This window comes from Olleya aquimaris (assembly GCF_003259525.1).
Lineage (GTDB): Bacteria > Bacteroidota > Bacteroidia > Flavobacteriales > Flavobacteriaceae > Olleya > Olleya aquimaris.
The window spans coordinates 1-57671 of sequence record NZ_QLLO01000007.1; the positions used below are offsets into that span (position 1 = coordinate 1).

The 57671-nt window shown below is 32.0% G+C and carries 54 protein-coding genes (1 of these 54 running past the window's edge); 35 read left to right on the plus strand and 19 right to left on the minus strand.

Annotation, left to right across the window (positions count from 1 at the left end; translation table 11 throughout):
- Positions 1-20 precede the first annotated feature (20 nt).
- The 3 genes from LY08_RS10135 to LY08_RS10145 all read left to right on the plus strand — a co-directional run bounded on the left by LY08_RS10135 (position 21) and on the right by LY08_RS10145 (position 2004).
- Complete coding sequence (locus LY08_RS10135) at positions 21-698, plus strand: hypothetical protein (RefSeq protein WP_111660335.1); 678 nt, start codon at positions 21-23, stop codon at positions 696-698.
- A gap of 394 nt (positions 699-1092) precedes the next feature.
- Positions 1093-1617, plus strand: coding sequence for a DUF421 domain-containing protein (locus tag LY08_RS10140; protein WP_111660336.1), 525 nt, complete (start codon positions 1093-1095; stop codon positions 1615-1617).
- A gap of 18 nt (positions 1618-1635) precedes the next feature.
- Positions 1636-2004 carry a DUF2200 domain-containing protein gene (locus tag LY08_RS10145; RefSeq protein WP_111660337.1) on the plus strand — a complete coding sequence of 123 codons (369 nt, stop codon included), beginning with the start codon at positions 1636-1638 and terminating at the stop codon, positions 2002-2004.
- Between the two features lie 656 nt (positions 2005-2660).
- Here the strand turns inward: LY08_RS10145 and mazG are convergent.
- From mazG to ruvX, 4 genes are all read right to left on the minus strand, one after another.
- Positions 2661-3434 carry a nucleoside triphosphate pyrophosphohydrolase gene (gene mazG, locus LY08_RS10150; protein ID WP_111660338.1) on the minus strand — a complete coding sequence of 258 codons (774 nt, stop codon included), beginning with the start codon at positions 3432-3434 and terminating at the stop codon, positions 2661-2663.
- A gap of 112 nt (positions 3435-3546) precedes the next feature.
- Positions 3547-3972, minus strand: a complete 426-nt coding sequence (locus LY08_RS10155) for a DUF5606 family protein (protein ID WP_111660339.1) — start codon at positions 3970-3972, stop codon at positions 3547-3549.
- A gap of 144 nt (positions 3973-4116) precedes the next feature.
- Positions 4117-4710, minus strand: coding sequence for a peptide deformylase (gene def / locus LY08_RS10160; protein ID WP_111660340.1), 594 nt, complete (start codon positions 4708-4710; stop codon positions 4117-4119).
- An 8-nt stretch (positions 4711-4718) separates the two neighbouring features.
- A complete protein-coding gene (gene ruvX, locus LY08_RS10165; RefSeq protein ID WP_111660341.1) occupies positions 4719-5129 on the minus strand; it encodes a Holliday junction resolvase RuvX in 411 nt (136 codons plus the stop codon).
- Between the two features lie 191 nt (positions 5130-5320).
- Here ruvX and LY08_RS10170 point away from each other — a divergent pair, with 191 nt between their 5' ends.
- The gene (locus tag LY08_RS10170; protein WP_111660342.1) at positions 5321-6136 is read left to right on the plus strand and encodes a 2,3,4,5-tetrahydropyridine-2,6-dicarboxylate N-succinyltransferase; all 816 of its coding nucleotides are present in this window, start codon (positions 5321-5323) and stop codon (positions 6134-6136) included.
- A gap of 108 nt (positions 6137-6244) precedes the next feature.
- On the opposite strand, the gene LY08_RS10175 is transcribed toward LY08_RS10170, so the two are convergent.
- Positions 6245-6898, minus strand: a complete 654-nt coding sequence (locus tag LY08_RS10175) for a lipopolysaccharide kinase InaA family protein (protein ID WP_245907578.1) — start codon at positions 6896-6898, stop codon at positions 6245-6247.
- Positions 6899-7138: 240 nt separating this feature from the next.
- Between LY08_RS10175 and LY08_RS10180 the strand changes: the two genes are divergently transcribed.
- Both LY08_RS10180 and LY08_RS10185 read left to right on the plus strand, forming a co-directional pair.
- Entirely contained in the window at positions 7139-8200 is a 1062-nt protein-coding gene (locus LY08_RS10180) for a glycosyltransferase family 9 protein (RefSeq protein ID WP_111660344.1), read from the plus strand.
- Entirely contained in the window at positions 8200-8772 is a 573-nt protein-coding gene (locus tag LY08_RS10185; RefSeq protein ID WP_111660345.1) for a class I SAM-dependent methyltransferase, read from the plus strand. The genes LY08_RS10180 and LY08_RS10185 overlap by 1 nt, the downstream gene beginning before the upstream one ends.
- Here LY08_RS10185 and LY08_RS10190 read toward each other — a convergent pair.
- Positions 8769-9596: a glycosyltransferase family 2 protein gene (locus LY08_RS10190; protein WP_111660346.1), complete on the minus strand. Its 828-nt coding sequence runs from the start codon at positions 9594-9596 to the stop codon at positions 8769-8771. The two genes, LY08_RS10185 and LY08_RS10190, sit on opposite strands and share 4 nt — an antisense overlap.
- A 107-nt stretch (positions 9597-9703) precedes the next feature.
- On the opposite strand from LY08_RS10190, the gene LY08_RS10195 reads away from it, so the two are divergent.
- On the plus strand, positions 9704-10441 hold the full coding sequence (locus LY08_RS10195; protein ID WP_111660347.1) for a glycosyltransferase family 2 protein: 738 nt from the start codon (positions 9704-9706) through the stop codon (positions 10439-10441).
- A 121-nt stretch (positions 10442-10562) separates the two neighbouring features.
- Here the strand turns inward: LY08_RS10195 and LY08_RS10200 are convergent, their stop codons facing one another.
- Positions 10563-11282 (minus strand): polysaccharide deacetylase family protein, encoded by a 720-nt coding sequence (locus LY08_RS10200; protein ID WP_111660348.1) that lies wholly within the window; start codon positions 11280-11282, stop codon positions 10563-10565.
- 80 nt (positions 11283-11362) lie between these two features.
- On the opposite strand from LY08_RS10200, the gene LY08_RS10205 reads away from it, so the two are divergent.
- Both LY08_RS10205 and LY08_RS10210 read left to right on the plus strand, forming a co-directional pair.
- The gene (locus LY08_RS10205; protein ID WP_111660349.1) at positions 11363-12109 is read left to right on the plus strand and encodes a glycosyltransferase family 2 protein; all 747 of its coding nucleotides are present in this window, start codon (positions 11363-11365) and stop codon (positions 12107-12109) included.
- Complete coding sequence (locus LY08_RS10210; protein ID WP_111660350.1) at positions 12110-13177, plus strand: glycosyltransferase family 4 protein; 1068 nt, start codon at positions 12110-12112, stop codon at positions 13175-13177.
- Here LY08_RS10210 and LY08_RS10215 read toward each other — a convergent pair.
- Positions 13169-14113 (minus strand): hypothetical protein, encoded by a 945-nt coding sequence (locus LY08_RS10215; RefSeq protein WP_111660351.1) that lies wholly within the window; start codon positions 14111-14113, stop codon positions 13169-13171. The genes LY08_RS10210 and LY08_RS10215 overlap by 9 nt on opposite strands.
- A gap of 3 nt (positions 14114-14116) precedes the next feature.
- Entirely contained in the window at positions 14117-15070 is a 954-nt protein-coding gene (locus tag LY08_RS10220) for a hypothetical protein (protein WP_111660352.1), read from the minus strand.
- Between the two features lie 95 nt (positions 15071-15165).
- Between LY08_RS10220 and LY08_RS10225 the strand changes: the two genes are divergently transcribed.
- From LY08_RS10225 to LY08_RS10255, 7 genes are read left to right on the plus strand one after another with little or no spacing between them, the layout of a single operon-like run.
- Complete coding sequence (locus LY08_RS10225) at positions 15166-16074, plus strand: glycosyltransferase family 2 protein (RefSeq protein WP_111660353.1); 909 nt, start codon at positions 15166-15168, stop codon at positions 16072-16074.
- A 3-nt stretch (positions 16075-16077) separates the two neighbouring features.
- Positions 16078-16839 carry an FkbM family methyltransferase gene (locus LY08_RS10230; RefSeq protein WP_111660354.1) on the plus strand — a complete coding sequence of 254 codons (762 nt, stop codon included), beginning with the start codon at positions 16078-16080 and terminating at the stop codon, positions 16837-16839.
- 3 nt (positions 16840-16842) lie between these two features.
- The gene (locus LY08_RS10235) at positions 16843-17403 is read left to right on the plus strand and encodes an L-threonylcarbamoyladenylate synthase (protein ID WP_111660355.1); all 561 of its coding nucleotides are present in this window, start codon (positions 16843-16845) and stop codon (positions 17401-17403) included.
- Positions 17404-17411: 8 nt separating this feature from the next.
- A complete protein-coding gene (locus LY08_RS10240; protein WP_111660356.1) occupies positions 17412-18827 on the plus strand; it encodes a CCA tRNA nucleotidyltransferase in 1416 nt (471 codons plus the stop codon).
- Between the two features lie 5 nt (positions 18828-18832).
- Entirely contained in the window at positions 18833-19282 is a 450-nt protein-coding gene (locus tag LY08_RS10245; protein ID WP_211305930.1) for a GNAT family N-acetyltransferase, read from the plus strand.
- Positions 19283-19295: 13 nt separating this feature from the next.
- On the plus strand, positions 19296-20312 hold the full coding sequence (locus LY08_RS10250; RefSeq protein ID WP_111660358.1) for a COX15/CtaA family protein: 1017 nt from the start codon (positions 19296-19298) through the stop codon (positions 20310-20312).
- A 39-nt stretch (positions 20313-20351) separates the two neighbouring features.
- Positions 20352-20867 carry an IS1096 element passenger TnpR family protein gene (locus LY08_RS10255; protein WP_111660359.1) on the plus strand — a complete coding sequence of 172 codons (516 nt, stop codon included), beginning with the start codon at positions 20352-20354 and terminating at the stop codon, positions 20865-20867.
- Here LY08_RS10255 and LY08_RS10260 read toward each other — a convergent pair.
- The gene (locus tag LY08_RS10260; RefSeq protein WP_111660360.1) at positions 20864-21922 is read right to left on the minus strand and encodes a hypothetical protein; all 1059 of its coding nucleotides are present in this window, start codon (positions 21920-21922) and stop codon (positions 20864-20866) included. The genes LY08_RS10255 and LY08_RS10260 overlap by 4 nt on opposite strands.
- A 98-nt stretch (positions 21923-22020) precedes the next feature.
- On the opposite strand from LY08_RS10260, the gene LY08_RS10265 reads away from it, so the two are divergent.
- The 14 genes from LY08_RS10265 to uvrB all read left to right on the plus strand — a co-directional run bounded on the left by LY08_RS10265 (position 22021) and on the right by uvrB (position 44219).
- Entirely contained in the window at positions 22021-22929 is a 909-nt protein-coding gene (locus LY08_RS10265) for an ABC transporter ATP-binding protein (protein ID WP_111660361.1), read from the plus strand.
- 22 nt (positions 22930-22951) lie between these two features.
- Entirely contained in the window at positions 22952-23788 is an 837-nt protein-coding gene (locus tag LY08_RS10270) for an ABC transporter permease (RefSeq protein WP_111660362.1), read from the plus strand.
- 79 nt (positions 23789-23867) lie between these two features.
- Positions 23868-27203: a T9SS type B sorting domain-containing protein gene (locus LY08_RS10275; RefSeq protein WP_111660363.1), complete on the plus strand. Its 3336-nt coding sequence runs from the start codon at positions 23868-23870 to the stop codon at positions 27201-27203.
- Between the two features lie 32 nt (positions 27204-27235).
- Positions 27236-29074: a gliding motility-associated C-terminal domain-containing protein gene (locus tag LY08_RS10280; protein WP_111660364.1), complete on the plus strand. Its 1839-nt coding sequence runs from the start codon at positions 27236-27238 to the stop codon at positions 29072-29074.
- A gap of 123 nt (positions 29075-29197) precedes the next feature.
- Positions 29198-34015 carry a T9SS type B sorting domain-containing protein gene (locus LY08_RS10285; protein WP_111660365.1) on the plus strand — a complete coding sequence of 1606 codons (4818 nt, stop codon included), beginning with the start codon at positions 29198-29200 and terminating at the stop codon, positions 34013-34015.
- A 60-nt stretch (positions 34016-34075) separates the two neighbouring features.
- Positions 34076-36412 carry a T9SS type B sorting domain-containing protein gene (locus LY08_RS10290; RefSeq protein WP_111660366.1) on the plus strand — a complete coding sequence of 779 codons (2337 nt, stop codon included), beginning with the start codon at positions 34076-34078 and terminating at the stop codon, positions 36410-36412.
- 108 nt (positions 36413-36520) lie between these two features.
- The gene (locus LY08_RS10295; protein WP_146603215.1) at positions 36521-37360 is read left to right on the plus strand and encodes a hypothetical protein; all 840 of its coding nucleotides are present in this window, start codon (positions 36521-36523) and stop codon (positions 37358-37360) included.
- Positions 37361-37571: 211 nt separating this feature from the next.
- Positions 37572-37910, plus strand: coding sequence for a hypothetical protein (locus tag LY08_RS10300; RefSeq protein WP_245907579.1), 339 nt, complete (start codon positions 37572-37574; stop codon positions 37908-37910).
- Between the two features lie 152 nt (positions 37911-38062).
- Positions 38063-38587: a WG repeat-containing protein gene (locus LY08_RS10310; RefSeq protein ID WP_111660370.1), complete on the plus strand. Its 525-nt coding sequence runs from the start codon at positions 38063-38065 to the stop codon at positions 38585-38587.
- A gap of 144 nt (positions 38588-38731) precedes the next feature.
- Positions 38732-39223, plus strand: a complete 492-nt coding sequence (locus LY08_RS10315; protein ID WP_146603217.1) for a hypothetical protein — start codon at positions 38732-38734, stop codon at positions 39221-39223.
- Positions 39224-39390: 167 nt separating this feature from the next.
- Positions 39391-40107, plus strand: coding sequence for a DUF6090 family protein (locus LY08_RS10320; RefSeq protein WP_111660372.1), 717 nt, complete (start codon positions 39391-39393; stop codon positions 40105-40107).
- Positions 40108-40220: 113 nt separating this feature from the next.
- Complete coding sequence (locus tag LY08_RS10325) at positions 40221-41093, plus strand: cyanophycinase (RefSeq protein ID WP_111660373.1); 873 nt, start codon at positions 40221-40223, stop codon at positions 41091-41093.
- Between the two features lie 176 nt (positions 41094-41269).
- The gene (locus LY08_RS10330; protein ID WP_245907580.1) at positions 41270-41791 is read left to right on the plus strand and encodes a hypothetical protein; all 522 of its coding nucleotides are present in this window, start codon (positions 41270-41272) and stop codon (positions 41789-41791) included.
- A gap of 424 nt (positions 41792-42215) precedes the next feature.
- Positions 42216-44219: an excinuclease ABC subunit UvrB gene (gene uvrB, locus LY08_RS10335; protein ID WP_111660374.1), complete on the plus strand. Its 2004-nt coding sequence runs from the start codon at positions 42216-42218 to the stop codon at positions 44217-44219.
- 147 nt (positions 44220-44366) lie between these two features.
- Here uvrB and LY08_RS10340 read toward each other — a convergent pair whose 3' ends face one another.
- Complete coding sequence (locus LY08_RS10340) at positions 44367-44768, minus strand: TerB family tellurite resistance protein (RefSeq protein WP_111660375.1); 402 nt, start codon at positions 44766-44768, stop codon at positions 44367-44369.
- 181 nt (positions 44769-44949) lie between these two features.
- Between LY08_RS10340 and LY08_RS10345 the strand changes: the two genes are divergently transcribed.
- Positions 44950-45270: a DUF1456 family protein gene (locus LY08_RS10345; RefSeq protein WP_111660376.1), complete on the plus strand. Its 321-nt coding sequence runs from the start codon at positions 44950-44952 to the stop codon at positions 45268-45270.
- A 61-nt stretch (positions 45271-45331) separates the two neighbouring features.
- On the opposite strand, the gene sucC is transcribed toward LY08_RS10345, so the two are convergent.
- Positions 45332-46525 (minus strand): ADP-forming succinate--CoA ligase subunit beta, encoded by a 1194-nt coding sequence (gene sucC, locus LY08_RS10350; protein ID WP_111660377.1) that lies wholly within the window; start codon positions 46523-46525, stop codon positions 45332-45334.
- A 234-nt stretch (positions 46526-46759) separates the two neighbouring features.
- On the opposite strand from sucC, the gene lysA reads away from it, so the two are divergent.
- From lysA to LY08_RS10365, 3 genes are all read left to right on the plus strand, one after another.
- The gene (gene lysA / locus LY08_RS10355) at positions 46760-48010 is read left to right on the plus strand and encodes a diaminopimelate decarboxylase (RefSeq protein WP_111660378.1); all 1251 of its coding nucleotides are present in this window, start codon (positions 46760-46762) and stop codon (positions 48008-48010) included.
- Between the two features lie 203 nt (positions 48011-48213).
- Positions 48214-49686 carry a PAS domain-containing sensor histidine kinase gene (locus tag LY08_RS10360; protein WP_111660379.1) on the plus strand — a complete coding sequence of 491 codons (1473 nt, stop codon included), beginning with the start codon at positions 48214-48216 and terminating at the stop codon, positions 49684-49686.
- Complete coding sequence (locus tag LY08_RS10365) at positions 49679-50089, plus strand: response regulator (protein ID WP_111660380.1); 411 nt, start codon at positions 49679-49681, stop codon at positions 50087-50089. Before LY08_RS10360 ends, LY08_RS10365 begins: the two co-directional genes overlap by 8 nt.
- Before the next feature lie 7 nt (positions 50090-50096).
- Here LY08_RS10365 and LY08_RS10370 read toward each other — a convergent pair whose 3' ends face one another.
- The 4 genes from LY08_RS10370 to LY08_RS10385 form a co-directional block, all read right to left on the minus strand.
- Positions 50097-50474, minus strand: coding sequence for a VOC family protein (locus tag LY08_RS10370; RefSeq protein ID WP_111660381.1), 378 nt, complete (start codon positions 50472-50474; stop codon positions 50097-50099).
- Between the two features lie 147 nt (positions 50475-50621).
- Positions 50622-51188 (minus strand): hypothetical protein, encoded by a 567-nt coding sequence (locus LY08_RS10375; RefSeq protein ID WP_245907581.1) that lies wholly within the window; start codon positions 51186-51188, stop codon positions 50622-50624.
- 7 nt (positions 51189-51195) lie between these two features.
- Positions 51196-52593, minus strand: coding sequence for a M20/M25/M40 family metallo-hydrolase (locus tag LY08_RS10380; protein ID WP_111660382.1), 1398 nt, complete (start codon positions 52591-52593; stop codon positions 51196-51198).
- Between the two features lie 332 nt (positions 52594-52925).
- Positions 52926-53804, minus strand: coding sequence for a PPK2 family polyphosphate kinase (locus tag LY08_RS10385; protein ID WP_111660383.1), 879 nt, complete (start codon positions 53802-53804; stop codon positions 52926-52928).
- Positions 53805-53872: 68 nt separating this feature from the next.
- Between LY08_RS10385 and LY08_RS10390 the strand changes: the two genes are divergently transcribed.
- On the plus strand, positions 53873-55081 hold the full coding sequence (locus LY08_RS10390) for a hypothetical protein (RefSeq protein WP_111660384.1): 1209 nt from the start codon (positions 53873-53875) through the stop codon (positions 55079-55081).
- A gap of 32 nt (positions 55082-55113) precedes the next feature.
- On the opposite strand, the gene LY08_RS10395 is transcribed toward LY08_RS10390, so the two are convergent.
- The 3 genes in view from LY08_RS10395 to LY08_RS10405 are tightly spaced (at most 6 nt apart) and all read right to left on the minus strand, a layout consistent with a single transcriptional unit that may run on beyond the window.
- Positions 55114-56277: a sigma-54-dependent transcriptional regulator gene (locus tag LY08_RS10395; protein WP_111660385.1), complete on the minus strand. Its 1164-nt coding sequence runs from the start codon at positions 56275-56277 to the stop codon at positions 55114-55116.
- Positions 56277-57167 carry a DUF6268 family outer membrane beta-barrel protein gene (locus LY08_RS10400; RefSeq protein WP_245907582.1) on the minus strand — a complete coding sequence of 297 codons (891 nt, stop codon included), beginning with the start codon at positions 57165-57167 and terminating at the stop codon, positions 56277-56279. Before LY08_RS10400 ends, LY08_RS10395 begins: the two co-directional genes overlap by 1 nt.
- A gap of 6 nt (positions 57168-57173) precedes the next feature.
- Positions 57174-57671, minus strand: partial view of a mechanosensitive ion channel family protein gene (locus tag LY08_RS10405; RefSeq protein WP_211305931.1) — the 3' portion only. Its footprint extends 459 nt past the window's final position; 498 of the gene's 957 nt are visible here — the last part of the coding sequence; the start codon falls outside the window, past its right edge; its stop codon occupies positions 57174-57176.

Genomic DNA, 57671 nt, shown 5'->3' on the forward strand with positions numbered 1-57671 from the left:
ACCGTTAGCCATAATTAAGAATGACCAGAACTTACATCATATTTTTACTTCTATTAATCGGATGTAAATCTGAAAAAAAAGAAGACTACTATTCTGAAGAAAAAAATGAAATTGAACATATCGATTTTAATCTTCCGACTTTTGGAAAATGGACGGAATGTTACGCAGATAAATCAGTAAAATTATACTTTGACGAATTATCAATTTCTGATAAGTTTAAAACTCTAGGAGTTTATTTAAACAATTATACATTTTCAAAAAAAGACAGTCTAGATGTTCTCGATTTTGAAGATTATGCTGTTTTTATGATTAACAAAAATGAGCAAAAATGGAAATTGACTGGGAACGATTTAGAAAGAATATTTCGAGTTCAAAAAAAGAAAACTGGAACTATTAATGTTGACAGATTGGAAGCTTTAAAAAAAGTGTATTCTGACACAACTTTTTTACATTCCGAAAAGCCAATTGTTATTGAAGAATATAAACCGAATGAAAACATATTATCTGCTTTAAAATTAATAAAGCCTTATTATGACGACCACGATATCATAGTGGTTTATGTATACAATTTGATTCTTATAAATAATCATCTTGTTTATGGTGGATATTATTTAGACCTAAACGGAATTGAATCTCTTGAAAAGGCAAAAGAAATGAATGACATAATAATGACTAAATTTCTTGAATCGAATAAATAACTATGGCTAACAACGTATATAAAAAATTGCTATTTTAGGCTAAATTTAAAGGTCGTTGCACGTTTGCTACGTCTGAATTTCCTTCGGAAATTCCTCGCACGCAAACCCGCAACTTTCCATATACAATCACGTTGTGCAACATATAAACCAACCTAATCTTTATAAAAAACAATATATCGAATAAAATAATATTTAATATTTACTCGATGATTTTCAGTATTTAAAATAGTTACAACTCACCTCTTTTTACAACTTACTTCTTAAATAGATACAATTAATATCTGTTTTTTAATTATTAAATCTTTTCTTTTTCACCTAACGAGTTATAAACTTTAAGACTTTAATAAAATTTACTAACTTTAAGATTAAATTAAATTAATTAAAAAACTAATTTATGGAGTGGATTTATGATTTTAAAGACCCAATTTGGGAAACAATTGTTGGAAGTTTTTTAATTTTTATTATTGTAATTGTTTTAACAAGAATGATAGGTCTAAGGTCATTTGCTAAATTTACAGCTTATGATTTTGCTTTTACTGTAGCTATTGGTAGTATAATTTCTTCAACATTAACTTCCAGCACTTCTATTGCACATGGTTCTGTCGCAATTGCAAGTCTTTTAGTACTAACGTTTACATTTTCTTATCTACAAAGATTATTTCCTACACTTAAGTCGGTTATATCTAATAAACCATTGTTATTAATGGATGGTAACTCTATTTTAGATGACAACCTAAAATATGCCAGAATTGAAAAAACACAATTGATTGCTAAACTACGTGAAGCTAACGTATTGGATTTTTCACAGGTGGAAGCTGTTGTTTTAGAATCTACTGGTGACATATCTGTATTACACAAATCAGATTCAGAAATACAATTAAATAAAGATTTACTAGAAGGTGTTAGACAAACGCCTTAAAAAATAATATAAAACACCATGAAAGATACCAGCCATCATGACGAGCGTATTGCAAAAATGAGCTTTGCTTCTGTCTATCCACATTATGTATCTAGGCTTGAGCGCAATGGAAGAACTGTTGAAGAATTACACCAAGTTATAGAATGGTTAACTGGTTATACTACCAAGCAACTACAAGAGATTATTGACAATAAGGTTAATTTTGAAACCTTTTTTAAAAACGCTACACTTAACCCAAATGCCAACTTAATAAAAGGTGTTATTTGTGGATATCGCATAGAAGACATCACCAATAAAACAACACGAGAGTGCAGATATCTTGATAAATTGGTTGATGAGTTGGCTAAAGGACGTAAAATGGATAAAATACTACGTCAGCCTAAATAGTTTTAAAAACCAAGACCATATAAAAAACCAAATCCTACTTCTTGAAGGAAGTAGGATTGTGGCTCCTAACTAAACTAACCAATTATTTCTCTTCGCTTACAAGAAATAATTATTTTTAATGACATCCGGATTGATGTTTTTGCTATTAATCAATTTATATCTAAGAAAAGATTATGTCATTTGTAGTATATACGACACAATTAAACTTTTGGATGTCGTGGATTGAAAAAAAGTTTGTTTTTTTTTAATTAAAGTGACTATTATTCAAAATTAACACTCTTTCTGAAAAGGAAATTTCACTTTGTTTCTATTCATTAATTACAATTTAAACTTTTTGTAAACTTATTGAATCTATGAAATCACTTGATGAGATTCCTCCTCGTTCCTCGTTCGGAATGACAACTACTAAAGTATAATCAATTCAAGTGTTTTGCAAAGCATGAGGTAAATGTATCGAGAGGCTTATTGAATGATTATTGAATCTATGCTGCTACTTGATGAGATTCCTCCTCGTTCCTCGTTCGGAATGACAACTACTATAGTTTTTTAGCTTCCTCCCAAAAAACTTGAGTAATTGAAAATCACAGATTTTCCAATTACTGTTTTTTAGCTTCCTCCCAAAAAACTTGAGTAATTGAAAATCACAGATTTTCCAATTACTGTTTTTTAGCTTCCTCCCAAAAAACATCCATTTCAGATAAAGTCATGTCCTTTAGGCTTTTATTCAGGCTTTTTGCTTTTTCTTCTAAGTACTTAAAGCGTTTCGAGAATTTTTTATTGGTACGTTCTAGTGCATTTTCTGGGTTTATATTTAAAAATCGTGCGTAATTAACCATAGAGAACAGCACGTCGCCAAACTCGTTTTCCATTGCGTTTTTATCGCCTTTTTGGACTTCTACTTTAAACTCGTTAAGCTCCTCCTCTACTTTTTCCCAAACTTGCTCTGGTTGTTCCCAATCAAATCCTACTCCTGCTACTTTATCTTGTATACGGTTAGCTTTTACTAATGCTGGTAAACTTTTTGGCACACCTTGTAGTACACTAGTTTTACCTTCTTTTAATTTTAAGTTTTCCCAGTTACGTTTAACATCGTCTTCATTTTGTACAGTCACATCTCCATAAATATGTGGATGTCTGTGGATAAGCTTATCGCAAATTTCGTTACAAACATCTGCAATATCAAAATGATTAGTTTCGCTACCTATTTTGGCATAAAACACTAAGTGTAGCATAAGGTCTCCGATTTCTTTTTTAACTTCTTCTAAATCGTTATCCAAAATAGCATCACCCAACTCGTAGGTTTCTTCAATGGTTAAATGACGTAAGGTTTCCATGGTTTGCTTTTTATCCCAAGGACACTGCTCGCGCAACTCATCCATTATAGTTAATAAACGGTCAAATGCTTTTAGTTGATCTGCTCTAGAATTCATATTTAAAAAAAGATTTTTGTAAAAGTACGCTGATTTGTTTCATCTTAAAAAACGAAAACAAAAAAATCCAGCAATTGCTGGATTTTTAAATATCTATTATCTGTTGTATTGTTTATTCTTCTTCGTTAGAGGCCTCTTCTTTAGCATCGTCTTCAAATTGTAACATGTTATTTTTTTGAAGCATGTTGTACCATTGTACTACTTTTTTAATATCGCTTGCGTATACACGATCTTCATCATAATCTGGTAACACATCAAAAAAGTATTCTTCTAATTTGTCTTTAGAATCTTTATGGCTAATGCTAGTTGGTGCACCATTTTCTTTGGTTTTAATTTTATTAAACACCTCTTTTAATGGTACTTCTTCGGTAAGAGTATAAATAGCAATCTCACTTAAAATACTCACGTTTTGTTGGATTCCAACAGCTATACGACGATTATCTATTAAAGATTCGGCTATAAAACCACCTCTAGTTTGCGTTACTAATTTATATAATCCTGGTTTTCCAGCAATTGCTAATACTTTATCTAAAGCCATAATTTAATTTTAGTTCAATTTCACTTCGACTGCGCTCCGTGTGACATGTTATTAAAATAGAGTTAATAAACTATTTTAATGTGATACAACTGTATCAAAATTTAGTGGGCAAATATCTTATGTTAGTTTGGGTTTTCCAAACCTTTAACGTTTCTTTTTCATTAACGGAAATTTCATACGGTAATCCACATGTATTTTTCCTTTAGAGATATTGGTTAGTTTTCCTTTTATCAAACGCTTTTTTAAAGCTGATAAATGGTCTGTAAACAGGATGCCTTCAATATGGTCATACTCGTGTTGAAACACTCTAGCTGCCAATCCGTCCAATTCCAAAGTCTGCTTTTTAAAGTCTTCATCTAAATATTCAACCTTAATATTAGGTTGTCTAAACACATCTTCTCTAACATCTGGAATACTTAAACAACCTTCGTTAAAAGCCCACTCGTCACCAGATTCTTCAATAATTACTGGATTGATAAACGTATGCTTGAAGGATTTTAAAAAATTGGCTTCTTCTTTACCTAAAACTTCTTCGTCTTCTGCAAAAGGTGATGCATCTACAATAAACAAGCGTATTGGCAAACCTATTTGAGGTGCAGCTAAACCCACACCAGACGCTGCATACATGGTCTCGTACATGTTAGCAATTAACTCTTTTAAGTTTGGGTAATCTTTGGTAATTTCTTTCCCTTTTTTCTTTAACACGGGATCGCCATAAGCGACAACTGGTAATATCATACTATTTACTATTGATTGTAAAGGTAACTTTGTAAAATGATGGTTGCACTAACCTCATCTAAAAGTGCTTTATTTTGTCTTTGTTTTTTCTTTAATCCACTATCTATTAAAGTTCTTACTGCCATTTTTGAAGTAAAACGTTCGTCTACACGCTTTATTGGAATATTAGGAAATGCTTTTTCTAATGTAACCAAAAACGGGATAATTAATGCTTCGCTTTCGCTTGGCGTATTATCCATTTGTTTAGGCTCTCCTACTAAAAACAACTCGACATCTTCTTTGCTTAGATAGTCTTTTAAAAAAGTAATTAGCTCTTTGGTTTTAACTGTGGTTAAGCCAGAAGCAATAATTTGCAGCTCGTCTGTTACTGCTAATCCTGTTCTAACTTTTCCGTAATCTATTGCTAAAATGCGAGCCATATTAATTTTTCTGCAAATTTATGGTTTTATGAGCTTAACACCTTAAATATTGTGCCATATTTTAATTTTTACGAATTATATTTGCGGAAGACAATTGATATTTGTTTGATTTTTTTTAACATATCAATAAACTATTAAGTGAAAATTAATAAAATTCCCACTTTTGTGGGAATAAAAAAAATATTTTTTTGATGACAGAATTACAACAAACCATAGAAAACGCTTGGGATAACCGAGAGTTACTAACCGAAACAAAAACTATTGAAGCCATTAGAGAAGTGGTTAACCTTTTAGACCTAGGACAATTACGTGTTGCAGAACCTACAACTTCAGGTTGGCAGGTTAACGAATGGGTTAAAAAAGCGGTGGTGTTGTACTTCCCTATCCAGAAAATGGAAACTTTAGAAGCTGGTATTTTTGAATATCATGATAAAATTCCTTTAAAAAGAGGCTATGAGGCTAAAGGAATTAGAGTGGTACCCAATGCTGTTGCACGTCATGGTGCTTACATTTCTGCTGGAACCATTTTAATGCCTAGCTATGTTAATATTGGTGCTTATGTAGATGAAGGAACCATGGTAGATACTTGGGCAACCGTTGGTAGTTGCGCACAAATTGGTAAAAATGTTCACTTATCTGGTGGTGTTGGTATTGGTGGTGTTTTAGAACCATTACAAGCCTCTCCAGTAATTATTGAAGATGGTGCTTTTATAGGCTCACGTTGTATAGTGGTTGAAGGTGTACACGTAGAAAAAGAAGCGGTTTTAGGTGCTAATGTGGTGTTAACAATGAGTACTAAAATTATAGATGTAACTGGTCCAGAACCTATAGAAATGAAAGGTCGTGTACCTGCAAGATCTGTAGTTATACCTGGAAGTTATACTAAACAATTTGCTGCAGGAGAATACCAAGTCCCTTGTGCTTTAATTATTGGAAAACGTAAAGAAAGTACTAATAAGAAGACGTCTTTAAATGATGCGCTTCGTGAATATGATGTGGCAGTATAAATAAGTTGGTAGTAATCAGTCTTCAGTTAGCTGTAATTAATCTGACTGAAGACTGCATACTTTATACTAATTACTTTTTACTTTAAACTTTTTGCTACTTACTACTTACTACTTACTAAATCGCATCTTTCGTCCGCTACGTCTTAACTTTTTGCTGTTAATTTTTAGTTGAAAGGCTCTGCTGTGCTTCAACATTAAGTCATGGGTTTCTTGATAAGACTTGTTATACAGTTTTGCGTAAGCTTCAGCAATCACTTTAACCATCGTTTTAGATAACCATAAGCGTCTAAAATTGTGCATGCGTTTATTAAAAGTCATCGTTTCAAAACGCATACGGTTTAAATCAATTAAATAAAAATTGTATTCCGTTTTGTCCTTAGTAATTAATGTATTTCCTGGAGAATGGTCTAAAAAGTTAATATTATTTTCATGCAATTTAAACGTAAACGCAGCAAACTGTTGTAATATCTTGTCACGTTCTGGAAATTGTGGTTTGTGAATTAACTCTCTAAACTCAAAATCATAATCGATATGCTGACTAATATAATAGCTGTTTTTTAATCCAAAAGCAGAAGTATTTTCTATGTAAGCAATAGGAAAAGGCGTTGAAATCCCACAATCTATCAACCTACTAGCATACAGAAAAGAGCGTTTGGATTTGCTTGGTCGTATGTATTTATAAACCAAACTATTAAAAGCGTTAGGGACTTTAAACGATTTTACATTAAGTTTTAAACCGTCAATCTCAAAAGATTTAATCACGTTACGTTGTCCAACAGTTACTGCCTCTCCAGAGGTTTCAAACCCTGAGATTATTGTTAGAAGTTGCTCTTTTAAATGCTTATATTTTGGATGGCAGTGTATAATAATTTTAATTTTAGTGATTGTTCAAAGATATATTAAACTAAATTTTAATAAAAGCCGATAAAATTATATTTTGCGGTATAGTCCTTAAAAGCAATAAAATATTTTAATAAACTTCCTGTCATTGCAGGAATTACGATGAAAAAAATTCTTGTTATACAAAATAAACGAATTGGAGATGTGCTTATCGCTTCTGTAATAGCACAAAACATGAAAACCGTTTATCCTGACAGTCAAATAGATTTTTTAGTCTATGATTACACCGTGGGTGTTATAGAAAACAACCCAAGTATTGACAATATTATTGCTATTAACGAGAAAGAATTAAAACAAATCTTAAATTTAAAACAGTTAATTAGTCGTGTAAAAAAGACAAAATACGATATTATTTTTGATCCGTATTCCAAGCTTCAAAGTCGTATTATTTGTTATTTTTCTGGTGCAGACATGCGTATTGGGTTTCAAAAACGTGGAAAAAATCCTTGGTTTAAATTTTACACACATACAGTTCCGTTTTTAGAAGAAAAAACACATCCTTGTGGAAAAGCAATCGAGGACAGAGTCCATATGTTTAACTCCTTTTTTCCGTTACCACAAGACCAAATAGATTACCATCCACATATTGTTTTAACCGAAAAAGAACAACAATACAATAAGCTGGATAAGTACAATAAACCTGCAATTATGCTAGGTATATTAGGTAGTACTCCACAAAAATCAATGCCATACGACTATATAGTGAAGCTAATAGACCACATTACCTCAGCATTTGATGTTAATGTGTTATTTAATTATGCACCACATCAAAAGGAAGACGCGTTGGGTATTTATAAGCAGTGTCAAAACAAAGAAAATATTATTATCGATATCTATGAAGATAGTATTAGAGGGTTTATCACGTTAATGAATAAGTGCAAATTACTTGTGGGTAATGAAGGTGGTATTGTACATATTGCTAAAGCATTAGACAAACCAACTTTTACCATTTTTTCGCCTTATGTTTTAAAAGAACATTGGGCAAGTTTTGAAGATGGGAAGCAACACACCTCTATTCATTTACTTGAAGAAAAACCAGATTTATTTTCGACAGATAGAGAAGAGCGTCGTAAAATTGAAGAAGACCCAAGCTATATGTATAAGCAACTGACACCAGAGATGATTATCCCAAAATTAGATGCTTTTTTAAACTCCCATTTATAGTGAATATTATAAATAGATTTCATAATTGGCGTAGAAAACAACGTTGGAACAAGCAATACAAAAACGGACGATGGGAGAATTTAAAAAAACCTATTGAAGCCGAAAGATATCGCACTATTATCAAGTTTATTAAAGCTTTTGGAACAAAAACACCTACAATACTTGATTTGGGTTGTGGAGAAGGTGTTTTAAACAACTATTTAGAAAGCCAGCTTTTTAAATCTTTTTTAGGTGTCGATTTTTCTAAAGTATCTATTGACAAAGCACAATCAAAACATTACCCTAAAACCAACTTTATAGTTGCAGACCTTCATACATTTATACCACCAAACAAAGTTGATGTTATTATCTTAAACGAAGCATTTTATTATGTTCAAGAATCTGAGAAAAGAAAGGTTTTAGATAGAATATTAGCAAAACTTAACAATAATGGAATACTAATAGTATCCATTTTTAGAGAAGGTCATGGTTGTTGGGAATATTTTGAAAACCTTGAAAAGATTGACTTTACAATAGTTAAAACCGATGAAGAAATGAGGTATTGGAAAATTGGTGTTTTTAAAAAACCTTAATCATTTAACTTTTCTATACCATAAGGCGTTTTAATTACCTTATTATCTTTTACATTTTTTCTAATGGCTAAGTTACGATCTAAAGACTCTTTAGTTTTATAACCTCTTGGATGGTCTAGGTGCAAACAAATAGCTTTATGTCTAATTTGTTTAGACTTTATTCCGTAATTAAATAAACGCTCACCCAACTCACGATCTGGCCCACCATATTGCATACGCTCGTCATAACCATTTATAGCAATTAAATCGTCTTTCCACGCACTAGAGTTGCAGTTGTTAAATGTTGCTCCTGTTGGTGTTACAGTATCTAAAACATCTGCTAAAATTCCGCTTACATTTATTTTTAAAGCATTTTTAAAACTAACACTTCCGTTTTTTTTAAGCCAATCGGTATCAAAACAATTTTCGTTTTCGATATCTTTTAAGGTAATAACCTCGCTGGTTGGCATATCTAATTTTAAATACCCACCAGATAAAAAGTAACCTTTTTCTGCATATTTAGCATGTGTAGACACAAAATCTTTTCGTGCTATACAATCTCCATCTGTCATTAAAATATAGTCGTATTCTGTTTGTACAATACACTTATTTAATAACTCTTGACGTCTGTACCCTTTATCTTCATGCCAAATATGACGTAAGTTTACAGGATAATCTTCACGAAAACTATCAATTAAGTCCTTGGTTGTTTCACGCGACCCATCATCTGCAACAATCACTTCAAAATTTTCATAATCTTGATGCCTGTAGCTTTCTAAAACTTTGGCAAGCCAAGCTTCAGAATTGTATGTACTAATGATAACAGTAATAGGTAAACCACTCATTTAATTGATATTTTATTGGCTACAAAGATAAGACTATTTAAAATATTGATAAACTTAGATTTGTTTAAGGTTAAATTATTAATGTAAATTTGCGTTTTACCTTTTAAATGAAAACACTAACTGTTATTATTCCTACTTATAACGAGGAAAACTACCTTGAAAATGCGCTACGTTCAGTACGTTTTGCAGATCAAATTATTGTGGTGGACTCTATGAGTACTGATAAAACAGTTGAGATTGCAGAACGTTATAACTGTAAAGTGTTATCCCGTAAATTTGATAATTTTTCGAATCAGAAAAATCATGCGTTACAATATGCAACAGGCGAATGGATTTTGTTTATTGATGCTGACGAGCGTGTTCCAAATGCCTTAAAGCAAGAAATTATAGCAGCAATGAACAGCAACAAACATGCTGGTTACAAGCTTAATTTTCCGCATTTTTATATGAATCGGTTTTTGTATAACCATAGTGACAACGTTACTAGATTAGTGAAACGTGACAACTGTAAATTTGAAGGATTAGTTCACGAAAAATTAATTGTTGAAGGTACCATAGGGCAACTTAAAAACCCAGTACTGCACTTTACCTACAAAGGATTACTACATTATATAAGTAAAAAGGATAGCTACGCTTGGTTTCAGGCAGAGCAACTACTTAAAAAAGGAAAAAAAGCCACGTATTTTCATTTAGCTTTTAAACCCTTTTATCGCTTTTTTAGTAGCTATATTTTACGTCGTGGGTTTATGGATGGTATTCCTGGATTAGCAGTAGCTAGTATTAATGCGTATGGTGTGTTTTCTAGATATGTGAAGTTGATGTTGTTGCAGAGAGGGATTAGGTAGTAGTTAGGGATTAGAGAAAAGAGAAAAGAGAAAAGGGAAAAGAGAAAAGGGAAAAGAGAAAAGGGAAAAGGGAAAAGGGAAAAGGGAAAAGTAATCAAAACTCCTACTTTTAAACTTTTAACTAAAACCAACTCTTTCCTTTCTTTAATTTCTTCTTAAAAACTTTCAAACTATCCTCTCCTTTAATATCTAAGCGTTGTATTTCGTAATGATTTTTAAACGGAAAAGAATTCACTCTATTTCCAATACGTAAACCATAAGCAATATTATTTTCTTTTAAACACTTAAAAAAAGCATGTTGCTCCTCTCCTGCTTTTGGGTATTTTCCATAAGGATACGCTAATGTATTATTGATATCTAGCTTATTTTCGACTATAAAATCTTTACATAAATCAAAGTCTTTTTGGATGGCTTCAAGAGATAGTTGGTCATAACGTTGATGCGCAAAACTGTGTAAACCAAGTTCGATTACTTCACTGTCTAAAGACTGTAATTGTGCAACAGACATAATAGGTTCTGCGCCTTCATCCCAAGTATTTACACCTCCAACAAATTTAAAAGGTATGTAAAAACAAGCTTTTAAATGGTGCTTTACAAACAATGGATAAGCCAATTCTAATTGATTAACATACACATCATCAAACGTTATAATCACCGCTTTTTCTGGAAAGTCTTTTGCAGAACTAAACCGCTGCAAATCTTTAAAATGAAGTGAGGTATAGCCTTCAGATTTTAAATACAACAGTTGCTCTTCTAACTTTTGGACATCAATAGTTAACCCACTACTCTTACTAGATTGAGTGGTCACACTATGATACATTAAAATAGGCAGTTTTGGCATGTTGTTTTAAATTGAATCCTCTGCACACAAATATATAAAGCCTAATGGTTATATTTGCCAAAAATCTGACTTTCTATAGCATGATAAGCGCTTTAGCCATTACATACAACGAAGAAGATAATATAGAACGCTATATTAAAAGCTTGTCTTTTGCAGATGAAATTATTATTGTAGACTCCTACAGTACAGATAATACGGAAGCACTTGCTAAACAACACAATGTAACTTTTGTTAAACGAAAATTTGATAATTTTTCTTCTCAAAAAAACTACGCAATAAGTTTAGCAAAACATGATTGGGTCACCTTTTTTGATCTAGATGAAATGATTCCTGAAGCATTAGCTGAAGAGATTATCACCACTGTACAATCCAACTCTAAAGAAAAAGCTTTTAGAGTAAAGCGCGATTTTCATTTTATGGGAAAGCGTATAAAATATAGTGGTTTTCAAACAGATATTGCAGTACGATTATTTGACAAAAACTATTGTAAATACAATGGAAAACTAGTCCATGAAGCTATAGAAACCTCTGCTAAAATTGGACTTTTAAAACAACACGTTAACCATCAAACCTACAAGGATTTTGATAGTTATAACCAGAAACTAAGTTTATACAGTAAATTACAAGCCGAAGCGTTATACAAAAAAAATGTACGTCCAAATGTGTATCATTTTTTGTTTAGACCTTGGTACCGCTTTATGCATCAGTATTTTTTACGCTTAGGTTTTTTAGATGGTAAAGAGGGTTTTATAATTAGTTACGTCCATGCGTTTTCGGTATTTAAACGTTATATTCAGCTTTGGACTTTGTACAGAAATATAGATTAAATGCAACAGGTTTTTTTAGAGTCTCATAATATTAAAAACCAATTTAATGGTTTTGGCCAATTTAATTATCACTTAATTAAAGGGTTGCATCATGCCAATATTACAGATTTTAAAATGACTTTACACGCTAAAGACACCTCTGCATTACAGACAGAATTTGGCAATTATTTTAATTATAAAACATACAGGTCCTTATCTAGACACCCTTTGTTTAGGATAAGAAAAAAATACGATGTTTGGCATAGTTTAAACCAAAATATAAAGATTGAACCTTACCATAAAATTCCATATGTTTTAACTGTACATGATGTTAATTTTATAAGTGAAGTCTCAAGTGATTTAAAACATAAAACCAATAAGCGTTTTATAGATAAGCTTAACAGAAGTAGCGTAATAACGTACATTTCTGAATTTGCTAAAGCATCTACACATCAATATTTTGATGTCCCAAAGGTTCCAGAATATGTCATCCATAATGGTAATCCAATAACAGACATTTTAGATACAAGCCAAACAGAAATTAAATTGGTCACTAAAAGACCCTATTTATTTTTTATAGGAGGATTAACCAAACGTAAAAACGTACACACATTAGTACAGATGCTAGAGCACTTACCTGATTTTGATTTGGTTTTAGCTGGAGATAGTTCTGATGAATATGCAAAAACAACGTTGGCAAATGCCATAACAAAAACTAACACCAAACATCGTGTACATGTGTTAGGAAAACTTAATCCGTTAGAAAAACAACTGTATTTTCAACATTGTACTGCGTTTGTATTTCCGTCTTTGCTCGAAGGTTTTGGGATACCTCCAATTGAGGCGATGCGATTTGGAAAACCTGTGTTTTTATCAAACTTAACCTCTTTACCAGAAATTGGTGGAGACAAAGCGTTTTATTGGGACAATTTTGATGCTAAAGATATGGCTACTGTTTTTGAAAAAGGCATGCACCAATTTGAAACTAACAAACCAGAATACACTGAAGCTTATATTAAACGTGCTTCAAGCTTTAATTGGGATACAGCAGCACAGCAGTATGCTGATGTGTATAGAAGTTTATTGTAAATCAAACACCTTATTAATCCAGTAATTTAAACGGTATTGGTTTAAAATATCATCCTTTACAGGAATGTATGGTGAAGTAACAAAATCTTCAGGTATGTTGATATTATCTTCGTCTATGACTAGTATATTTTGTGGGTGATAAAAATCGTAGTTAACGACATCTGCATTTGTGGTAATAAGCTTTTTACGATGTCCTAATGCTTCAAAAATTCTAAAGGATAAACCGACTTGTTCCTTACGTTGAATTTCGATTATAATTTTTGATTTATTAATTTTTTTAGCCACTTCATCTACTGGGATTTGTTGATGAATAATGGTGAGATATTCTGAGGTTAAATCGTCTGGTCCTAACACCAATATTTCTTTACTCCATTGTTTTTCATGAATGTATTTTGCTAAACGCTCCATAGCTTCATAACGATAATCATGAGTAGAAATATTAAAAAACAGTTGCTCATGAGTGGTGTTTTCGCTTTCGTCAAAAATATAATTAGTTAAAAACTCTAGGTTATACTTTTCTACATCTAACCTATCGTAGCTATACACTTTATCAAATAACGGAATGATGTCCACTTTTTCAGGAAAACGTCTGGTGCTATCGTAATAAAACGCTTGTAAAGACTTGGTTTGGGTTTTTAGATACTTTAAGGTTTTAGGCTTTAATAAATCTGGTCTGATTATAAAAATTAAGTCTTGAGGACCTAGTTGATTTATCTTGTTTATTATAACAGTGTTTACGTGTTCTTTTTTAAGATTTTTTCCTAAAAAAGCTTTGGACAAAAAGTTTATTATTTTGTGTCTAAAGTTTCTGTATTTAAAAGTAAATTTATCTATTAATACAATATGAGATTGCACACCTTCACGTTGGTTTAACTGCTGATCTATTTTTGTTAAATAACCAAGACTTGGTGGACCTACAATAAGTATTTTTTTCATTTATTAGTTTAAATTAAAGACACGCTTCACCCAATGTTCAATGGTATATTTCTCTAAGATATCTTCTGGAACTTCAACATAAGGCGTGGTTACAAATTCGTCTGGAATAACAACATTGTCTGGATCTACAACCAGTATGTTTTGTGGATTATAAAAATCGTAATTAACAACATCTGTGTTAGAGGTTATCAGTTTCTTTTTTAGTCCTAAGGATTCAAAAATCCTAAATGACAACCCTATTTGATTGTTACGCTGCAGCTCGACTAAAATTTTAGATTTTTTTATTAAATCTATAGCTTCATCTACATAAATTATCTCGTCAATAACGTCAATAATTCCTCTACCTGCTTTTTCTTTTTTAGGATGAAAAGATAAAAATTTAAGCGACCAGCCTTTACTTTTTATATACTTCCCTAAGTTTTCTAATTGTGTAAACCTGTAATCATCATCATTACCAGAAATATTAAAAAATAAATACTCTGGATTTTGATTAACTTCTGACCTTGCAAAAATGTAATTTGTAATAAATTTAAAATTATATTTAGCTACATCTATTTTATCAAAACTATAAACTGTATCGAAATAGTGAATAATATCCTGTTTTCTAGAAACACGTTGCGCACTATCAAAATAAAAAGCATTAAATACCTTTGTATTTTTTTTAATAAGTTTTAAAAAATTATCAGATAAAAAATCAGGTCTAATAATTAAAACTTCGTCTTGTTTTCCTATTTTTTTGATATCAGACTTTAAAAAATAATAGGTCTTTTTTAAATTAACACCAGTAAAGGTTTTTGATAAAAAATTAACTACTTTTTCCTTTTTATTTCTGTAACCAGCATATTCTAAAAACAACACACTAACCTCAACTTCGTCATATTGTTTTAAAGCATTAACCATATAGTCTATATATCCAAACGCTCTTGGACTAACAATTAAAATCTTTCTTTCACCCATTTTTATTGATATAAACTAACTTTTTAAGTGTCACAAAAATAGAATATTTATTTAGTTTGATTTAAAATATACTAGCTTTCTTTACATTTGTGCATATGAAGGACGTCTCTATTATAATAATAAACTATAACACTTCAACATACACGTTAAAATGTATAGCTTCTGTATTTAAACATACCAATGCATCCTTGTCTTTTGAAGTGATTGTTGTTGATAACAATTCTAATATTGAAGACTATAATTTCTTAAAAGAAAACATTCCAAACAAACCTAATATATTATTAACTAGAAGCATCATAAACACTGGATTTGGAGGTGGAAACATGCATGGTGCACAGTTTGCAAATGGTAAGTATCTATTATTTTTAAATAACGATGCTTTTTTAAAAAATGACTGCTTATCCATTTTACTAAATTTTATGAATGCTCATCCAGAAGCAGGTGTAGCTACTGCACAAAATTATGATGGTGACGGAAACCATGTTGTGTCTTTTGACCATAATAAAGGCATCAGAAAATTAATTTTAGGACGTAGTTTTCTAGAAAAAAATTACCCTAAACAATATCCAAAACGCAAAAAAGAATACACTAAACCTATTAGTGTCAACTTTGTCAATGGTGCATTTATGTTTTTTAACACAGACGCTTTTTCAAAAGTTGGTGGTTTTGACACAAACATCTTTTTATATTTTGAAGAAATGGATATCTGTTACAGGCTAAAAAAACTAGGTTATTCTAGTTATTTAGTACCTGAAGCAAAAATAACTCATCACCAAGGTGCAAGTACAGGTACATCTAAAGTTATAAGTAAGGAAGGGTTAATTTCTCACTTATATGTTTTGAAAAAAAATTACTCGTTTTTAAAATATCTTTTTATAAAATATTATTTCTGTATTACTTTTTTATTCAAACCAAAAAAATGGTTTATGCTAAAAACTATATGTAAAGGCGCACCTTTAAGCGACTCTTTAAAACAAGCTCAAACAATCACTTTCAATAATTAAAATATGTTATCACAATTAAAATTAATTAAAACCCTAAAAGGTAACTTTTCATTTTTGGAAGCGGTTAAATTATTTAAAACCTTAAAAAACGAAAAAGAAGAGGTCTATTTACCCAAAAAAAAACGGACTCTTTATTTTAGAAAAGACACTAAAGATTTTGAAACGTTTGAAGAAGTATTTGTGTCAAAAATTTATGATGTTTTTTTAACCTTTGAGCCTAAAACTATTATTGATGCAGGTGCTAACACTGGTTTTGCTTCACTTTTTTTTAAGATTAAATATCCAAATGCCAATATAGTTGCATTAGAGATAAATAAAGATAATGCAACTATGATTGCTAAAAACCTTAAAGGTTTTGATAATGTAGATATTTTAGAAAGAGGTCTTTTTAGTGAGTATGCCTATTTTAAAGTAGAAAATCCATACAATGCAACTAATAGTTTCGTTATTAAAAAGGTGGATAAAAACGATGATTTTGATATAGAGTCCATCACCATAGACCAAATTTTAGAACTAAAACAATGGGATACTATTGATATTTTAAAAATAGATATTGAAGGTTCTGAAAAAGAATTATTTGAAACCAACTACCAGTCTTGGCTTCCTAAAGTAAAAGTTATTTACATAGAAACACATGACAGGATGATTCCTAAATGTGCTTTTACTGTTATTAATACCATCAATAAGTTTGATGATTTTATTTTATACACTACAACTGATGGAACACTCATTTTTTTCAATAAAGCACTAATAAGCCTCCCATAAACTATGCAATCTCAATTAGAAAAAGCTATAGAAACTTTAAAGCAAGGTGGACTTATTTTATATCCAACAGATACTGTTTGGGGAATTGGCTGCGATGCTACAAATGCTAATGCGGTTAGAAAAGTCTATCAACTTAAACAACGTGACGATTCTAAAGCACTAATTTGTTTAGTTAACAATTACAGTATGTTAGAGCGTTATGTGGATAACGTCCCAAAAATAGCTTACACCATTTTAGATATTGCTGATCAACCTACAACAGTAATATATGATGCTCCTGCAGGAATTGCAGAAAACTTAGTAGCGGAAGATAACACTTTAGCCATCCGCATTCCAGATCATGAATTTTGTCAAAAATTAATTAAATATTTTGGTAAACCTATTGTTTCTACTTCAGCTAATATTGCTGGTCAACCAACACCAAAATCCTTTAAAGAAATAGGCGATGCTATTTTAAAAGGTGTGGATTATGTCGTAAATTTGCAAAGCGAAAATAAAAATGCAAAACCATCAACTATTATTAAATTATCTAATAGTGGTGAGGTCAAAATTATTCGTGAGTAAATTTAAAAATGAATTATAAGCAAGCCTTACAACATCCAATATTTAAAATCATTTCTCAAGCGTCTAAAAACTTAAATTTAGACAGCTATGTTATTGGTGGTTTTGTACGTGATTTTATTTTAAACCGAGGTGACGCTAAAGACATTGATGTTGTTGCAATAGGAAGCGGTATAGCTCTAGCCAAAGAAGTTGCAAAACTTTTACCCAACCAACCTAAAGTACAGGTTTTTAAAACGTATGGTACTGCAATGTTGCGTTACAATGACATTGAAGTTGAATTTGTAGGAGCACGAAAAGAATCTTATAATGAAAATAGCAGAAACCCAATAGTAGAAAACGGAACCTTAGAAGATGATCAAAATCGTCGTGACTTTACCATAAACGCATTGGCTTTAAGTTTATCCGAAACTAATTTTGGTGACTTATTAGACCCTTTTAATGGTATCCAGGATTTAGACAATAAGATCATTAGAACTCCTTTAAATCCAGATATCACCTATAGTGACGACCCATTACGCATGATGCGTGCCATAAGATTTGCAACACAATTAGATTTTAAAATTGAAGACAAATCCTTAAACGCTATTACCAAAAACAACAAACGCATAAACATTATTACCAAAGAGCGAATTGTTGTCGAGCTAAACAAAATATTAGAGAGTCAAACTCCTTCTAAAGGGTTTTTATTACTGGAAAAAACAGGGTTATTACAACATTTTTTACCAGAATTAACCAATCTAAAAGGGATTGATGAAGTCGAGGGTCAAACACATAAAGATAATTTTTACCACACCTTAGAAGTAGTTGATAATATTGCTAAAAACACAGACAATCTTTGGCTACGTTGGGCAGCCTTATTACATGATATTGGCAAAGCACCAACCAAACGATTTAGCAAAAATGTAGGTTGGACGTTTCATGGTCATGAATTTGAAGGCTCTAAAATGGTGTATCATTTATTTAAGCGTTTAAAGATGCCTTTAAATGATAAAATGAAATTTGTCCAAAAACTAGTGTTTATGAGCTCAAGACCTATCGTTTTAGCACAAGACATAGTTACAGACTCTGCTGTGCGTAGATTGGTTTTTGATGCAGGAGATTACGTAGATGATTTAATGACACTTTGTGAAGCAGATATCACCACCAAAAACCCAAAACGTTTCGAAAAATATCATAACAATTTTAAAATTGTTAGAGATAAAATAATTGAAGTTGAAGAAAAAGATCATGTACGTAATTTTCAACCACCAGTTTCTGGAGAAGAAATTATGAAAACCTTTAATCTTAAACCTTCAAAAGAAATTGGAATTATAAAAGAAGCTATTAAAGAAGCCATTTTAGACGGTGTCATCCCAAACGAGCATGAAGCTGCTTATAATTTAATGCTAAAAAAAGGAGAAGCTTTAGGTTTAACTAAAAGTTAAAAATAATGTTAGAGCTAGTTAAAACAGATTCTAATAATCCAGACTTTATTAATCTGGTCAAGCAATTGGATAGTTATTTAAAGGTAACTGATGGTGACGAGCATGATTTTTATAACCAATTTAATAGCATAGACAATTTAAAACATACTGTTGTTGCCTATTTAGATACTACTCCTGTGGGTTGTGGTGCTTTTAAACCATTTGGAGAGGATACTATAGAAATCAAACGTATGTTTACCACAGAAGCTACTAGAGGTCAAGGCATTGCTTCTGCTATATTAAAAACATTGGAAGATTGGGCTAAAACTTTAAACTACAAGTATTGTGTTTTAGAAACAGGAATAAGACAAATTGAAGCTGTCCAGTTTTATAAGAAAAGTAATTATCAAATCATTGACAATTACGGACAATATAAAGGTGTAGAGAATAGTCTTTGTTTTAAAAAAGAATTGTAAAAGAAAAAAGAAAATGAAAAAGGATAACAAAAAAGTCATTTATTGGCTATTAACGGGTTGCGTACTAATTTTTATTATGGTTATTGTTGGCGGAATTACAAGATTAACCCATTCTGGTTTATCAATATCCAATTACAAACTCATTTCTGGTACCATTCCTCCTATGAATGAGGTTGAATGGCAAGAGGCTTTTGATTTGTATAAACAGTATCCAGAATATCAAAAATTAAACTCTCATTTTACTCTAGAAGAGTTTAAAGATATTTATTTCTGGGAGTGGATCCATCGTGTGATTGGTCGTGTAATTGGGTTGGTATTTTTTATTCCTTTTTTATACTTTTTATTCACTAAACAGCTCACTAAACCCACTATTAAAAAATCTATTGTACTGATGTGTTTAGGCGCCTTTCAAGGGTTTTTAGGTTGGTATATGGTTAAAAGCGGATTGGTAGACAGACCAGATGTTAGTCACTACAGACTAGCCATGCACTTAACAACTGCATTTATCACCTTTGCTGCAACATTTTGGGTGGCTTTAGATTTGATGTTTCCGTTTAATAAAATTGTAAACACAGGATTTAAGCGCCTAGTAAGGTTGGGCATGTTAGTCTTACTTATTCAGATTATATATGGTGCTTTTGTTGCAGGATTAGATGCTGGTTGGGTGCATAACCATTGGCCAATGATGAGTGAAGGCAAATTTATTCACGAAAGTGTGTATTTAGAAAGAGAAACACTTTTTGCCAACTTAACAGAAGGTAAAAGTGGTGTCCAATTTGTACACAGAATATTAGCATATGTTGTGGTTGCTTTTATCCTTTTAATTTATTTTAAAGGCAAAAAATATATCGAAACCAATTATCAAAGAACAGCCTTAAACCTAATGTTAGGTCTGGTGTTTTTACAATTTATATTAGGTGTTTTTACTTTATTATTACAAGTCCCAGTTTGGCTTGGTGTTGTCCACCAGGTTGGTGCCTTTTTATTACTAAGTGCCATGACATTTACCTTGCATCGATTTAGTAAATAACACTTAAAAAATGTATCTTTACACCCTTATTTTTAAGTTATGATATACAGATTCAGAGTTATTTTAGACAACGATACCGACGAAGATATTTTCAGAGATTTTGAAATTCGCGAAAGCGATACCATGGAAGATTTACACAACGTTATTACACAATGTTTTGGGTTTGATGGTACAGAAATGGCTTCGTTTTACTTAAGTGATGACGAATGGAATCAAGGCGAAGAGATTAGTTTGTTTGATATGAGTGATGGTTCCAATCAAGTAAAATTAATGAATGAAACTATTATCTCTGACACAGTTCATGAAGCGCAAACTAAACTAATTTACGTGTATGACTTTATGAGTATGTGGACCTTTTTTGTAGAGCTTGCAGAAATTGTTGAAACCGCAGAAGGTGTAGATTATCCTAACCTAATGTATGTGCAAGGTCAAGTCCCGACAGAAGCACCAGATAAAATTTTTGAAGCAGAAAGTGACGACGATTTTAATGAGTTTGATGACGATTTTGATGTAGACGATTACGATAATCTGGACTTTGAAGAAAACTGGAATTAAAAGCCTTTAGTATTGACATCCTCATAATTACGCTTCACAAATTCTAAAGCGTTTTTTAAAATCTGACCCATATTTTTACTTCTCTTAAATTCTAAATCTAAGGTATACTCGTAGATTTTGGATTTTAACTGTTTGATGTGTTCGGTATTTGATATGTTATCATTAACCATACAATGTAACAACTCTGTAATCCGATCGTGATAACTAATCATTCGTTTTGCAACTATAGAGCGTTCTTCAATTTTATATTGGTCAATAGATTCTTTTTTAAATTTTTTAGATACCAATTCTACTAGCTTCAAATTCTCTTTAAAAAACTGTGGTCTGTAGACGTTAAATTTGCCTTCATAACATTGCTGGTCAAAATCTATAGCTCTAATTTTAAAAACTACATGGTCAAAATCGTGGGTTGGAACAATCACATAATTGTAAGATCGCATATCACCCAGTAATCTAATCATACAACGCTCGTTAAACTTTACAAACTCTTTAGCGATTTGAGATTTTTCAGACTCTGTACAATCGTTAAGCATGTCTTCAATAAATACATCACCAGGTATTCCTGCAATATGTTCTTCTATTAGCGTATTACCATGCACCATAAAATTAAGGTTATATGGAGATAGCATGTGCTCTAATTCTAAACCATAAACACGTGAAGCGTCTGCTTTTTTTACGTAGAAATACGTGTAATTATCATTTAAAATATTTCTAACTTTTATCCTAAATGGTTTAGAGTTGCCAAAGGTGCAATAATCAATTGCATCAATATTTAAAAAAGGTATGGAGGTTTCGTTACCGTCAGAATGTAATTGAGTGTATACTTTTTTAAGACTTAAATCTATTTCTTTTCTATCAAATTCACTAAAATACACACGTATCCACAAAGTGTCTTTATCGTGTTTATCGTAAACCGTAACAGATCCTTGAAAACGCAATAAGTCGTCATATAAAATAGAAATTTTAGAGTTTCTATTATACTCAGATAAATACGCATGTAATTTATCGTTAATAGGATACGATGGTTTTTTTTTAGAAATCTTTAAATCTTCCATACAATTCAAACTTAACCAAATGTAAAACTAATTTTTAAATTGTAACATTTTTGGCATTGTATCGTCTTACTTTTAAACCAATCAAAAAACCAATCATCTTGGAAACTATTCTTAGCATTAGTAATCTTACTAAAAAATATGGCAGCTTGACTGCTGTTAACAATTTATCTTTCACCATTCAAAAAGGCAATGTTTATGGTATTTTAGGACCAAACGGAAGTGGTAAATCTACTACTTTAGGTATTACACTTAATGTGGTTAATGAAACTAGCGGAAGTTTTAACTGGTTTAATGGACAAACATCTACGCACCTTGCGTTAAAAAAAGTAGGTGCTATTATAGAGCGTCCAAACTTTTACCCTTACATGTCTGCTTACAAAAACTTAAAACTGGTTTGTAAAATTAAAGATATAAGCGAAGATAAAATTGATGAAAAACTAGAATTAGTTGGACTTTTAGATAGAAAAAATAGCAAGTTTAAAACCTTTTCTTTGGGTATGAAACAACGCTTAGCAATAGCATCTGCATTGTTAAACGATCCAGAAATTTTAATTCTAGACGAACCCACTAATGGTTTAGACCCTCAAGGGATACATCAAATTAGAGCATTAATTAAAGATATTGCTAGTCAAGGCACTACTATTTTATTAGCCTCGCATTTACTGGATGAAGTAGAAAAAGTATGTTCTCATGTGGTGGTTTTAAGAAAAGGGCATAAATTATATGAGGGTCCAGTAGACCAAATGATTTCTAGTAATGGTTTTTTTGAATTAAAAAGTGACGACAATCAAGCACTTTTAAATTACTTAGCATCACATCCAAACATTAAAGATACCAAAGTTTTAGACGGATTGGTCACTGCTTTTTTAGAAGCACCAATGTCTGCATCAGCATTTAATAAAGAGCTGATACATAACGGAATAGTATTATCCCATTTAGTACTAAGAAAAGAAAGTTTAGAAGAACAATTTCTTCAACTTACAGACAACCTAAACGACGCTAACTAATCCATCAAAAAAACCAACAATCATGTTACGACTTTTAAATATAGAATTTATAAAACTTTGGAATAACAGATCTAGCAAAGTATTAATACTTGCTTATTTTATTTTACTAACCTCAATTGCACTAATTGCTGCTATTAAATTTGATATTGGTCCTATTCAATTTCATTTAGCAGAACAGGGTATTTTTGATTTTCCATACATCTGGCATTTTAACACCTATGTAGCAGGAACTTTAAAATTTTTCTTAGCCATAGTTATTGTATCCATGATGGCTAACGAGTATAGCAATAAAACTATCAAACAAAATTTAATAGATGGATTAAGTAAAAAAGAGTTTATTGCTTCAAAATTTATAACAGTTTCAGCATTTGCTTTAATATCTACCCTATTTGTATTTATTATTACCTTGATATTAGGATTATCTTTTTCTGATAATACTGAAGCTTACCATGTGTTTTCGGACACCGAATATCTATTAGCCTTTTTCGTTAAATTAGTCGGCTTTTTCTCTATCTGTTTGTTCTTAGGAATATTAGTTAAACGATCTGCTTTTGCATTAGGATTTCTATTTGTGTGGTATGTTATTGAAAAAATTGCCTATGGATTAATTCGTTGGGAAATATCAGCAACTCAAGATAATTGGGAAAATATTACACGTTTTTTTCCATTAGAATCCATGTCTAATTTAATTAAAGAACCAGCAACTAGACTAGGTGCTGCTAAAGAATTAGCAAAACAAGTTGGTGAAGAATTTAACTTTGATTATGCTGTACATTGGTATGAAATAGTTATAGTATTAGCTTGGACTTCATTATTTATTTATTGGTCTTATAAATTATTGAAAAAAAGAGATTTATAACTCCCAATTACTTTTTAACATGCTGCATTAAAATTTAAGTTATTTTTATAATATCTTTACTTGCTATTGCTAGATTAACATGAAAAAGATATTACTAATTTTAACTCTACTTTGTAGTTACACCATTATTGCTCAAAACCAAGCTGCTAACTGGTATTTTGGGAACAATGCAGGAATAAATTTTGATACTAACACCAATGCAGTAACAGCTGTTTTAGATGGGCAATTAGCTACAGACGAAGGTTGTACAAGCATCTCTGATGGCAATGGGAATTTACTATTTTATACAGATGGTATAACGGTTTACAATCAAAATCATGTTATTATGCCAAATGGTAATGGTTTAAAAGGTAATCCATCCAGTACGCAATCTGCTATTATTATACCTAAACCAGCAGATCCAGATATTTATTACATTTTTACGGTAGATACCGAGTTTCAAAATACTCCAGATGAAGGGTTTCATTTTTCTGAAGTAGACATGACATTAGATGGTGGTTTGGGAGATGTCACTTCCAACAAAAACATTAACTTATTACCCAATACATCAGAAAAACTTAGTGCAGTATTAAAAGACTGTCAGTCTGAAAATATTTGGGTTATTACATTAGCAGACCAATCTGGTGGAGAAAATAATAATACTTTTTATGCTTATGAAGTCACTGCTACAGGTGTAAACACCACACCAGTAGTTTCTACATTTTCTAACTTATTTATCACAGAGCGAAGAGGTTATTTAAAATTATCACCAGACGGAACAAAAATTGCTAGCGCAAATATAGGAGAAGGATTATATCTATTTGATTTTGACACTGCAACTGGTATGGCTTCTAATCCTGAGCAATTAAATATTAATTTTTCGCCTCAAGGAAAACCACAATCGTCTTATGGTATAGAGTTTTCACCAAATAACAACTTGTTATATGTAACCACCTATTACCAAACACCTCAAAACGAATTTAACGATGCAAGCGCACAATATGGAGCATTATTACAATACGATTTAACTGCAGGAGATATTAATGCTATTAGTGCTTCAGAACAAGTTTTGGACGAGCGTGTTATGTACAGAAGTGCTTTACAATTGGGTCCTGACGGTAAAATTTACAGAACGCTAAGTGCAACCTATACACAAGGAACACCTTTTTTAAGTGTCATAAATAACCCAAATAATATTGGTCAAGCTGCTGGTTACCAACATGCAGTTATTGATTTATTAAACAGAAATGCAAGACAAGGCTTACCTCCTTTTATAGCTTCTTTTTTCTCAGAAAAAATAGATATCATACCAACAGATACAACAAATACGGTAAATTTACCATTGTGTATCGGAGATAATTATACCTTAATTGCAGAAGATATTCCTGGCGCAACATATACTTGGACACAAGACGACATGCCTATTCCAACACCTGTCATACCAAATGAGTTAACGATTAACTCAGAAGGTAATTACGAGGTTTTAATAGATCTTAATAATGGTGATTGTGACACCAAAGAAGGACAAGCAATTGTCACTTATTACGAAGTTCCTGTAGCTACACAACCTAACGACATTATTGTTTGCGATGATGATAATGATGCTATTTCAACTTTCGATTTTACAACTCTTGATGCAACAATACTAGATGGTCAAGATCCTACTGTATTTAGTGTACAATATTATAGTTCTCAAACAGATGCAGACGTAGATCAAAACCAATTACCAAATCCATATACTAACACCAACCCTCAAGAACCTATTTTTGCTAGAATATTTAATAGTCAAAACCCAAATTGTTATGACACAACTAGTTTTAATATAGAAGTCTATAACACACCAACCATAGGACCGTTAACAGATTTTGTAGCTTGTGATGACACATCAGATGGAGATGACACTAACGGACAAACGACTATTGACTTATCAAGTTATGATTCAGAAGTGTACAATGGTCAAAGCACTATGGAGTATGATATTTCTTATCATAATTCGCAAAATGATGCAAATACTGGAAATAACCCTTTACCAAATAACTACTACAACACAACTCCTTTTAACGAAACTATTTTTGTACGATTAGAAAACATAAATAGTACAACTTGTTTTGATACAGGCAGTTTTAATATCACAATCAATCCAGTTCCGGAAGCATTTGATGCGCTATTATTTCAATGTGATGAAGATGGAGTTTCTGATGGTTATACCACCTTCAATTTAACTGAAGCGATTCCTGATTTAACCAATAATGCACCTGACAGAACAGTAGCGTTTTATGATACTTTGGCTGAAGCGCAAACTGAAACTAATCCTGTTAATGGAGATCAATACAACAATGCTAGTAATCCGCAAGTATTGTATGCAGTTGTAACTAATTCTAATACTGGATGTTCGTCTATTTCAGAATTAACTTTAGAAGTTAGTGCCACACAAACCAACGATTATATTGCTCCTCCTGTTTGTGATGAATTAGGGTCTGAAGATGGAATTAACACTTTTAATCTTAACGATTTTACTACAGATATGCTAGTTGGTTTACCTGCAGACATCACCATTAGTTACTATGAAACGTATAATGATGCCCTACTTGAAACTAATGCATTACCAACTATATATGATAACACAACACCTTACAGCCAAGTTATTTATGCAAGAGCAGAAAATGATAATGCGTGTTACGGAATTAATGAAGTGTTATTAACCATTAACCCATTACCAGATTTATCTAATGATGAAACACTAATTTATTGTTTAAATGAGTTTCCTACAACTATAGAATTAACTGCATCTAACCCAATAAACAACAACTATTATTACAGTTGGTCTACTGGTGAAACTACTGCAACCATTGAAGTGAATTCTATAGGAACTTATACTGTTACAGCAACCACAGTAGAAGGCTGCTCTAAAACTAAAACGATAGTTGTAGAACCTTCAAATATTGCGACTATTGAAGATATTCAAGTGATAGATGGAAGTTTAACCAACAATCTGGTTACAGTAATTGTTTCTGGTGAAGGTGAATATCAATTTGAACTCATTGATGCAGAAGGTATAACTACAGGATTTCAAACTAGCAATATATTTACATTTGTTAAACCTGGTATTTACTCGGTAAACGTTAGAGACATAAAAAATAATTGTGGTGCTGTAGATCAATTATTTTCAGTTATCGGTTTTCCGCTATATTTTACTCCAAACAACGATGGTCAAAACGATTATTGGCAAGTGTATGGAGTGTCAACCCAATTTCAACCAAATTCCGTCATCCAAATATTTGACAGATATGGTAAATTATTAAAAGAATTTACGCCTTCAAGTCCTGGATGGGATGGTACGTTTAACGGATTGCCAATGCCAACCAATGATTACTGGTTTTCTGTAAAACTACAAGATGGTAGGATTTACAAAAGTCATTTCACCTTAAAACGATAGTAATTTGTATTTTTAAGCAAAACCTAGTCTAAATGAAACGTCAATGTTTTGCTTTATTAATTGTAATATTCTGCTTTTTTAAAGTCAATGCACAAGACATTACACTGTTTCAACAATTTAATGGTCGCTATGACTATTTAGCAATTGGTAATACGCTAAATCAAGCAGAGAACAATTTGTCGCAATCCTTTTGTGAAACATTACCATCGTCTCAAGCAACATTAACCTTACCAACTAACGCTACAGTGGTATCTGCTTATTTGTTCTGGTCAGGCTCTGGACCAGGAGATACAGAAGTAACTTTTAACGCTACTCCTATTACAGCAGAAGATACGTTTACAGTAGAATATAATGCTGGTTTTAATGGGCAACTTACATATTTTGCTAGCTATGCAGAAGTCACCAATCAAATTATTACAGAAGGTGATGGTGTGTATATTTTTGAAGATTTAGACATCTCAGATGTATTGGCTAATACACCTGGATATTGCAATAACAGAACCAATTATGCTGGTTGGAGTTTATATGTTATATATCAAGACGATACGTTACCTTTAAATCAAGTTAACTTATTTTTAGGCTTAGAAATCATAAATTCTGCTGTTCAAAATAAAACCATTATACTTGAAAACGTTAACGTTTTAGACAATGATAATGCTAAAATCGGATTCCTAGCTTGGGAAGGTGATAACGCTTTAAACTTCGGAGAATCTTTATCTATTAACGGAAATATCTTATCCAATCCACCTTTAAATTTACCAGATAATGCCTTTAATGGCACCAATAGTTTTACTAATGCAACCAATTTTTATAATGCCGATTTAGATGTCTATAATATTGAAAATAATATTCAAATTGGCGATACTCAGGTGACCATAAACTTAACAACAGGAGCTTTAGATAGTAACGGTGTATTTAGAGCAGATTTAATTATTATTAATAACATTATAACCGTTTTAAATAGTCAATTACCAGATGCCACTATTGTTTTAAACAATTACAATGTAGTATGTACAAACAGAGAAGTAGAGCTAGATTACACTGTTTTTAACAACAATAGCACAGCTACTTTACCAGCTAATACACCAATTGCTTTTTTTATAGATGATGTGCTAATCGCGCAAAGTGTTACTAATAGCGATATACCAATTGGTGGCTCAGAAAATAATCAGATTAGTATTACCATTCCAAGCTCAATTCCTGATAGTTTTATTATTGAAATTGAAGTCGATAATGATGGATCAAACACTGGAATTATAACAGAAACCAACGAGGTAAATAATGAAACGTTTGAGTTGATAGAACTCATTCCACTTCCAGAAACCATACAATTACAGCCTATTACAGCATGTGATGAAGGATTTAATAAAGCGACTTTTGACCTATCCAAAGTGTTAAACCAAATCGATCAAAATGAGTATCTAAGCTTCACTTTTTTTGAATCTTTAGATGCTATTGTAACTGATAATAGCATCCCTAATCCTACGGATTATTTTTCAAACGAAACACCTCAAACCCTTTATATAACTGCAGAAACTGATATTTGCTTTGATATTTTTGTGTTTGGCTTACTTACCGAAAACTGTCCTCCTATTATTCCAGAAGGTTTTTCTCCAAATGAAGATAGCATTAATGATTTTTTCAATATTCAAGGTTTATATTCTGTTTTTGAAAATCATGAATTACTAATTTATAACCGTTATGGCACTTTAATCTTTAAAGGTGACGATAACAACAAATGGTATGGTCAAATAAATCAAGGACTGACAAACCAAGGAAAGATAGTTCCTGTAGGTACATACTATTATCTTCTTAATTTAAAAGATCCCAATTTTAAAATCCAAACGGGTTGGATTTACGTAAACTATTAAAAGACAATATCTTAATTAAACATTTTATCGATTATTTTTGCATTTAATCGATATATTGCGTAATATTGTCCTTTCAACGATAATATATGTTTTTTATCGTGATTTTTAAAGTTAAATAACCTAATGAGAATTAACCTCAACCCCTCAATTTATATAGTATTTATACTACTATCTACAATAAGTTACGCACAACAAATCACTGTAAACGATTCATTTACGGCTCAAGAACTTGTCGAGAATAATTTAGTACAAGGTTGTGTTGAAGTTACTAATATTAACTCTGCTATAAACGGAACCGTTGATGGGTTTTCTAGTTTTGGTTATTTTGAAAGAGCTGGCTCTAATTTTCCGTTTGAAAATGGTATCATGTTATCAACTGGTAGTGCTAATTCTGCTGGAAACGTACAAAATACTAATCCTTTAAATGAAGGAACTCCTAATTGGACAACAGATCCAGATTTAGAAGCTGCTTTAGGGATAACAAATACACTAAATGCTACTTCAATAGAGTTTGATTTTATATCTACATCAAGTACAGTACAATTTAACTACATCTTAGCATCTGAAGAATACTTTGCAGAATACCCATGTTTATATTCAGATGGTTTTGCATTTTTAATTCGTGAAGCTGGTAGTGGTAATCCATATCAAAATATTGCTATGGTACCTGGTACTAACACACCAGTAAACACCAATACCATCCATGATGAAATTGTGGGTTTCTGTCCAGCAGAAAACAACCAATACTTTGAAGGATACAACCTTGGAGATACCAATTTTAATGGACGTACAACAGTATTATCTGCATCTGCTAACATTACTCCTAACGTACAATACAATATTAAATTAATTGTTGCAGACCAAACTGACAGAAATTTTGATACTGCTGTTTTTATAGAAGGAAACAGTTTCACTGATAGTGTCGATTTAGGAGAAGATATAACTACGTGTGATAATTCTGTAACATTAAATGCTAATACTTATAACCCACAAGCTACATATGCTTGGTTTCTAAATAATTCTCCTATCAATGGTGAAACTAGTAGCTCTTTATTGGTTAATTCTGACGGAACTTATACGGTTCAAGTTACTGTACCTTTAAATAATGACACTTGTACTTTTGAAGATTCTGTTAATGTAACATTAAACACCATACAAACTGGTCCAACCATTTCAGATATCGAAGTTTGTGATGACTCGTCAAACGATGGTCAAGAAACCTTTGATTTAAGTACAAAATCTAATGAAATTGTAGCAGCTTTGCCTCCTGCAACTTACTCTATTACTTATCATGGCTCTCAATCTGCTGCAGAAAATGATCAAAATTCTTTTGTCACTATAACCAGTAATTCACCTGTACAACCAATATATTATAATGCTCAAGACACAGCTTCAGGTTGTATCTATATCGGAACTTTCAACTTAATAATAAACCCGTTTCCAACAATTACAAATCCTACACCTCTTATAGTATGTTCTGATGGTGGCACAACGGTTAACCTTACAGATAAGGATGAAGAAATTTCTAATAGCAATCCAAATTACAATATAAACTACCACTACAATCAGACAGATGCAGAAGCTGGTGCAAACCCTATTGATTCGCCATATTCTCCAGCAAGTAATAATGAAACGCTATATGTTAGTGTAGTAGATATAACCTCAGGTTGTAGCACAACTACTACTTTAGATATTGAAGTAAATGATAATCCTCCAATAAATCCTGAATCGCAACAGTTAGATGCCTGCGATCAAGATGGTGATGGTTTTGACACTTTTGATTTAACCGAAAATAATGATGATGTCCTACAAGGACTGACCAATGTAACTGTTACTTATCATGAAACTCAAGAGGACGCAAACAATGGTTTAAATGCTATTGCTAATCCAACAAATTTTCCTAATACAGACGACTTTGTCCAAATAGTATTTATTAGAGTTGAAGATAATTCTACAGGATGTGCATCTATAGTTCCGTTAGAGCTACATACTATGTTACTAGAATCTGCAACAGAAATAACAGATTATTATCAGTGTGATGATGCTTCTAATGACGGTATTGTTGATTTTGACTTGTTACAAGTTGCCATAATGATTATCAATGATTTAGAAGATGTTACTGTAGACTTTTACGAGACTGAAACAGATCAATTGGCCAATATTAATCCAATAGATCAAAATGTGCCTTATACAGTTAATAATGCACCAAAAACCTTATTTATAACGTTAAATAGTCCTTCTTGTTCTTACAACTCCTCAATACAATTAATTATAAATGATGGTTTTGAAATTCAAACTCTAACCACTCAAAATTATTGCGATATAGATAATGATGGATTTACAAGTATCGATTTGTCATCGTTTGACGATTATGTTTCAACAGGAATTGCAAATGCGACTGTAACTTATTTTGAAACACAAACAGATGCAGATAACAACACAAACGCTCTGCCTCCTTTTTATGACAATACCAATAATCCATTGACGGTTTATGTACGAGTACAAAATAATAATGGATGTAGCGCTACATCAGCATTAACTATCGAGGTTTTACCTGCTCCAGAAACAACAACTCCTAATGACATTGTAATTTGTGACGATGACCAAGATGGATTTTCTATAATAGATTTAACTGCTGCTATTTCAGAGATGGTAACAGACACCACCAACAGAACATTTACATTTCACACCTCACAGGTAGATGCAGAAACTAGTACTAATCCTATAGCTAACGAAGCAAACTACAATGCAAATACACAGATGGTATTTTGCAGAATTGAAAATACCACCACTGGTTGTTTTTCAATAGAACCCATAACCATTTACGTAAATACATTGCCTGTTTTTGATACCATAAGCACACTAATAAGTTGTGAAACAGATGGAAACCAAGTTGGAGAATTTATTTTTTCTGAAAAAGATGACGAAATATTAAATGGTCAAACAGGTAAAGAAGTATTGTATTTTACGTCTCAAATAGATGCAGATTCAGGGAATAACCCAATAGATAAAAATGCTGTTTTTGAAAACACCAGCCACCCACAAACTATCTATGTTCGTGTACAAAACTTTACAGACGCAAATTGTTTTGGCACATCTTCTTTTCAAATAGAAGTTGGTTCTAACCCCATTTACAACGCACCAACAGATGTTTTTGTGTGTGACGATGTTAGTAATGATGGATTTGACACCTTCGATTTAACTCAGATTTCTGCTGAAATCAGTCAAGGATCACCAGACACATTAAGTATTACTTACCATTTAACTGTAGAAGATGCAGAAGCACAAACCAATGCATTACCAGATAGTTTTACCAATACGGTTAATCCACAACAAGTCTTTGTAACTATTGACAACGGAACCTTTTGTAAATCTATAGCTACTTTTGAATTTAATATTATTGCTGTTCCAGAAACCAATGCTGCAAGTGCATTACAAGCTTGTGATGACAATACAGATGGTTTTACAACTTTTGATTTAACGGTTTCAGAATTTGAAGTCTTATCTGTAAGACAAGACAATACAGAAGTGCAATATTATACCTCATCTTCAGATTTGGAGCAAGGTATAAACCAAATTTCAGATCCTTATAATTTTACAAATACGTCTAATCCACAGACTGTTTTTATTAAAGTTTTAAATACAGTGTCTAATTGTTATGCTGAAATTCCTTTAGAATTAATCGTAGAAGTCCCACCAATTATCAATGAGAATGTAACCATTAACATTTGTGAAGACCCAAGTTTTACATACAATTTAAACGATGCATTAATAGACTTAATAGATACCACTCAATCTATTGAAACGACTTTTTACGCTTCACAAGCAGATGCAGATGCACAACAAAATCCGTTAGATACTAATTATAATTATACTATAGGTAATCATACCATTTTTCTAAGAGCCAATTATACTGGTAGTGCTTGTTTTAATATCGAGTCTTTTGTTTTAGCTGCTCATCCTACTCCAACTATTGAAACTACCCAAGACTTACAAGCTTGTGATGACGATTTTGATGGTATTACAAGTTTTAATTTAGCGCAACAAACTGCTACAATTTTAAATGGTCAAAGCGGATCAAATTATACAGTAACGTATTTCACCTCACAAAATGATGCTGATAATAACACCAATGTATTAACTAATTTAAGTGTCAATTCTGAGGATAACACAACTTACTATGCTAGATTAGAAAACAATACTACAGGCTGTTATAACACAACTAGCTTTGCAACTATTGTAAACAGAAAACCAGAATTAGACATTCCTAATCAAGTGTTATGTTTAGATAATTTACCATTATTAGTCTCTGCAGAAACAAACGTACCAACAGATAGCTATTCATGGTCAACAAATAGTACTAATAGTTATATAGAAATTACAGAAGTAGGTACCTACTCTGTAACTGTTACAACACAATTTGGTTGTACAAACTCTACGACGTTTACGGTTTCAGAATCTGAAGCTGCAACTATTGAATTTACTGAAACAGTAGATTTTTCAGACCCTAATAATATCACTGTTGAAATCTCTGGAATTGGCGATTACTTGTATCAGTTTGATGATGAAGAACCACAAGAATCTAACGTTTTTTATAATGTACCTATTGGTCCACACATCATTACGGTTATAGATTTAAACGGTTGTAATTCTACGTCTAAAGAAGTGGTTATTATTGATGTTCCAAAGTTTGTAACACCAAATGGAGATGGTTATTTTGATACATGGCATATTACAGGTGTTAACCAATTAACAGGTACTATTGTAAACATCTATGATCGTTATGGTAAATTGCTAAAAACATTAACGCACACCTCTCAAGGATGGGATGGAAGATACAATGGTAACCTTATGCCAGCAAACGATTATTGGTATGTTGCAGATGTAAAAAAAGGGACTGTAGAATTCCAGATTAAAGGGCATTTTACACTTAAGCTTTAACACTAATTTATTGAATTAAAATAGATTTGTTCTTTACCTTTGCAACCCATAAAAATTGGTATGCATAAAGTATTTATTATTTTTCTTTTTCTTTTTCTTTATTCTGCTGTAGTTTCTGCACAAAATGTTGTTACCGACTCACAGACCTACACACCACAACAACTTATAGAAGATATTTTAATTGACAGTAACTGTATAACCAATGTACAAGTTACTAATGTTGTTGGTGGAAATTTTGGTGGTGCAGACCAAAGTTATGGCTATTTTGATGCATCAGGAACCACGTTTCCGTTTCAAAGTGGTGTGGTTTTAAGTACAGGAAGATTGACTAATGTCAATGGTCCCAACTCGTCTTTAAGTGACGACGATGCACCAAATTGGGATGGAGACCAAGATTTAGAATCTATTTTAAACGAAAGTAATACGCTTAATGCCACTATAATCGAGTTTCAGTTTACTTCTACTGCTACACAAATTAGTTTCAATTATATTTTTGCTTCAGAAGAATACCAAGAAGGTAATCCAAATACCTGTCAATATTCAGATTTATTCGGTTTTTTAATTCGCGAAAGCGGGCAACAACAATATGAAAATATTGCACTAGTACCCAACACACAAACTCCTGTAAAAGTCACCACTGTTCACCCAGAAATACCAGGAGGTTGTCAAGAAGAAAACGAGTTTTATTTTGAAAGTTGGAATGACAATACAGCTCCAATTAACTTTAACGGACAAACAAAAGTTTTGTCTGCTGTAGCAAACACTACACCTAACGCAACATACGAGGTAAAACTTGTTATTGCAGACGAGTTTAATTACCGTTACGATTCTGCAGTATTTTTAGAAGCAGGAAGTTTTAAGTTTACTACAGATTTAGGACCAAATTTATTAGAAAGCACTAATAACGCATTGTGTCCAAACGACACAATTCAACTAGATGCCACACAGGCAGGAAACAATAGCTATGCATGGTTTGAAAACGGAGTGTTATTACCTACAGAAATCAATCCAATTTTAGAGGTGGATTCTCCAGGAACCTATAATGTAGAAGTTACTTTAGCAGACGGTTGCATTAGTTATGGCGACATTATTATAGAAGAATTCACAGCTTTTACAACACCAAATACCACGTTAATAGCTTGCGATATAGACCAAGATGGGTTTACCCAATTTAATCTTTTTAATGCTGATTTAGACATCACTTCTGGAGATCCTAATCTGTCCATTGTTGGTTTTTTTCAATCACAATCAGATGCAGAGCAGCAACAAAACGCAATTTCAACTCCAGAAAATTTTCAAAACACCTCTATTAATCAAACGGTGTTTGCACTTATAGAGAGTAATCAAACTGGCTGTACGACTAGTTCAGAAATCACCTTACAAATTTCTAATAACACTTTACCTGTCTATAATTTAGAAGCTTGTGACAACAATCCAATTGATGGTTATACCCTCTTTGATTTAGATCAAATCACCACGCAAATAGAACTATTAGTCCCTAATAATGCAGATATCCATTATTATCTAAATGAAGAGGACGCTTTCGCGGAAAGCAATCCGTTGCCAACAATTTTTGAATCTACAGAAGCCAATCTACAAACCATTATTGCACAAGTCACCACCAATAGTTCTGATTGTTACGCCATTACCGAAGTTAATTTAAACGTGTTATATACACCAGACATTTTAGAAGATGAAACTATCGAGTATTGCTTAAACGACTACCCAGAAACCATAACTCTGTATGGTGGCGTATTAAACGATTCGCCAAGTAACTATTACTACCAATGGTTACATAACGGAACAGATACAGGTGTTAACACGTCTTTTATAGAAATAAATGAAATTGGAACCTACACGGTTATTATTACAGACCCAAATGGTTGCTCTAATACCAGAGACATTACTGTCGTCCCAATTGAAGCACCAATAATAGATAGTATAGATTTTACAGAACTAACAACAAACAATACGGTAACTGTTAACGTCTCCAATACTTTAGAAGTAGAATATGCATTGGACAATACTAGTTTTCAACCTTCACATATATTTACTAACGTAGCACCAGGACTACATACCGTTTTTGTCAGAGATTTGGAGGGTTGCGGACAAACAGAACAAACCATTGCTATTTTAGGATTTCCACAATATTTTACACCAAATGGTGATTTGTATAACCAACATTGGAAACCAAAAGGAATGACTGCCCAATTTAATGCGACTTTAGACATTAAAATATTTGATAGATTTGGTAAATTCTTACATCAAATTAACCCAGAGACCGAGGGTTGGAATGGGACACTTCATGGTAATCCGTTACCAACAAACGACTATTGGTACGTTGTTACCAGACCAAATGGACAAACCTATCGTGGACATTTTAGTTTGGTTAGATAAATTTATTTATAGAAAAAGTTTCGAGTTAAAACATCATAAAAGTTGTTATAACCGGAAAAATAAACCCAAAAAAACATATATTAGTTGTCATATAACTAGTTGTACGCAATGATGAAAAACCTACTTATAATATTCATTCTAACTTTTACAATTATAGCTTGTAAACAAAATTCGGCTGAAATAAAGCGGAATGAAACAATAGAATATTATCCGAACAACCCAAAAGTAGTTTTCAAAAAAACTGTTCATTTAGCGGACTTTGATAGTGTTTACTATTTCTACGATAATGGAATTTTATTTAAGAAAGGAAAACAATACAAGGAAAATCAAAAAATCGGAAATTGGGAATTGTATGACCGAGAATCTGACTTACGTGAAATTCGAGAGTGGTTCACAATAAACGGAAAATCATTAGCAAATCGAGCATGGAACCTGAATAAAGAAGGAGATACAATTGCTTGGAGAATCCAAGATTCAATCTATAAACAAGCTGAATTTATAAACGACACAATTCCTTTTCGAAATACAATTTACGATGTAATATTCTTTAATCGAGATACCATAAAATTAAACGAACCGATTAGAGGATATGTGGAAGTGTTCTCTTCTGTAATTAGAGATCAACCATCTAACGTAAGAGCTTTTATCGGAAAAGACACGTTGAATTTTAATTATGACTTTTCAAACGAAAAAGAAGTCCAACTTGCTGAATTTAATGACTTATCGATTGATTCAATTAACCAAAAATGGTTTGAAAATGCTGATTTTAATAAGTTAGCAGTTATTGGACTTTACTTTGATTCAGTTGGAGACAAAAACTTAAGAGGTTATTATCAGCAATACGCAATTGGACCATTTACAGACGAAAGTGGACAAAAAATTGACAGCATAATTGGACATAAAATTTATTTTGAAAAGAAAATTCACGTAAAAGAAAGTATTGAATAAATCACAGCGTACAACAACGTGTAAAAATAATTGCTTGGGACTTGCCTACTTGGAAATTCCTGCGGAATTTCCAAAGGTTCGGTTCATTTTTAGTAAGTTAGTTGCTGAAACACGCAACTATCCTTACACGAACACGTTGTGTGTAATTTGAGGAATGAGACAAACGATAACCAAAAGTGATAAAAATTTAAGGATTCTAAACAAGTTAATTGTGAACGGATTCTATAATGGATATATCGGAACTGAAAAGTTTGAATTAATGCGGAATCGTTTCCCGAACAATCACAGACTAATCGGAATTGTAAATGACACAGGGAATTACGATTTGAAATTTGACTTTAAGTCACCAATGAATATTTTAGCGAAAATCTTACTCGGACTCGGAATTCTGATTTCAATAATTTCGCTGATTAAAGGAAATTGGATTTTGCCGATTGTGTTTATTGTTTTCGGACTGATTTTGTTTGCGGATTTTAAACTAAAAGAGAAAAAAGAAATAAATATTTTCACGGATAAACTATTGGAATTCCACAAAACGGAATTTGATTAAAATAAAAAACTACACACAACAAAGTATATAAAAAATTGCTAGTTTTAGCTAAATCAAAGTTTGTTGCTTGTTTGTTAGCTTCTGATTTTCCTTCGGAAAATCCTCGCTCACAAACACGCAACATTTCATATACATAAACGTTGTAGCACATTATGAAAAAACTCATCTTCGGAATAATAATCACAGTTCTGATTTCAGCTTGTAGCTCGAAAAAGGAAAACTATTTGATTAAATATCACGAAGGAGAATTTGACGAAATCGGAGTTCCTTCTGGTTATCTGAATTTAAAAGGAGACACAATAATTCCAATTGGGAAATATTATTATTGCTACACGGACACTATTCGGAATTTTGGAATGGTAATCGAAAAAGGAACTGGAAAAATAATCGGAATCAACAATAAAGCGGAACACTTATTTGAAGTAGCAAAATATGACAACGGACCTGATTATGTCGAAAACGAGCTCTTTAGAATTATAAAAAACAAACTGTATGGATATGCTAACAAAGACGGAGAAATAATTATTGAACCGAAGTTTAAATGTGCACATCCATTTTTTATGGGTAAAGCACAAGTTTCTGATTCTTGTACGACTAAAACATCGAACGGACGGAAAATGTTCTTGTCAAATAGTTGGTATTATATAGATTCAAAAGGAAATCGAACTGAAAAATAACGTGCTACAACAAGGTGTATAATTAATTGCTTTGTCAAGTGCTTATTTGGAAAATTCCTTCGGAATTTTCTCGCGCTCGTTTTTGTTTACTAACTTAGTTGCTTAACCACGCAACTAACCATACACAACAACGTTGTAAAACATTTGAAAAAAGCACTTTACATATTTATTCCTTTGCTGATTTTATTGAGTTGTTCCGACTCGAAAAAACAGACTGAACCGATATCTGAAAATAGAACTCTTTATGTTTTTCACACAGAAATCGCAAAGCCAATAATGGAATATGAATTGGTTATTTCGGAAAATGACACAGTAACTAAATACTCATATAGAAATCTGAAAAATGAAGAAAGGAACATGGAGTTTTCTTATGATAAAGTGTCTAAACAATTGGTTTTTGTCTTTGACCAATTTATTCCCTCAAATAGAACGGAATATCTGAATAACGAAATACATAAATCTGCGTTCACAAATTATGGATTGAAAGAGCCATATGATGATGGAACTGGACCAATATTATTCAATCCTGAATATGGTGTTTTGGGAATTGGAAACAGCTATGGACCTGATTTTGTTTATTTACCAAATTCCAATCTTGTACTGACAAAAGACGTTATTGCTGAATTATATAAATAAAAACGTTTTACAACAACGTGTAAAAATAATTGCTTATGACTTGCCTACTTGGAAATTCCTACGGAATTTCCAATGGTTCGGTTCATTTTTAGTAAGTTAGTTGCTTGAACACGCAACTATCCTTACACAAACACGTTGTGCTTCATTATGACCAACAAACATAACCAATGATAAAATTTTTCCGTAAAATTCGCCAAAAACTATTTTCAGAGGGTAAAACAGGCAATTACTTAAAATACGCTATTGGGGAGGTCATTCTCGTCATGATAGGAATCTTGTTGGCATTACAAGTCAATAATTGGAATGAAAATCGAAAAGTGCAAAAAGAAATTCGAGAAATCTACAACCAAATTATTTTTGAACTAGATAATGATATAGATGAACTTTCGGAAAATTTGAATATGTATGAATCTATAAAGTCTGTTTTCGATAATGTTGTTTCAGATTCCAGAACGGTGGATTTATTGGATGATGGTTTATCTAGAATAATCGCTAGTAGTCCAAATACTGTCCTAAATAAATCAGGAGTTGAACGTCTGAGAACCATCTCTGTTAATGACAGTTTATCGTTGAAAGTGATAGAAATGTATGAGTCCTTAGAGTGGTTCATTAGAATAGAACAAACAATTTCTGAAAGCCAAAGATTAATAGTCATAAACTATAAAGATAATTATAGTTGGTATCCTGAATGGATAAACAAAAGAATAACAAAAGAAAACAGCAGTCAAGAATTACAAGATTACTTCGTGAACAGTCAAGAGTACAGGCATAACGTAATCTATAGTTACCAACAGGTTTATAATAGATATGTACCTCGTTTAAGAAGAAGTATCCCTCAAATAAAACAAATCAGAAACGAGTTGCAAAATGCAATAAACAAATAACGAAAGCACAACAATGTATATGCGATAATGCTCCCTAAACGGTCGCCCTCCGCATATACCAAACGTTAGCTACAATGACCCAAAAACTAACGTAGAATAATTAAAAACCACAAATGTTGAAAATATCATTCGTATTTTTTATCACACTACTCTTACCTATTGTAAGTATAGCACAGGAAAATAAAATAACTACAGGAAATGAAAATGGAACACTTATAGCGATTGGTGGTGGAGATATTGGACACACTAATATTATGAAAGAATTTCGGAAACTGGCTGGCGGAGATTCTGCGAAAATAGTAGTTATACCAACAGCGTTTGTGAGGAACAATGAAATAGATACATTGTTATTAAAAAGAAATTTCAAAGAATATGGAATACCTAATTTTACGGTTCTACATACAAATGATTCTATTGAGGTAAATACAGATGATTTTGTTAAACCGATTAAAGAAGCTACAGGTATTTATTTTACAGGTGGTAGACATTGGAGAATTGCAGATAGTTATTTAAATACCAAAGTACATAAGGAACTATTAAAATTATTGGACAGAGGTGGCGTAATTGCAGGTTCGTCAGCAGGCGCAACTATACAAGGTTCCTATTTAGCAAGAGGAGATACGAAAAACAATCAAATAATGATGGGAGACCACGAAATTGGATTCGGATTTATTTCAAATATTGTTATTGACCAACACGTGTTAAGCCGAAATAGACAGTTTGATATGTTTACAATCCTAGAGAAAAAACCTGAACTTTTGGGTATCGGAATTGATGAGAGTACTGCTATTGTGGTCAAAGGAGATATTCTGGAAGTTATTGGAGAAAGTTATGTTATTATCTATGACAAATCGTTCTGGTCAATTGAACATAATCCATTCGATGAGGAAACTCAAAAAGAACTTCCAAATAAAAACCAATTATTCTATTTTTTGAAAAGTGGAGATAAATATAATTTAAGAGACAGAAAAGTCATTCGGAATTAAACATTATGCATAATCACTGTAGCTAACAACGTATATAATTTATTGCTAGTTCTAGCCTACTTACGAAAATCCTCGCGGATTTTCTATTCGGTTTTTATTTGCTAAATTACGTACTAAACCACGCAACAAACCATATACAAACACGTTGTGCAACATATGACCAAAACCGAAAGTTAATGACAAACCGAATTTTAACAGCTCTAACAATTAGAATAGCTGGACTATTTTTATTCACGAAAATTTTTGACCATTTTGGTTCATATTTCTTTTCAGTCTTTAATGTTGCTAGTTTATCAAGATTTGATGAGCTATTGAATGAACCGATTGAAAAATTCTATATTACTGGAATCTTTTTGACTATTGCGAATATTGCTGTTTCCCTTTTTCTATTTCTAAAAGCCGATTGGATTTCTAACAAACTAATAAAAACAGACATTGAAATAAAAACGGAACTGAACGCTGAATCACTGACAAAAGTGATTCTATTGACAGTCGGAATTATTTGGTTGGCGAAATTAATTTATCTAATTCCTGACTTAATTGAATACTGCTCTATATTTATTTCGATACTGAGTGGAAATGAAGAAATTGAATTACCTGATTTTGCGATTGCGAATTATATTCTAAAAACGATTTTGACACTAATTATAATATTCCGAATTGAAAAAATATCGAATTGGATTATTAAGAAAATATAAATCCGTTGCACAACATCCTTATATAACAACTAGAAATCGATAAACAGCATTGCATCTTAATAACTATAAAAAATAAAATTCTATCTGTCTAAACTTCTATATTAATTGATTTTCTATTATTTATACGCTCAAGTCAGAAACATTATCTCATCAAATAGATATAGTATGCTGCAATTTACATTGTGTTTGTGCGTGTGTATTTAAAACCCATGAGTATCTAAACTAATATTTTTGTGGTTAATTTCCTTTGTCTAACTTAGACAAGAACTATTAAGCAAGATAAAGTTGAAGTTTCAAAACAATAACTTAAAATGCTTTAACCTTACTTTAAATAAAATACTGCCGAATATTCATTAATTTAGCATGCAATTATAATTCACAAGTCTTATTATAATTTTTCTGTTTAAACAGGAATATCAGTTATATGAAATTCAAAATAAAATCAGATTTTAGTCCCACAGGAGACCAACCAGAAGCGATCAAGCAATTGGTAAATGGTTTAAATGGTCAAGAAAAATACCAAACCCTATTAGGTGTGACTGGTTCTGGTAAAACGTTTACAGTTGCTAATGTGATTGAGGAGGTGCAAAAACCAACCTTGGTTTTAGCACATAACAAAACCTTAGCTGCTCAGTTGTATTCTGAATTTAAACAGTTTTTTCCGGATAATGCGGTAGAGTATTTTGTGTCCTACTACGATTATTACCAACCTGAAGCTTATATACCAACCTCTGGAGTCTATATAGAAAAAGACCTATCCATTAACGAAGAAATTGAGAAAATGCGTTTAAGTACAACCTCTTCTCTACTCTCTGGACGTCGTGATGTGCTAGTAGTTGCTTCTGTTTCTTGTTTGTATGGTATTGGTAATCCTGTAGAGTTTCAGAAAAATGTAATTACCCTTGAAGTAGACCAACATATCTCGCGTACCAAATTATTACACCAATTAGTACAAAGTCTGTATTCACGTACCGAAGCCGATTTTAGACATGGTAATTTTAGGATAAAAGGTGATACGGTAGATATTTTTCCGAGTTATGCAGATGATGCGTTTAGAATTCACTTTTTTGGTGATGACATTGAAGAGATAGAAGCCTTTAATATTCAAACTAACGAGGTAGTTGAAAAATACGACCGACTGACTATCTATCCTGCTAATATGTTTGTGACTTCACCAGATATACTGCAAGGTGCTATAAAAAATATTCAAGACGATTTAGTTAAGCAATACGACTATTTTAAGGACATAGGCAAGCACCTAGAAGCTAAACGCTTAAAAGAACGTACCGAATTTGACCTAGAAATGATTCGTGAGTTGGGCTATTGTTCTGGGATAGAGAATTACTCACGTTACCTTGATGGTCGTGAACCTGGAACGCGTCCTTTCTGTTTATTAGATTATTTTCCAGACGATTATTTAATGGTTGTTGATGAAAGTCATGTCACTATTTCTCAAGTACATGCCATGTATGGTGGTGACCGAAGTAGAAAAGAAAACCTTGTAGAATATGGTTTTAGATTACCTGCTGCAATGGACAACAGACCCTTAAAGTTTGAAGAGTTTGAAGCCTTACAAAATCAGGTCATTTACGTATCTGCGACTCCTGCAGATTACGAGCTGCAAAAAACAGATGGTATTTATGTCGAGCAAGTGATACGTCCTACAGGATTATTAGATCCCATTATAGAGGTTAGACCAAGTTTAAACCAGATAGATGATTTAATTGAAGAAATCCAGCAACGTGTTGAAAAAGACGAACGTACTTTAGTCACTACTTTAACCAAACGTATGGCTGAAGAATTAACTAAATACCTAAGCAGAATTGAAGTGCGCGTCAATTACATCCATAGTGATGTAGACACCTTGGAGCGTGTTCAAATCATGCAAGATTTACGTAAAGGGATTTATGATGTCTTGGTTGGTGTCAACCTACTTCGTGAAGGATTGGATTTACCAGAAGTGTCCTTAGTTGCTATTTTAGATGCTGATAAAGAAGGGTTTTTACGTTCGGCTCGTTCGCTTACCCAAACGGTAGGTAGAGCTGCTAGAAACCTTAATGGTAAAGCCATTATGTATGCAGATAAAATTACCAATAGTATGCAAAAAACTATTGATGAAACTGAATACAGACGTCAAAAACAAATTGCCTACAATACTAAAAACAACTTAGTCCCTAAAGCTTTAAATAAAAGTTTAGATAGTGCTTTATCTAAAAACTCGGTGAGTACGTATAGTTACGAGTTGGAAGCTGCACGAGCTGCAGAACCAGAAAGTGAGTATTTATCTAAAGGTGAGTTAGAACAAAAAATTCGTGAAAAACGTAAAATTATGGAAGAAGCTGCTAAAGCATTAGACTTTATAGTTGCTGCTAAATTACGTGATGAAATTAAAGTATATCAAGGGAAGTTGGAAGAATTGAAAAGTTAAGTTTATTATTACTAATACTTAACAAAAAACACCTTTCGTCACTTCGAGTGATTTTTGAAGCATGAAAAAATTCTAGAAGTTCTCGATACAATTCTCCCACGTCGAATCACTCGAACTGACGAAATAAATAGAATTAATAAGTTTTGTTTAATTATACTGCACCTTAAAAATATCAATCAATACTTCTGCTGGTACCATCATATCTGGGAAACCTTCCATTAAGTATAATACTTTAGTAATAGATTCGTGGTTTAATCCCATTCTAAGACCATAGTTGTATAGTTTAGCTAACTCTTCTTTAGAACGTTCTTGATCAACATGCATCAATAATACCATTCTATGAAATTGCACGATACGCTCGCTGTGTGATTTTAATACCACACGACTTACAGGATGATTGATTAAATAATCAAAATCCTCTCTTGACACATCTAGTTGTTTAGCTACAGCTAACAAAAAGTTATACTCAACAGTTTTGAGACTATCGTCACTTTTCGCAAAAGCTATCATCTCTGATAATAAACTTAATTTTTCTACTCTATTAGGCATAACTCGAGGGATTAATAATACATTATAAAGTTAAGAATAAAACATAATTTATAATCGTTGAAAGCACGTAGCTTATCGAAAAATCACTAGTTTTACATCGATTTTAAGTGCTGTTAATCAATAATCAAATGATTTTCACTAAAACACAACCTTGTAAATAATTAATTTTCAACTAGTTATAATGACAAATAACGACATATTTAAAAAACTAAGGGTAGCGCATAAATTGCGTGATACTGATATTATAGAGATTTTAAAACTAGTAGATTTTAGAATTACAAAATCTGAACTTAGTGCATTTTTTAGACGCGAGGATCATCCTAACTATGTAGAATGTGGTGATCAGATTTTACGTAATTTTTTAAATGGATTGGTTATTCATTTACGTGGACCAATGCCTAAAAAGGGTGAACGTCCATCTGGCAAATTTTCCGCGACAGCGAAACCTAAAAAAATAGATACCACCAAAACGTATAAACCTAAAAAAAAGAGCAACGATTAACGTTGCTCTTTTTATTTATAATAAGACTCTTTGACTTGCTAAGAGTGACTTTATAATTGTATTATGCTAAAACAGCTTGTACTTTATCTGCAGCTTCTTGGAACTCGGTAGCACTCATCACATCTAATCCAGAATTGTCAATTAATTCTTTAGCAATGTCTGCATTTGTTCCTTGTAAACGCACAATGATTGGTACATTTATAGCGTCTCCCATATTTTTATAAGCATCAACTACACCTTGTGCCACACGGTCGCAACGTACAATTCCACCAAAAATATTAATTAAGATTGCTTTTACAGCTGGATCTTTTAAAATAATTCTAAAAGCTGCTTCAACACGTGCTGCATCTGCTGTACCACCAACATCTAAGAAGTTAGCTGGCTCACCACCTGCTTGCTTAATTAAATCCATAGTAGCCATAGCTAATCCTGCTCCATTTACCATACAACCCACGTTACCGTCAAGGTCCACATAGTTTAATCCTAACTCACCAGCTTCTACCTCGATTGGGCTTTCTTCACGTAAATCACGTAATGCAGCTAAATCTTTATGTCTGTATAAAGCGTTATCGTCTATAGTTACTTTAGCATCTACAGCCATAATCTTATCATCACTAGTTTTTAACACTGGGTTAATTTCAAATAATGATGCGTCCGACTTATCGTAAGCTGTATATAATGCTGTAACAAATTTTGTCATTTCTTTAAAAGCCATTCCGCTTAATCCTAAATTAAAGGCTACACGACGTGCTTGAAAAGGTAAAATTCCTGTTGCTGGATCAATTTCTTCTGTAAAAATTAAATGAGGAGTTTCTTCTGCAACTGTTTCTATATCCATTCCACCTTCGGTAGAATACATAATCATATTACGTCCATTACCTCTGTTTAATAATACAGACATGTAAAATTCGTTTGGCTCAGAATCTCCAGGATAATACACATCCTCTGCAACTAATACTTGATGTACACGTTTACCTTCTGCAGACGTTTGCGGAGTTACTAAGTCCATACCAATAATTTGACCAGCAATCTCTTTAACTTGATCTAAATTTTTAGCCAACTTAACTCCACCACCTTTACCACGTCCACCAGCATGCACTTGTGCTTTAATCACGTGCCATCCTGTTCCTGTGTCTTCGGTTAGTTTTTTTGCTGCAGCAACTGCTTCATCAGCATTTTGTGCAACAATACCACGCTGAATACGTACGCCAAAGCTGCTTAATAATTCTTTTCCTTGATATTCGTGTAAATTCATCTTTATTAATGGATTTATATATTATTTCCGCGAAAGCGAAAAACTTTAAATTTTAGAGCTACAAAAGTAAATAATCACATTTACTTACCCTAATAATTAATTATGAAAAACGATGATAAATTGTTGAAACACTAAATTGTTAAATAATTAACAAATTGTTTTAAATGTGTAATATTATATTAGTTAAGTTTTTAAATTGACGAAAACGGATACCTTTGACAAAAATAAATTATAATGCAAGACAGTCAATTATTACAAATAGCACAAGATTTTGGGAGCCCAGTTTATGTTTACGATGCAGAACGTATTGCCACACAATACAACAGACTTACTGCTGCTTTTAAGGATGTTAACCAATTAAAAGTTAATTATGCAGTTAAAGCTTTGTCTAATATTTCGGTTTTAAAATTAATGAAACAACTTGGTGCTGGTTTGGATACCGTGTCTATTCAAGAAGTGCAATTGGGATTGGCTGCAGGATTTAATGCAGAAAGCATCATTTTTACACCTAATGGTGTGTCTTTAGAAGAAATTGAAACCGTTGCTAAATTAGGTTGCCAAATTAATATTGATAACCTGTCTATTTTAGAACAATTTGGAACCAAACATCCTAAAACACCAGTTTGTATAAGAATAAATCCACATGTTATGGCAGGTGGAAATACTAATATTTCTGTAGGACATATTGATAGTAAGTTTGGTATCTCTATACACCAAATACCACATATACTTAGAATTGTAGAAAATACTAAAATGAACATTAACGGTATCCACATGCACACAGGAAGTGATATTTTGGATATTGATGTATTTTTATATGCTAGCGAAATTTTATTTGAAACCGCTAAACACTTTAAAAATTTAGAATTTATAGATTTTGGTTCTGGATTTAAAGTTCCTTATAAAGCTGGAGATATTGAAACTAATATAGAAGAATTAGGTGAAAAATTAAGCACAAGATTTAACCAGTTTTGTAAAGAATATGGTAAACCATTAACCTTAGCTTTTGAACCTGGTAAGTTTTTAGTGAGCGAAGCTGGGCAATTTTTAGTGAATGTTAATGTGGTAAAACAAACCACCTCAACTGTTTTTGCACAAGTAGATAGTGGATTTAATCATTTAATTAGACCGATGTTGTATGGCTCGCAACATGACATTAGAAACCTCTCTAACCCAGAAGGTCGTGAGCGTTTTTATAGTGTTGTTGGTTACATTTGCGAAACAGACACCTTTGCTAATAATAGACGTATTTCTGAAATAAATGAAGGCGATATTCTTGCTTTTAGTAATGCTGGTGCCTATTGTTACAGTATGGCTAGCAACTACAATTCGCGTTACAGACCTGCAGAAGTTTTGGTTTATAATGGTGAAGCCCATTTAATTAGACAACGTGAAACTTTTGAGGATATTCTAAAAAATCAAGTAGAGATAGATTTTAAACCTAAAAAAGTAAAATCCACTACCAAACAAAACATAACCCTCTAATTATCAATATTTAAATTCTATAAACTAATCTGTACAAATTGTAAGGTTTTATTTCAATAAACAAAACAAAAAAGCTGTTTGTCGATGATATTGACAATTCATCTTTAAAAAAATTGTATCTTCATCAATTAAATTTAGTAACTACCTTTATAAAAGAATTTCTAATTACTTCTAAATAGGTTTTTATATTATATAGTTGATTGATGCTCTTAAATAAAAATGAAGTTAATGATTTTCTAGAAACATTAGAAAAATCACTAATTATTGGCTCTTGGTCTTTTGACATTGAAGCGAATACTTTAAGTTGGAGTAATGTCACTAAGAGAATTCATGAAGTAAGTCCCTCTTTTGTGCCTGATGTAACTAAGGGTCTAAATTTTTATAAAGAAGGACTCCACAGAAATCGTATTACAGAATTATTTAACAACGCAATAAATAAAGGCGAAAGTTTTGATGACGAATTTATTATTGTAACTGCAAAAGGAAATGAAAAATGGGTTAGATCTGTTGGTTTTCCTAAACATAAAGACGGAAAATGTATAAGTGTACAAGGTGTTTTTCAAGATACAACAGAAAAAACTTTAATAGCAATACAAACAGCCCTAAAAGAAAAACAGTTTAGATCTATTTTTCAAAACTCGCTAACTGGTATGGCTTTGGTAAGCCTAGAAGGAGATTGGTTAGAAGTAAACCATGCACTTTGTAACATGTTAGGTTATACAGATGAAGAATTTTTTAACATTAGTTTTAAAGATCTAACTCATCCAAAAGATAAATATATTGGTGATGAAGAAATACCTTTAATGCTTGCAGGTAAATTAGATCATTTTCAAGCAGAAAAAAGATTCATTCACAAAAAAGGAAAAACCGTTTACTGTATTTTATCCTGTACAATTGTTAAAAATTACAACAATAAACCACTTCATTTTATTTTTAATATTAGTGATATTACCAAAATTAAACTAGGTAAGAAAAAAATTAAAAGTTTGTTAGACATTTCGTCCAAACAAAATGAAAGGCTTTTAAATTTTGCACATATCGTATCTCATAATTTAAGATCTCACGTTAGTAATTTAGAGATGTTAGTGCAATTAAAAAAAGAAGAAGTACCAAAAGTCGTTAATGACGAATATTATCCATTATTTGAAACTGCGATCGGCAATTTAAATGAAACGATTATAAATTTAAATCAAGTTGTTATTAATAAAATTAATAAATCTGATTTAAAATCTCTTAATCTATTTAATTCTGTTGAAAAAGCAATAGGCAACCTAAACGCTTTAATCTTAGCCGATAATGTAAAAGTAAACATCTCTATAAATAAGAATATTAAAGTAAAAGCATTACCTGCATATTTAGATAGTATTTTAAATAACCTTCTAACTAATGCTATAAAATATAAAAAACAGAACATAATTCCGGAAATAAATATTAAAGCCATAAAAGATAAAAAATTTATTATTGTAAGTGTTAATGACAATGGTCTTGGAATTGATTTGAAAAAAAACAAACATAATCTATTTGGGATGTATAAAGTTTTTCATAAGCATAAAAACTCTAGAGGACTTGGTTTGTTTATTACTAAAATTCAATTAGAAGCTATTGGTGGAAAGGTAGAAGTTGAAAGTAAAATTGGAAAGGGATCAACATTTAAAATTTATTTGAAAAATGGATGAGATTAAGCTAACCTGTATTATAGATGATGACCCAATCTATTTATTTGCAATAAAAAAATTACTAGAAATTACTAATTTCTCAACTAACTATATCATATTTAAAAATGGATTAGAGGCTATAAATGAGTTTAAAAAACTTGCTGAAGAGGACCAACCATTACCTGACGTGGTTTTGCTAGACCTAAACATGCCTATTATGGATGGTTGGCAGTTTTTAAAGCAATACAAGATTAATAAATTTAATACAGGCATTTCTATTTACATCACCAGTTCATCAATTGACAAAAAAGATGTAAGCAAAGCCAAAAAAAATAAACTTGTCAGTGGTTATATTAGTAAACCTATTAAAAAAGAGGATTTGTCAACCTTAAAAACATCTATATTAAAAAAGAAAAGCTCTTAATATTTAATTAATTGTTTTGATAAAAAGTCAATCCGTTTTTATATAAATCGTAAAACGCAAATTCTCGGGTTTGCCATGCTGTATCTTTAACTACTGTTTCTGGGTGAAAGACGTCTTTATCTTTAAATTCATTATATAAAGCATCTACATATTGTGTCACAATACGAAGCATTGGTCTATCGACATTAAAATCCCATTCCTTCTCATCGTGCCACTGCAAATGAATTTCTATATGGTCACGACGTATTCCAGCATAGGTTGGATTTTTAGGATCGTCTGCAAAAGCAATAGTAAAGCCTAATTTTTGTGTATAAAAAAATAAGGCTGCCAACACATTTTGTACTGGTAACACAGGATGAATTTGATGTAAGGTGGGTTTATTCATTTTATTTAATAATTACACTTCGACAAGCTCAGTGTGACAATGGGTTTCAAATTGACAATGGTTTTCAAATTTTTAAAAATAACAATATTCAATTATTATTTTTAAAGGCAAATTAAATTAGGGTTGTCAGTCCTTACTTGTCTTAAACTATTCTTTTTTAACCGTTCCAGTAAAATGATTCACTTTTGGATTTATCGGATTGCCTGTTACGCGTCTAAAAGAGGCTATTTGTCCACAATGCCAAATGGCATCTGCTATTGGTCCATTTATGTTATTCCAAAACGGAATCTCTCGTTCTCCAAAAATGATTTTGAATTGCGAGATATCTTCGCTTGCTCTTAAAATATCTGCTGCTTGTTTTAGATTATTTAACGTGGCAGCACGTTTGTCCTTAAAAGTTAGATTAGCACTCTCTTTTGAATTGGCTTGTTTTAATGTTGAATTTAATATGATTTTTGATAGGTCGTAAATATGATCTACCGTTTCTGCAGTTGTTCTCACAGAATCTGTTGGTTTATATGCTAAATCTTTTTCTGTCAACCCATCGGTTGCATGGTAAAATCTAAATCCTAAAGCATCCACTTGTCGTGCTGCAACTGTACCTGCTGTAAAGGCGTCTGATGCTTCGGGAAGCTCGTAATACGGTAATTTATTATCTGATTGAGCTACAGTTATAGATGTGAACAGTATGGCTATAAAAAGTATTTTTTTCATAATTAAACTAATCTTTAAACTGTTTAACTTCTGGAAGCGTATTAGTTCCATATTTATCAAACAAATACACCAAACTAGTCATGGTTGCTGCGCCTAATTCTAGCTCGCGTTTATTAACAGCATCAAACGTGTCGTTAGCTGCATGGTGATGGTCAAAATAACGTTGCGAGTCTGGTCGTAATCCTACTAACACAATATTATCGTTTTTTAAGGGTCCAATATCTGCACCACTGTAGCCTTTTTCGAAATAATGAATGAGATATGGTTTAAATAACGACTCCCAACCCAACACTTTATTTAATACTGCGTCGCTACAATCAAAACTAAAACCACGAGGTGTAAATCCACCAGAATCGCTTTCTAAAGCAAAGACATGGTTTTCGTTGTTACGTTTAGCTTCTTCTGCATATTTTTTTCCGCCACGAAGACCATTTTCTTCGTTCATAAATAATACCACACGAATGGTACGTTTAGGTTTAATTCCGCTTTCTTTTAATAATCTAAGCACATCCATAGATTGTACTACTCCTGCTCCATCATCATGTGAGCCATCTCCTAAATCCCAAGAATCTAGATGTCCTCCAACAACCATAAACTCGTTAGGATACTCACTTCCTCTGATTTCGCCTATAACATTATACGATAATACATCTTCAAATTGTTGACAGTTTTGTTTAAAGTAAAAAGTTAAATTATTGTCTTTTTGTAAAGCTTCAGATAGTTTGTTAGCATCATTGGTACTAATTGCTGCAGATGGTATGCGTTGCTCGTTTGGTAAATCCATATAACTCATACTTCCTGTATGTGGTAAATCGTCTTGACGCAAGTTTAACGATCTAACAATAACACCTACTGCTCCTAGTTTTCCAGCTTCGTAAGCACCTGCGTAACGTTGTTTAGAGCATCCTCCATAAGCTTCAAAAGTGTGGATTAATTCTGGATTCATGGCACCATTAAAAAAGACTATTTTACCCTTTACTTGGTCACCAAGTGCTTCTAATTCTTCAAAGCTTTTAACTTCTATTACTGCAGCTTCCAAACCTGAATCTGCTGTTGCTATTGAGCCTCCTAATGCACAAATATTAACATCTATTTTGTTGTTTATGGTTGTAAAATAGCCCACTTCTTTATCTCCACGTTCCCACTTAGGCACCATCACTTCTTGGAGCCACACTTTGTCTACGCCCAACTTTTCTAATTCGGATTTGGTGTATTGCACTGCTTTTTCTGCATTTACAGATCCTGATAAGCGTCCACCAATTTGGTTTGACAAATGGTCTAACCATTGATAGGCTTTTCCATTGGTTAAGGATTGGCTGTAAATGGTTTTTAAAACGTCTTGGTCTGTTTGAGCAGTGACGTTAATTGATAGTAATAGTGTTAGAAGTAATGTTAGTTGTTTCATTGATGTGAAATTTATTTTAAAAATTTATGGTTATTAAAAACCTAAAAGTGTATTGGCTCTTGAAATTATTGCTTTATTTATATAATGTTCATTTTTTTCTTGTCAAAAAAACGAACCAAAAAACGACATCCAAGCCAAGGAATTTTCAGTTTTACAAACTGAAACCGAATTGAAAACTCCGCGTCGAACAAAGTTCTCCTGATTTTCGGAGCTTTTCTTCATCTATTCTTCGCCTTGGCGATCAATTCTGTGAATTGATTTAGGACTTATACATTTAACAAGTTAAATATAAATAGTAAATTATATAATTGTTTTCTACTTTAATTGCTATGTTACTCGTTACTTAATTGTTCTCTATATAAATGCAGATTGGCTTTGGTTTTTGCGTCCAATTCTGGTTCTTTAATGTCTGTATATGTTTTTAATGTGTCGTGTAAAATTGTGGCTACAAGTAATCTTGCAGTAGGTTTATCGTCTGCTGGAATGTTATACCAAGGTGCATAATCTTTACTAGATCTGTTTATGGCATCTTCGTAACAGTCCATGTATTTATCCCAAAGTTTACGCTCTTTTAGGTCGCCTGCAGAGAATTTCCAGTTTTTTTCTTGCTTGTCCAATCGACGTAATAGTCTTTTGCGTTGTTCTTCTTTAGACAGGTTCATAAAAAACTTAAAGACAATGGTACCGTTTTCTACTAAGTGTTTTTCAAAATTATTGATTTGGTCAAAGCGTTTGTCCCAAAAGGCATCGTTAACATCGTCTACGCTTTTTACAAAAGGTAGTTTTTCGTTTAAAATATATTCTGGGTGTACGCGTGTTACCAAAACGTTTTCGTAATGTGTACGGTTATGAACACCAAATTTACCACGTGCTGGTAGCTTTAAATAGTGTCGCCATAAATAGTCGTGTTTTAGCTCTAATTCTGTAGGAACTTTAAAACTCATAACCTCTACACCTCTGGCATTAAAATCTTTAAACACTTCACGAATTAAACTGTCTTTACCAGACGTATCCATACCTTGTAAACACACTAAAACCGAGTATTTTCCATGAGCATACATCGTGTCTTGCAACTTACCTAGTTGACGTCTTACTTTTTTTAAAGCATCTTCTGTGGTGTCTTTATCTGCTTCTAAATCTATTAGACTAGGCAGATTATTTAATTTGATTTTGGATGTGATTTTATGGTCGTTTATATTAATTTGTTTCATGAAAGAATAAATTATTAATATTTAAATATACTGAAGATTTTGTAGATTCGTGCTCATATTTTCAATCTATGGTAAAACGCTATTATCTATTATTGTTGTTTTGTTTTGTTTCTGTTTTCTCAATCGCTCAAGAAGATACTGATTTAGAAAAGTTTACAAAAAACAATATTACCAAACCAAATATTTTATCGACGCATAGTTTTGGTGTCTTTTTTAACAGACTTCAAGGTCATTTTGAAAATAAAGCACCTAGCAAAAATTATATTAATTTTAGTATAGAAAGTGGTAATATTTGGAGCCCTCCTGTTAACGTATATATACCAAAAAATGAAGCAGATAGAGCGGTTGTTAGAGGTTATAATTGGGATCAAGCACATAGAGCTTTTGATGAAAGTACAATAGACAAAGATTCGTTTAACCTTGCTAATGATGGTGTTGTTAAAGGTTTTAAAGCTGCTGTAAATATTAGACTTGCGGAAAAACACGAATTACAAATAGGTGTAAGAACTTACCTATTAACTAAAGGAAAAACACCTTTTTCAATTTTTACAAATGATACGTTTATTGAAGATTTTCATGATCATATTGCTGGTGGAAACGACCCTTTTGACAGACGCGTTTTTGGATTAAACAAAGCCAATATCACTTATAATGACAGAGCAGGAAATAGTTTAAATATTGATGCAGGAGATTTTTTTGCAACAGGTATAGAAACCAGTTATTACTACTATCCAGATTTTATTAAAAATAAAACCATTGGTATTAATTTTGGAGGACATTTGGGTGCAAATCTGTCTAAAAGCAACTCGTCTTTAGATTTTGGCCTCTCTGCTAATGCTATTAAAACTATAGGAATTAATGACCGTAATAACCTGAATTTAGGGTTAAGTGTAGGTAGTTTAAGAAAAGGCTTAGTAAATTTTAAATCGGATAATGTGATGTTTGGAACCAATAGCTTTATTGGGTTTTTAGAAACTGCTTTAGAGTATAGTTTTATCTCTAAAAAAGGGACGATTCATACGTTTGGGACAGATTTTTATTTTCAAACCAGTTTGAATAAAAAAGATGAACTAGAATATATTATACCTATCCGAGATGAAAAAGCTTTCAATTCTTGGGGACAAGGTGTTACTAACCTTTATAAAAACAATAATTATTGGACGTTTATTTATTCTTTTGGAAAGAAAACCACAACCTATTTTTATGTACAGCAGGACTTAACGGTTAATAACAATCCTGACATACAAACTGGGTTTGGATTTAAATTTAACCTATAAAAAAAACCTCTTAAGAAGAGGCTTTTTTTATTTTATTTACTAGCAAATAACTTGACGTCTTGTTCACTAACTTCACTTCCGCCAAGAATAATAAGACGCTCTACTACGTTTCTTAATTCTCTAATATTTCCGGTCCAATCATAATCTTGAAGTAATTTTATTGCTTTAGCTGAAAATGATTTGTGAGCTGTCCCTTGCTCTTCAGCTATTTTAGCTGCAAAATGATTAATTAATAACGGTATATCTTCACGTCTTTCGTTTAAAGCTGGCACTTTTATTAAGATTACAGCTAATCTATGATATAAATCCTCACGGAATTTTCCGTCTTCGATTTCCTTTTTTAAATTTTTATTGGTTGCAGCAATTACACGTACATTAACCTTTATATCTTTATCGCTTCCCACACGTTGGATACGACTTTCTTGTAACGCACGCAGCACTTTAGCTTGCGCAGACAAACTCATGTCTCCAATTTCATCTAAAAAAATAGTTCCTCCATTGGCAGCTTCAAATTTACCTGCTCTGTCTTTTGCAGCACTTGTAAAAGCCCCTTTAACGTGACCAAATAATTCACTCTCTATTAACTCTGAAGGGATAGCAGCACAATTAACCTCTATCATTGGTCCTTTAGCGCGTTCGCTTTTTTGGTGTAACCAATGTGCTACTAATTCTTTTCCTGTTCCGTTAGGTCCTGTAATTAGCACGCGTGCATCTGTTGGAGCTACTTTATCAATAATATCTTTGATTTGAGCAATAGCATCGCTTTCTCCTATCATTTCATATTTTTTGCTGACTTTCTTTTTAAGAATGGTATTTTCAACCACAAGCTCTTTTCTATCTAGCGCGTTTCTAACCGTATTTAATAAACGGTTTAAATCTGGTGGTTTTGAAATATAATCAAAAGCACCCATACGCATCGTGTTTACAGCTGTATCTAAATCTCCGTGACCAGAAATCATTACCATTGGTATTTCTGGTTTTATTTTTTTAACCGCTTCTAACACTTCAACGCCATCCATTTTTGGCATTTTAATATCACAAAGAATTAAATCGTAATCGTCCTTTTTTACCTTATCAACACCTGCTAAACCATCTTCGGCTTCGTCTACTTGATAGGTATCATTTTCTTCAGACAGTATTTTAATTAATACTCTTCTAATTGCTGCTTCGTCTTCAATTACTAATATTTTCGGCATTATATTTTAAATTTTATTCCTGTTCTTAAATAAAAGGCATTTACATTATCTAATGTATATATATCTTCTCTGTCTTTGTTTCTCAAAACATTATTCATACGTAACGTATAACCAATATAGTTATACCAAACTAAGTGTTTTGTAAAATCGTATTCATACCCTAAACCAGCTATTGCAATAGATAATGACACATTATCTACTTGTCTTCCAAGTACAGAGGTTGGTTTTTGTAAATGCGCAAAATAACCATCCAATCCAACAAAAGTTTGTACAGAACTTTTAGGGCCAAGCGTATATTTTAAATTTGATTTTGGTACCCCTAAACTAAAAGACCATTTCTCGTTAACCTCTCTAAAATAACTTACAAAAGGTAACGGAAACGGGATACCAGTTGTTGTATTATAGGTTAACCCTAATATGATTCTATATGGTCTTTTTATGTCTGTTGCATCTCTTCTATCTTTTATAAAAAAGACACCACCATTTAAATATACATCTTCTTTAGTTATTTTATCTGTTAAGGTAGAAGCAATTCTTGGCGTTAATCTTACTCCTGTGCGCCAATGTTGGTTTAATTTAAAAGTATATCCAATATTAAAATCTATAATATTGAGTGTTCTTAAAGGCTCTTTGTTAAAAGGATAATCGTCCTCTAAATTTAAAATAATTCTGTTATACTCACCTCCTATAACTAAATAACAATCTTCACTAGTTTCAAGAGGATAATTTAACAACAACCTTAATCTTGTGTATTGATCTTCTGAATCGCTTTTTGGTATAAATGAATATTCTAATCGTGCTAAATCTGTTAATTGTGCTTGTGTACTGTGTACAGCACATAACATAATAATTATAAATAACCCTGATTTAATTATTTTAATTTTGGCCATATAAGATTAGTCTCCAAGATTTGATAAGGTCTTAGAATTATTAGGATTATTAATAATATGTATGTCTCTTTGTGGAAATGGTATGGTTATATTGTTTTCTCTAAATAATTTATCTATTGCAAATCGCACTTCACTTTTAGGGATTCTGGCATTAAAACTATCTTCTATAGTAAAAGCTACTCTAAAATTTAATGAGCTATCACCAAAATCGGTAAAAATTACCGTTGGTTGTGGTTGTTTAAAAACTAGTTCGCAAGATTTAGCAGCTTCTAATAATAGTTCTTTAACTAAATTGACATCACTTCCATAGGCTACTCCAACGTCTACGGTTTCTCTGGTTGTAGTACCATTTTGTGTCCAATTGTACAAACTGTTGGTTAAATACAAATGGTTAGGTATAACCAGTACTTTATTATCTATAGTCACAGCTCTAGTGGTCCTTAGTTTAATTTCTTCAACCCGTCCAACTTTACCATCAATTTCTATAATATCTCCAACATGAAC

Coding starts and splice junctions, on each gene's coding strand:
- lysA (WP_111660378.1), top strand. CDS start 46,760: ATGCAAGACAGTCAATTATTACAAATAGCACAAGATTTTGGGAGCCCA.
- LY08_RS10380 (WP_111660382.1), bottom strand. CDS start 52,593: ATGAAACAACTAACATTACTTCTAACACTATTACTATCAATTAACGTC.
- LY08_RS10360 (WP_111660379.1), top strand. CDS start 48,214: ATGCTCTTAAATAAAAATGAAGTTAATGATTTTCTAGAAACATTAGAA.
- LY08_RS10345 (WP_111660376.1), top strand. CDS start 44,950: ATGACAAATAACGACATATTTAAAAAACTAAGGGTAGCGCATAAATTG.
- LY08_RS10280 (WP_111660364.1), top strand. CDS start 27,236: ATGAAACGTCAATGTTTTGCTTTATTAATTGTAATATTCTGCTTTTTT.
- ruvX (WP_111660341.1), bottom strand. CDS start 5,129: ATGGCTCGCATTTTAGCAATAGATTACGGAAAAGTTAGAACAGGATTA.
- LY08_RS10210 (WP_111660350.1), top strand. CDS start 12,110: ATGCAACAGGTTTTTTTAGAGTCTCATAATATTAAAAACCAATTTAAT.
- LY08_RS10275 (WP_111660363.1), top strand. CDS start 23,868: ATGAAAAAGATATTACTAATTTTAACTCTACTTTGTAGTTACACCATT.
- LY08_RS10340 (WP_111660375.1), bottom strand. CDS start 44,768: ATGCCTAATAGAGTAGAAAAATTAAGTTTATTATCAGAGATGATAGCT.
- LY08_RS10215 (WP_111660351.1), bottom strand. CDS start 14,113: ATGAAAAAAATACTTATTGTAGGTCCACCAAGTCTTGGTTATTTAACA.
- LY08_RS10230 (WP_111660354.1), top strand. CDS start 16,078: ATGTTATCACAATTAAAATTAATTAAAACCCTAAAAGGTAACTTTTCA.
- LY08_RS10170 (WP_111660342.1), top strand. CDS start 5,321: ATGACAGAATTACAACAAACCATAGAAAACGCTTGGGATAACCGAGAG.
- mazG (WP_111660338.1), bottom strand. CDS start 3,434: ATGAATTCTAGAGCAGATCAACTAAAAGCATTTGACCGTTTATTAACT.
- uvrB (WP_111660374.1), top strand. CDS start 42,216: ATGAAATTCAAAATAAAATCAGATTTTAGTCCCACAGGAGACCAACCA.
- LY08_RS10200 (WP_111660348.1), bottom strand. CDS start 11,282: ATGCCAAAACTGCCTATTTTAATGTATCATAGTGTGACCACTCAATCT.
- LY08_RS10395 (WP_111660385.1), bottom strand. CDS start 56,277: ATGCCGAAAATATTAGTAATTGAAGACGAAGCAGCAATTAGAAGAGTA.
- LY08_RS10375 (WP_245907581.1), bottom strand. CDS start 51,188: ATGAAAAAAATACTTTTTATAGCCATACTGTTCACATCTATAACTGTA.
- LY08_RS10235 (WP_111660355.1), top strand. CDS start 16,843: ATGCAATCTCAATTAGAAAAAGCTATAGAAACTTTAAAGCAAGGTGGA.
- LY08_RS10285 (WP_111660365.1), top strand. CDS start 29,198: ATGAGAATTAACCTCAACCCCTCAATTTATATAGTATTTATACTACTA.
- LY08_RS10270 (WP_111660362.1), top strand. CDS start 22,952: ATGTTACGACTTTTAAATATAGAATTTATAAAACTTTGGAATAACAGA.
- LY08_RS10255 (WP_111660359.1), top strand. CDS start 20,352: ATGATATACAGATTCAGAGTTATTTTAGACAACGATACCGACGAAGAT.
- LY08_RS10225 (WP_111660353.1), top strand. CDS start 15,166: ATGAAGGACGTCTCTATTATAATAATAAACTATAACACTTCAACATAC.
- LY08_RS10250 (WP_111660358.1), top strand. CDS start 19,296: ATGAAAAAGGATAACAAAAAAGTCATTTATTGGCTATTAACGGGTTGC.
- LY08_RS10220 (WP_111660352.1), bottom strand. CDS start 15,070: ATGGGTGAAAGAAAGATTTTAATTGTTAGTCCAAGAGCGTTTGGATAT.
- LY08_RS10325 (WP_111660373.1), top strand. CDS start 40,221: ATGTTGAAAATATCATTCGTATTTTTTATCACACTACTCTTACCTATT.
- LY08_RS10385 (WP_111660383.1), bottom strand. CDS start 53,804: ATGAAACAAATTAATATAAACGACCATAAAATCACATCCAAAATCAAA.
- LY08_RS10310 (WP_111660370.1), top strand. CDS start 38,063: ATGAAAAAACTCATCTTCGGAATAATAATCACAGTTCTGATTTCAGCT.
- LY08_RS10320 (WP_111660372.1), top strand. CDS start 39,391: ATGATAAAATTTTTCCGTAAAATTCGCCAAAAACTATTTTCAGAGGGT.
- LY08_RS10400 (WP_245907582.1), bottom strand. CDS start 57,167: ATGGCCAAAATTAAAATAATTAAATCAGGGTTATTTATAATTATTATG.
- LY08_RS10390 (WP_111660384.1), top strand. CDS start 53,873: ATGGTAAAACGCTATTATCTATTATTGTTGTTTTGTTTTGTTTCTGTT.
- LY08_RS10245 (WP_211305930.1), top strand. CDS start 18,833: ATGTTAGAGCTAGTTAAAACAGATTCTAATAATCCAGACTTTATTAAT.
- LY08_RS10155 (WP_111660339.1), bottom strand. CDS start 3,972: ATGGCTTTAGATAAAGTATTAGCAATTGCTGGAAAACCAGGATTATAT.
- LY08_RS10190 (WP_111660346.1), bottom strand. CDS start 9,596: ATGAGTGGTTTACCTATTACTGTTATCATTAGTACATACAATTCTGAA.
- sucC (WP_111660377.1), bottom strand. CDS start 46,525: ATGAATTTACACGAATATCAAGGAAAAGAATTATTAAGCAGCTTTGGC.
- def (WP_111660340.1), bottom strand. CDS start 4,710: ATGATATTACCAGTTGTCGCTTATGGCGATCCCGTGTTAAAGAAAAAA.
- LY08_RS10290 (WP_111660366.1), top strand. CDS start 34,076: ATGCATAAAGTATTTATTATTTTTCTTTTTCTTTTTCTTTATTCTGCT.
- LY08_RS10295 (WP_146603215.1), top strand. CDS start 36,521: ATGATGAAAAACCTACTTATAATATTCATTCTAACTTTTACAATTATA.
- LY08_RS10205 (WP_111660349.1), top strand. CDS start 11,363: ATGATAAGCGCTTTAGCCATTACATACAACGAAGAAGATAATATAGAA.
- LY08_RS10180 (WP_111660344.1), top strand. CDS start 7,139: ATGAAAAAAATTCTTGTTATACAAAATAAACGAATTGGAGATGTGCTT.
- LY08_RS10140 (WP_111660336.1), top strand. CDS start 1,093: ATGGAGTGGATTTATGATTTTAAAGACCCAATTTGGGAAACAATTGTT.
- LY08_RS10240 (WP_111660356.1), top strand. CDS start 17,412: ATGAATTATAAGCAAGCCTTACAACATCCAATATTTAAAATCATTTCT.
- LY08_RS10370 (WP_111660381.1), bottom strand. CDS start 50,474: ATGAATAAACCCACCTTACATCAAATTCATCCTGTGTTACCAGTACAA.
- LY08_RS10365 (WP_111660380.1), top strand. CDS start 49,679: ATGGATGAGATTAAGCTAACCTGTATTATAGATGATGACCCAATCTAT.
- LY08_RS10330 (WP_245907580.1), top strand. CDS start 41,270: ATGACAAACCGAATTTTAACAGCTCTAACAATTAGAATAGCTGGACTA.
- LY08_RS10135 (WP_111660335.1), top strand. CDS start 21: ATGACCAGAACTTACATCATATTTTTACTTCTATTAATCGGATGTAAA.
- LY08_RS10195 (WP_111660347.1), top strand. CDS start 9,704: ATGAAAACACTAACTGTTATTATTCCTACTTATAACGAGGAAAACTAC.
- LY08_RS10260 (WP_111660360.1), bottom strand. CDS start 21,922: ATGGAAGATTTAAAGATTTCTAAAAAAAAACCATCGTATCCTATTAAC.
- LY08_RS10145 (WP_111660337.1), top strand. CDS start 1,636: ATGAAAGATACCAGCCATCATGACGAGCGTATTGCAAAAATGAGCTTT.